The 57,671-nt window shown below is 41.2% G+C and carries 56 protein-coding genes and 1 tRNA gene (2 of these 57 cut by a window edge); 30 read left to right on the plus strand and 27 right to left on the minus strand.

Going from position 1 to position 57,671, the window contains the following annotated elements:
• The 3 genes from WKR92_RS10220 to WKR92_RS10230 form a co-directional block, all read left to right on the plus strand.
• Positions 1–503, plus strand: partial view of a methionine-R-sulfoxide reductase gene (locus WKR92_RS10220; protein ID WP_375557730.1) — the 3' portion only. Its footprint begins 28 nt before the window's first position; only the last 503 of its 531 coding nucleotides appear in the window; its start codon lies beyond the left edge, outside the window; the stop codon is at positions 501–503.
• Positions 504–623: 120 nt separating this feature from the next.
• Positions 624–2,987 (plus strand): GH92 family glycosyl hydrolase, encoded by a 2,364-nt coding sequence (locus WKR92_RS10225; RefSeq protein WP_375557731.1) that lies wholly within the window; start codon positions 624–626, stop codon positions 2,985–2,987.
• A complete protein-coding gene (locus tag WKR92_RS10230) occupies positions 2,988–3,368 on the plus strand; it encodes a septal ring lytic transglycosylase RlpA family protein (protein ID WP_375557732.1) in 381 nt (126 codons plus the stop codon).
• Here the strand turns inward: WKR92_RS10230 and WKR92_RS10235 are convergent.
• Positions 3,355–3,813, minus strand: a complete 459-nt coding sequence (locus WKR92_RS10235; RefSeq protein ID WP_375557733.1) for a type I restriction enzyme HsdR N-terminal domain-containing protein — start codon at positions 3,811–3,813, stop codon at positions 3,355–3,357. The two genes, WKR92_RS10230 and WKR92_RS10235, sit on opposite strands and share 14 nt — an antisense overlap.
• Positions 3,814–3,876: 63 nt before the next feature.
• Here WKR92_RS10235 and holA point away from each other — a divergent pair, with 63 nt between their 5' ends.
• Positions 3,877–4,890, plus strand: coding sequence for a DNA polymerase III subunit delta (holA, locus tag WKR92_RS10240; protein ID WP_375557734.1), 1,014 nt, complete (start codon positions 3,877–3,879; stop codon positions 4,888–4,890).
• On the opposite strand, the gene WKR92_RS10245 is transcribed toward holA, so the two are convergent.
• Entirely contained in the window at positions 4,887–6,164 is a 1,278-nt protein-coding gene (locus WKR92_RS10245) for an FG-GAP repeat domain-containing protein (RefSeq protein WP_375557735.1), read from the minus strand. The genes holA and WKR92_RS10245 overlap by 4 nt on opposite strands.
• A 74-nt stretch (positions 6,165–6,238) precedes the next feature.
• Between WKR92_RS10245 and WKR92_RS10250 the strand changes: the two genes are divergently transcribed.
• The 3 genes from WKR92_RS10250 to WKR92_RS10260 all read left to right on the plus strand — a co-directional run bounded on the left by WKR92_RS10250 (position 6,239) and on the right by WKR92_RS10260 (position 10,876).
• Complete coding sequence (locus WKR92_RS10250) at positions 6,239–7,321, plus strand: AI-2E family transporter (protein ID WP_375557736.1); 1,083 nt, start codon at positions 6,239–6,241, stop codon at positions 7,319–7,321.
• A gap of 70 nt (positions 7,322–7,391) precedes the next feature.
• Complete coding sequence (locus WKR92_RS10255; protein ID WP_375557737.1) at positions 7,392–9,233, plus strand: glycoside hydrolase family 2 protein; 1,842 nt, start codon at positions 7,392–7,394, stop codon at positions 9,231–9,233.
• A 131-nt stretch (positions 9,234–9,364) separates the two neighbouring features.
• Positions 9,365–10,876: an acyl-CoA dehydrogenase family protein gene (locus WKR92_RS10260; RefSeq protein ID WP_375557738.1), complete on the plus strand. Its 1,512-nt coding sequence runs from the start codon at positions 9,365–9,367 to the stop codon at positions 10,874–10,876.
• A gap of 48 nt (positions 10,877–10,924) precedes the next feature.
• Here WKR92_RS10260 and WKR92_RS10265 read toward each other — a convergent pair whose 3' ends face one another.
• Positions 10,925–12,289 (minus strand): Gfo/Idh/MocA family protein, encoded by a 1,365-nt coding sequence (locus WKR92_RS10265; protein ID WP_375557739.1) that lies wholly within the window; start codon positions 12,287–12,289, stop codon positions 10,925–10,927.
• Between the two features lie 210 nt (positions 12,290–12,499).
• On the opposite strand from WKR92_RS10265, the gene WKR92_RS10270 reads away from it, so the two are divergent.
• Positions 12,500–13,408, plus strand: a complete 909-nt coding sequence (locus WKR92_RS10270) for an AEC family transporter (RefSeq protein WP_375557740.1) — start codon at positions 12,500–12,502, stop codon at positions 13,406–13,408.
• A 1-nt stretch (position 13,409) separates the two neighbouring features.
• Here WKR92_RS10270 and WKR92_RS10275 read toward each other — a convergent pair whose 3' ends face one another.
• Positions 13,410–13,895: a hypothetical protein gene (locus WKR92_RS10275; RefSeq protein ID WP_375557741.1), complete on the minus strand. Its 486-nt coding sequence runs from the start codon at positions 13,893–13,895 to the stop codon at positions 13,410–13,412.
• Between the two features lie 156 nt (positions 13,896–14,051).
• On the opposite strand from WKR92_RS10275, the gene WKR92_RS10280 reads away from it, so the two are divergent.
• Complete coding sequence (locus WKR92_RS10280) at positions 14,052–14,618, plus strand: thioredoxin family protein (RefSeq protein ID WP_375557742.1); 567 nt, start codon at positions 14,052–14,054, stop codon at positions 14,616–14,618.
• Positions 14,619–14,622: 4 nt separating this feature from the next.
• On the opposite strand, the gene WKR92_RS10285 is transcribed toward WKR92_RS10280, so the two are convergent.
• Positions 14,623–15,309: a phosphoribosylaminoimidazolesuccinocarboxamide synthase gene (locus WKR92_RS10285; protein WP_375557743.1), complete on the minus strand. Its 687-nt coding sequence runs from the start codon at positions 15,307–15,309 to the stop codon at positions 14,623–14,625.
• Positions 15,310–15,381: 72 nt separating this feature from the next.
• Positions 15,382–15,768, minus strand: coding sequence for a hypothetical protein (locus WKR92_RS10290; protein WP_375557744.1), 387 nt, complete (start codon positions 15,766–15,768; stop codon positions 15,382–15,384).
• Positions 15,769–15,852: 84 nt separating this feature from the next.
• Between WKR92_RS10290 and WKR92_RS10295 the strand changes: the two genes are divergently transcribed.
• Complete coding sequence (locus WKR92_RS10295) at positions 15,853–16,218, plus strand: DUF4180 domain-containing protein (protein ID WP_375557745.1); 366 nt, start codon at positions 15,853–15,855, stop codon at positions 16,216–16,218.
• A gap of 434 nt (positions 16,219–16,652) precedes the next feature.
• On the opposite strand, the gene WKR92_RS10300 is transcribed toward WKR92_RS10295, so the two are convergent.
• From WKR92_RS10300 to WKR92_RS10325, 6 genes are all read right to left on the minus strand, one after another.
• Positions 16,653–17,768, minus strand: coding sequence for a WG repeat-containing protein (locus tag WKR92_RS10300; protein ID WP_375557746.1), 1,116 nt, complete (start codon positions 17,766–17,768; stop codon positions 16,653–16,655).
• A gap of 101 nt (positions 17,769–17,869) precedes the next feature.
• Positions 17,870–19,567 carry a RagB/SusD family nutrient uptake outer membrane protein gene (locus WKR92_RS10305; RefSeq protein ID WP_375557747.1) on the minus strand — a complete coding sequence of 566 codons (1,698 nt, stop codon included), beginning with the start codon at positions 19,565–19,567 and terminating at the stop codon, positions 17,870–17,872.
• A 29-nt stretch (positions 19,568–19,596) separates the two neighbouring features.
• Positions 19,597–22,869 carry a SusC/RagA family TonB-linked outer membrane protein gene (locus tag WKR92_RS10310; RefSeq protein ID WP_375557748.1) on the minus strand — a complete coding sequence of 1,091 codons (3,273 nt, stop codon included), beginning with the start codon at positions 22,867–22,869 and terminating at the stop codon, positions 19,597–19,599.
• Between the two features lie 368 nt (positions 22,870–23,237).
• Positions 23,238–24,227 carry a DUF6807 domain-containing protein gene (locus tag WKR92_RS10315; RefSeq protein ID WP_375557749.1) on the minus strand — a complete coding sequence of 330 codons (990 nt, stop codon included), beginning with the start codon at positions 24,225–24,227 and terminating at the stop codon, positions 23,238–23,240.
• 17 nt (positions 24,228–24,244) lie between these two features.
• The gene (locus WKR92_RS10320; protein ID WP_375557750.1) at positions 24,245–25,597 is read right to left on the minus strand and encodes a Gfo/Idh/MocA family protein; all 1,353 of its coding nucleotides are present in this window, start codon (positions 25,595–25,597) and stop codon (positions 24,245–24,247) included.
• A gap of 41 nt (positions 25,598–25,638) precedes the next feature.
• Positions 25,639–25,938 carry a cupin domain-containing protein gene (locus tag WKR92_RS10325; protein ID WP_375557751.1) on the minus strand — a complete coding sequence of 100 codons (300 nt, stop codon included), beginning with the start codon at positions 25,936–25,938 and terminating at the stop codon, positions 25,639–25,641.
• 68 nt (positions 25,939–26,006) lie between these two features.
• On the opposite strand from WKR92_RS10325, the gene WKR92_RS10330 reads away from it, so the two are divergent.
• Positions 26,007–27,437 (plus strand): sulfatase-like hydrolase/transferase, encoded by a 1,431-nt coding sequence (locus tag WKR92_RS10330; RefSeq protein ID WP_375557752.1) that lies wholly within the window; start codon positions 26,007–26,009, stop codon positions 27,435–27,437.
• On the opposite strand, the gene WKR92_RS10335 is transcribed toward WKR92_RS10330, so the two are convergent.
• The 3 genes from WKR92_RS10335 to nhaA form a co-directional block, all read right to left on the minus strand.
• Entirely contained in the window at positions 27,424–27,990 is a 567-nt protein-coding gene (locus WKR92_RS10335; protein ID WP_375557753.1) for a hypothetical protein, read from the minus strand. The two genes, WKR92_RS10330 and WKR92_RS10335, sit on opposite strands and share 14 nt — an antisense overlap.
• Positions 27,991–28,119: 129 nt before the next feature.
• Positions 28,120–28,911 (minus strand): type I methionyl aminopeptidase, encoded by a 792-nt coding sequence (gene map / locus WKR92_RS10340; RefSeq protein WP_375557754.1) that lies wholly within the window; start codon positions 28,909–28,911, stop codon positions 28,120–28,122.
• A 5-nt stretch (positions 28,912–28,916) separates the two neighbouring features.
• Positions 28,917–30,077, minus strand: a complete 1,161-nt coding sequence (gene nhaA, locus WKR92_RS10345; protein ID WP_375557755.1) for a Na+/H+ antiporter NhaA — start codon at positions 30,075–30,077, stop codon at positions 28,917–28,919.
• A gap of 122 nt (positions 30,078–30,199) precedes the next feature.
• On the opposite strand from nhaA, the gene WKR92_RS10350 reads away from it, so the two are divergent.
• From WKR92_RS10350 to WKR92_RS10365, 4 genes are all read left to right on the plus strand, one after another.
• Positions 30,200–31,042, plus strand: a complete 843-nt coding sequence (locus WKR92_RS10350; RefSeq protein WP_375557756.1) for an AraC family transcriptional regulator — start codon at positions 30,200–30,202, stop codon at positions 31,040–31,042.
• A gap of 60 nt (positions 31,043–31,102) precedes the next feature.
• Positions 31,103–31,927 (plus strand): hypothetical protein, encoded by an 825-nt coding sequence (locus tag WKR92_RS10355; RefSeq protein WP_375557757.1) that lies wholly within the window; start codon positions 31,103–31,105, stop codon positions 31,925–31,927.
• Positions 31,920–33,230 carry a purple acid phosphatase family protein gene (locus tag WKR92_RS10360; protein ID WP_375557758.1) on the plus strand — a complete coding sequence of 437 codons (1,311 nt, stop codon included), beginning with the start codon at positions 31,920–31,922 and terminating at the stop codon, positions 33,228–33,230. The genes WKR92_RS10355 and WKR92_RS10360 overlap by 8 nt, the downstream gene beginning before the upstream one ends.
• A gap of 299 nt (positions 33,231–33,529) precedes the next feature.
• Positions 33,530–34,693, plus strand: a complete 1,164-nt coding sequence (locus tag WKR92_RS10365) for a glycoside hydrolase family 172 protein (RefSeq protein WP_375557759.1) — start codon at positions 33,530–33,532, stop codon at positions 34,691–34,693.
• A 15-nt stretch (positions 34,694–34,708) separates the two neighbouring features.
• Here the strand turns inward: WKR92_RS10365 and WKR92_RS10370 are convergent, their stop codons facing one another.
• The 5 genes from WKR92_RS10370 to WKR92_RS10390 form a co-directional block, all read right to left on the minus strand.
• The gene (locus WKR92_RS10370) at positions 34,709–34,918 is read right to left on the minus strand and encodes a helix-turn-helix domain-containing protein (RefSeq protein WP_375557760.1); all 210 of its coding nucleotides are present in this window, start codon (positions 34,916–34,918) and stop codon (positions 34,709–34,711) included.
• Positions 34,919–34,921: 3 nt separating this feature from the next.
• Positions 34,922–35,446, minus strand: a complete 525-nt coding sequence (locus tag WKR92_RS10375; protein WP_375557761.1) for a hypothetical protein — start codon at positions 35,444–35,446, stop codon at positions 34,922–34,924.
• A 97-nt stretch (positions 35,447–35,543) separates the two neighbouring features.
• Positions 35,544–35,873 carry a GNAT family N-acetyltransferase gene (locus tag WKR92_RS10380; RefSeq protein ID WP_375557762.1) on the minus strand — a complete coding sequence of 110 codons (330 nt, stop codon included), beginning with the start codon at positions 35,871–35,873 and terminating at the stop codon, positions 35,544–35,546.
• A 351-nt stretch (positions 35,874–36,224) separates the two neighbouring features.
• Positions 36,225–36,887, minus strand: coding sequence for a hypothetical protein (locus tag WKR92_RS10385; RefSeq protein WP_375557763.1), 663 nt, complete (start codon positions 36,885–36,887; stop codon positions 36,225–36,227).
• 2 nt (positions 36,888–36,889) lie between these two features.
• On the minus strand, positions 36,890–37,399 hold the full coding sequence (locus WKR92_RS10390; protein ID WP_375557764.1) for an RNA polymerase sigma factor: 510 nt from the start codon (positions 37,397–37,399) through the stop codon (positions 36,890–36,892).
• A gap of 297 nt (positions 37,400–37,696) precedes the next feature.
• On the opposite strand from WKR92_RS10390, the gene WKR92_RS10395 reads away from it, so the two are divergent.
• The gene (locus tag WKR92_RS10395) at positions 37,697–38,218 is read left to right on the plus strand and encodes a DinB family protein (RefSeq protein ID WP_375557765.1); all 522 of its coding nucleotides are present in this window, start codon (positions 37,697–37,699) and stop codon (positions 38,216–38,218) included.
• Positions 38,219–38,281: 63 nt separating this feature from the next.
• Positions 38,282–39,871 carry a TlpA family protein disulfide reductase gene (locus WKR92_RS10400; RefSeq protein ID WP_375557766.1) on the plus strand — a complete coding sequence of 530 codons (1,590 nt, stop codon included), beginning with the start codon at positions 38,282–38,284 and terminating at the stop codon, positions 39,869–39,871.
• Between the two features lie 54 nt (positions 39,872–39,925).
• Here the strand turns inward: WKR92_RS10400 and WKR92_RS10405 are convergent, their stop codons facing one another.
• The 3 genes from WKR92_RS10405 to WKR92_RS10415 form a co-directional block, all read right to left on the minus strand.
• Positions 39,926–40,387, minus strand: coding sequence for a hypothetical protein (locus WKR92_RS10405; RefSeq protein WP_375557767.1), 462 nt, complete (start codon positions 40,385–40,387; stop codon positions 39,926–39,928).
• 4 nt (positions 40,388–40,391) lie between these two features.
• Positions 40,392–40,859 (minus strand): hypothetical protein, encoded by a 468-nt coding sequence (locus WKR92_RS10410; RefSeq protein WP_375557768.1) that lies wholly within the window; start codon positions 40,857–40,859, stop codon positions 40,392–40,394.
• A 183-nt stretch (positions 40,860–41,042) separates the two neighbouring features.
• A tRNA-Ile gene (locus WKR92_RS10415) sits at positions 41,043–41,116 on the minus strand.
• A 64-nt stretch (positions 41,117–41,180) separates the two neighbouring features.
• Between WKR92_RS10415 and WKR92_RS10420 the strand changes: the two genes are divergently transcribed.
• Positions 41,181–41,810, plus strand: a complete 630-nt coding sequence (locus WKR92_RS10420; RefSeq protein WP_375557769.1) for an HAD family hydrolase — start codon at positions 41,181–41,183, stop codon at positions 41,808–41,810.
• A 4-nt stretch (positions 41,811–41,814) separates the two neighbouring features.
• Here WKR92_RS10420 and WKR92_RS10425 read toward each other — a convergent pair whose 3' ends face one another.
• The gene (locus tag WKR92_RS10425) at positions 41,815–43,023 is read right to left on the minus strand and encodes a proline dehydrogenase family protein (protein WP_375557770.1); all 1,209 of its coding nucleotides are present in this window, start codon (positions 43,021–43,023) and stop codon (positions 41,815–41,817) included.
• A gap of 70 nt (positions 43,024–43,093) precedes the next feature.
• Between WKR92_RS10425 and WKR92_RS10430 the strand changes: the two genes are divergently transcribed.
• Positions 43,094–43,300 (plus strand): RNA-binding S4 domain-containing protein, encoded by a 207-nt coding sequence (locus tag WKR92_RS10430; RefSeq protein ID WP_375557771.1) that lies wholly within the window; start codon positions 43,094–43,096, stop codon positions 43,298–43,300.
• A gap of 15 nt (positions 43,301–43,315) precedes the next feature.
• Positions 43,316–44,374, plus strand: a complete 1,059-nt coding sequence (gene aroB / locus WKR92_RS10435) for a 3-dehydroquinate synthase (protein WP_375557772.1) — start codon at positions 43,316–43,318, stop codon at positions 44,372–44,374.
• Here the strand turns inward: aroB and WKR92_RS10440 are convergent.
• Entirely contained in the window at positions 44,369–46,231 is a 1,863-nt protein-coding gene (locus WKR92_RS10440; RefSeq protein WP_375557773.1) for a TonB-dependent receptor plug domain-containing protein, read from the minus strand. The genes aroB and WKR92_RS10440 overlap by 6 nt on opposite strands.
• A 49-nt stretch (positions 46,232–46,280) precedes the next feature.
• Positions 46,281–47,168, minus strand: coding sequence for a zinc dependent phospholipase C family protein (locus tag WKR92_RS10445; protein ID WP_375557774.1), 888 nt, complete (start codon positions 47,166–47,168; stop codon positions 46,281–46,283).
• Between the two features lie 112 nt (positions 47,169–47,280).
• Here WKR92_RS10445 and rpsT point away from each other — a divergent pair, with 112 nt between their 5' ends.
• A complete protein-coding gene (gene rpsT / locus WKR92_RS10450) occupies positions 47,281–47,535 on the plus strand; it encodes a 30S ribosomal protein S20 (RefSeq protein ID WP_375557775.1) in 255 nt (84 codons plus the stop codon).
• Positions 47,536–47,637: 102 nt separating this feature from the next.
• Here rpsT and WKR92_RS10455 read toward each other — a convergent pair whose 3' ends face one another.
• Positions 47,638–48,489 carry a 3-keto-disaccharide hydrolase gene (locus WKR92_RS10455; RefSeq protein WP_375557776.1) on the minus strand — a complete coding sequence of 284 codons (852 nt, stop codon included), beginning with the start codon at positions 48,487–48,489 and terminating at the stop codon, positions 47,638–47,640.
• A gap of 52 nt (positions 48,490–48,541) precedes the next feature.
• On the opposite strand from WKR92_RS10455, the gene radC reads away from it, so the two are divergent.
• The 9 genes from radC to WKR92_RS10500 form a co-directional block, all read left to right on the plus strand.
• A complete protein-coding gene (gene radC, locus WKR92_RS10460) occupies positions 48,542–49,294 on the plus strand; it encodes a RadC family protein (RefSeq protein WP_375557777.1) in 753 nt (250 codons plus the stop codon).
• A gap of 65 nt (positions 49,295–49,359) precedes the next feature.
• Positions 49,360–51,750: a phenylalanine--tRNA ligase subunit beta gene (gene pheT, locus WKR92_RS10465; protein WP_375557778.1), complete on the plus strand. Its 2,391-nt coding sequence runs from the start codon at positions 49,360–49,362 to the stop codon at positions 51,748–51,750.
• A gap of 11 nt (positions 51,751–51,761) precedes the next feature.
• The gene (locus WKR92_RS10470; protein ID WP_375557779.1) at positions 51,762–52,070 is read left to right on the plus strand and encodes a hypothetical protein; all 309 of its coding nucleotides are present in this window, start codon (positions 51,762–51,764) and stop codon (positions 52,068–52,070) included.
• Between the two features lie 33 nt (positions 52,071–52,103).
• The gene (locus WKR92_RS10475) at positions 52,104–52,394 is read left to right on the plus strand and encodes a cell division protein ZapA (RefSeq protein ID WP_375557780.1); all 291 of its coding nucleotides are present in this window, start codon (positions 52,104–52,106) and stop codon (positions 52,392–52,394) included.
• Between the two features lie 230 nt (positions 52,395–52,624).
• Complete coding sequence (gene rny / locus WKR92_RS10480) at positions 52,625–54,178, plus strand: ribonuclease Y (protein ID WP_375557781.1); 1,554 nt, start codon at positions 52,625–52,627, stop codon at positions 54,176–54,178.
• A gap of 1 nt (position 54,179) precedes the next feature.
• On the plus strand, positions 54,180–54,698 hold the full coding sequence (locus WKR92_RS10485) for an Mpo1 family 2-hydroxy fatty acid dioxygenase (RefSeq protein WP_375557782.1): 519 nt from the start codon (positions 54,180–54,182) through the stop codon (positions 54,696–54,698).
• 28 nt (positions 54,699–54,726) lie between these two features.
• On the plus strand, positions 54,727–55,728 hold the full coding sequence (locus WKR92_RS10490) for a glycosyltransferase family protein (RefSeq protein WP_375557783.1): 1,002 nt from the start codon (positions 54,727–54,729) through the stop codon (positions 55,726–55,728).
• Between the two features lie 75 nt (positions 55,729–55,803).
• Positions 55,804–56,322 carry a hypothetical protein gene (locus WKR92_RS10495; protein WP_375557784.1) on the plus strand — a complete coding sequence of 173 codons (519 nt, stop codon included), beginning with the start codon at positions 55,804–55,806 and terminating at the stop codon, positions 56,320–56,322.
• A 17-nt stretch (positions 56,323–56,339) separates the two neighbouring features.
• Positions 56,340–57,671: the 5' portion of a TonB-dependent receptor gene (locus WKR92_RS10500; RefSeq protein ID WP_375557785.1), read on the plus strand. Its footprint extends 999 nt past the window's final position; only the first 1,332 of its 2,331 coding nucleotides appear in the window; it begins with the start codon at positions 56,340–56,342; its stop codon lies beyond the right edge, outside the window.

Here is a 57,671-nt window from a genome sequence, read left to right on the forward strand (position 1 = left end):
ATGCAGTGTGCGTGATACTATTGTTCATTACGGCATGTGGTTATACAAACGCGAAAAATACAGAAAGTCACGAGGCTGGGTCGGAAAGGGCTGAACGATTAATAAGAACACATCAGGAGGTACAACAAATGGATACAGCAAAATATAATAAACTCACACCCGAAGAAGAATTCGTTATTTTACGAAAAGGAACAGAACGACCATATACTGGTGAACTGTTGAATAATAAAGAAAAAGGAACCTACGTTTGTAAGCAATGTGATGCTCCAATTTATCGATCTGAGGATAAATTTGAAAGCCATTGCGGTTGGCCGAGTTTCGACGATGAAATAGATGGAGCAGTTAAGCGGATCCCCGATCCTGATGGTATGCGTACCGAAATCATCTGTGCTAACTGTGGCGGACATCTTGGTCATGTCTTTTTAGGTGAGCGATTTACGGATAAAAATACCCGCCATTGCGTTAATTCTATCTCAATGAAGTTCGTTCCCGAAGAAAAGTAAAAGACTCGATACCTAGTCGATTTTTCGAAAAATAATTGATTAATTCCGTATTTTTAAAACTTTTAAAATACGGAATTTTACTTTTAACCGTTTTTTTATTACCACCATTAAGGAATAAGTTTGAAAAAATCAGCTCTTTATATACTCTTCAGTATCTTTTTTTTTGCTAGTAATAGCTTTGGTCAAAGCAAGTTAACATCGTTTGTAGATCCATTCATTGGCACTGGCGGTCATGGGCATACCTTTCCCGGTGCGGTAGTACCTTTTGGTATGGTACAGTTAAGTCCGGACAATGGCAAAGGAGGTTGGGATTGGACTAGCGGATACCATTACAGTGATAACCATATTGCAGGCTTTAGTCACATGCACCTGAGTGGAACGGGTATCGGTGATTGGCTTGACATCTCTGTCATGCCCTTATTGAAGCCTCTGCAAGGCCAGGACACGGTTCTTGTACCGGCTACTTTCTCTCATCGCAATGAAAAAGCATCGCCAGGTTATTATTCAGTCCGCTTGGATAATGGGATACTTGTCGAATTAACAGCTTCAGAACGTGTTGGTTATCATCGTTATACTTTTCCTGATAATTCTGAACCCACCATTCGTTTTGATATGGGTTTCCACCAAAACTGGGATACGCCTGTAGAGACATTTATTAAAAAACTGAACGACTCAACCTTGGTGGGTTATCGATATTCCACTGGTTGGGCTTCTCAACAACGTGTCTATTTTGCTGCAAGAACATCTGAGCCCGTGCTGTCCTTTCATCTAAAAGGCGAATTTGACATTGAAGTAGGAGAGATACCAGTTGGTTTGACCTCAGATGAAAAAGGCAAAGGCGTATCATCACAGCTTATTTTTCGAGCTAGTAGTATCCCAAAGACGGTTGAGATGAAAGTCGCCTTGTCTATGACCAGCACTGAAAAAGCATTATTAGCATTAGATGAGATCGGACATTGGAATTTTAATGAGGCAAAAGCATCTGCCGATGAAAAATGGGAGAAAGAATTAGAGAAGATTGAGATCCGAACGGCTGATCAAGAACTTAAGCGTATTTTTTATACAGCTTTATATCATACTGCTATTGCGCCGACAACCTACTCCGATGCAGACGGTGAATATAAAAACGCAAATAACGAAGTTCATCGGATGCCCGATGCAGCCACACGTTATACCTTATTTTCTTTATGGGATACATTCCGAGCGCTAAATCCGCTTTTTACCTTAACACAATCGGAAAGATATACAGATATGCTAAACAGCATGTTGGCATTTCATGATGAAAATGGACTTTTGCCTGTATGGGATTTAAGTACGGCTGAAACCAATACCATGACAGGCTATCATGCAGTACCTGTATTAGCTGATGCTATTTTAAAAGATTGGCCGGGTCTTGATGCTGAGCGCGCCTACCAAGCGATGAAAAACAGTGCCAATCAAAGTACGAGAAGCGTTCCCGATTATATTGAATATGGTTATGTACCCCAAGACAAAAGCGGCCATAGTGCTACCATGACGTTGGAGTATGCTTATGACGATTGGGCAATTGCCGCCGTTGCCAAAAAAATGGGAAAGACAAAAGATTATCAGCAATTCTCCGAAAGAGCGCTGGCTTACCAACGAATCTTTGATGAAAATACAGGCTTCATGCGCGCTAAAAACAGTGATGGATCTTGGGCACTACCCTTTGATCCCTATTATTCAGAACATGATGTGAAAAAGGCGCATTACATGGAAGGGAACGCATGGCAGCATTCGTTCTTCGTTCCTCATGACGTGTTAGGTTTAAAGGAATTATATGGAGGCGAGGGGCTCGAGGCTAAGTTAGATTCGCTCTTTACGATCAGTTCAAAAGTCACTGGAGAAAATGCGTCGCCGGATATTAGTGGTTTTATTGGGCAGTATGCTCATGGTAATGAACCCAGTCATCACATTGCTTATATGTATACATTTATTGGGAAGCCATGGAAAACACAATCACTTGTCAGACAGATCGTCGACTCGATGTATTTGGATCAGCCTGATGGCTATGCAGGAAATGAAGATGCTGGACAAATGAGCGCTTGGGCGGTCTGGAACATCGCCGGTCTATATCCAGCCAATCCAGTAGGTGGAGAATATGTTATCGGTAGCCCGATGGTTGATGGAGTTACTTTCCGACTTGCTAATGATAAGACGTTAGAGATTAGGGTATTGAATAATAGTCCTGCCAACAAATATGTACAATCCGTTCAATTTAATGGGAAGGCGCATAACAAAAGTTATTTTATGCACAAAAACCTCATCAAGGGTGGAGAAATTATCTTTACCATGGGGCCGGAACCTAATGAAAATTGGGGCACGGATAAATCGTGGTGGCCTGCTTCTTTCGTAAACACCTATCAGGCAGTCGACGATGGCGACGAAGTGGAAGAAAAACAAGAGAAGAAAGAGGGAGGCTTCTTTAAGTCTATTAGTGAATTCTTCAATAATCTGTTTAAGTAAATGACGACAGTATCAAGATGGTTCCTGTTGCTTCTAGTTGTCACGATGGTTGCCTCCTGTGCACCAAAAATTACACAGCTTGGCAAAGCATCTTACTATGCGGACAAATTTAAGAATCGACCTACAGCCAGTGGTGAACGCTATAAGCCAGGCCGACTAACGGCTGCGCATCGAACCCTTCCATTCGGTACAAAGGTGACTGTTATTAACCGTCGAAATGGTCAGCGAGTCAAAGTTGTGATTAACGACCGTGGTCCCTTCATCTCGGGACGTGTGATTGACGTGTCCAAAAAAGCTGCAAGACGATTGGGAATGATTCGGACGGGTGTTGTCGATGTTCAGATCAAATACAAGCGACCCAAATCCTCTAGTCGAAGGTGAACATAGGCAACTCTTCCAGATAATGGTACGTTTGCTGCTCAAAATCGATGCGACAGTAATAATGTTGCAATCCATTGCTTACGACTAATAGTGGGACCCGGTGAATAAAATTGTAACGCGCTATCTGATCAAAAACTTTCTGTGTGATCTTTACCGATGGAGCTTTAAACTCAGCAATTAAAACCTTTTCGCCAGCTGGATTATATACCAATAAGTCCGTTCGTTTTTGTAGCTGGTTTAGCTTTAATCCGCCTTCACATTGAATCAAGGTCTTCGGGTAATGTTTTTGATTTACAAGGTATTGAATCCAGTGTTGCCTCACCCATTCCTCGGGGGTAACTAAGAGATATCTCTTCCTCAATTCGTCAAAAATGAAGATTTTATCGTCTTCTCTTTTTAGTTGAAAAGGATAGGGAGGGAGATTTAGGGAGATTCCTTTAAACATCTACCAAAATTACTTATTTTTGGCTGATTCCAAAAGCTTTCCATCAAGGTAACAAACCACAGAATGACGTTTCAAAATATAATCGCAGATCTTAAGGCTAGAAAGTACGCACCCTTCTATTTATTGCACGGAGAAGAGTCATTTTATATCGATCAAGTTACTGATTACATTGAAGAAAATGTCCTTAGTGAAGCAGAGCGTGGTTTTAATCAGACGGTTTTATATGGAAAAGAAACCGACTTTATAACCATTGTTAATGCGGCGAAACGATACCCTATGATGGCCGAATACCAAGTGATTCTAATCAAGGAAGCACAATCGCTTGAATGGAACAAAGATGCAGCAGTCTCCGTCTTGCATGGTTACCTTGAAAACCCGTTAAATAGTACCATTATTGTATTCGACTTTAAGCATGGAAAATTCGACAAGCGAAAGAAAGTTTATAAGTTATTTCAGAACAAAGGAGTCGTCCTAGAGTCGAATAAGCTCTACGATAATCAAATTGCCGGGTGGATTACTGATTACTGCAAGAAGGCAGGATATAAGATGCAATCGCAGGCTGCTGCCTTAATGGCCGAGTATCTAGGTTCAAATCTGTCCAAAGTTGTAAATGAAATAGAGAAAATATTTCTCAATACGCCGAAAGGCAAAGAAATTGGTGTCGATGATATCCAAAAGAATATCGGTATCTCAAAAGACTTCAACGTTTTTGAACTAAATAAAGCCCTAGCCTATAAAAATGTTTTTAAGGCCAACCAGATAATCGACTATTTTATTGCCAATCCACGATCGAATCCAGCGCCTTTAGTTTTCGGTGCATTAGCTACATATTTTACCAAAATATTAAAATATCATTACACCGAGGATAAAAGTAAAAATGGCTTAACCAAATCCATCGGTGTTGGTTATAATTTCGTGGACGAATATATCACTGCAGGCCGAAACTATGGGAAATGGAAGGTTTTTCAGATCATCAATCTGCTTCGGGAGTACGATATGAAGTCTAAAGGTGTTGACAATCCGAATAACTCCATGGGTCCACTTTTACGTGAGCTAGTCTACAAGATATTACATTAGAAATTCTTGTTCTGACTGCTGGCGTCTGAGCTTTGACTTCCCAGTAATAAGTAAGACTGGCTTCTCCAGCCACCAGTTACCACATCGTCTATGCCATCGCTATTCACATCACCGACGGTCATATCCCAGCCTCGAGCAACAACCGAATTTGGAACGGCTTGTTCCGTAATATCCGTGAAGTTACCCGAACCGTCGTTTTCATAAGCCCGAAGTTGGTCAGGGTTAAATCCCGGTATTTCAACAGTACCAACTAACAGGTCTAGATCGCCGTCACCATCGAAGTCGATAAACTGGCTAGCGTAGGATGAAAATTTATTTTTCGGCATCCTTCTATCTGTTTCATCTACAAAGTTTGCATTCCCATCATTGATAAGGATGCGTAGCTGTGGATCCTTATCCCAATCGCCACCATTACTTGTCAAGTTAGAAAACACCGCATCCAAATCCTGGTCTCCGTCTACATCGGCTAACAGCACCATTCGGGTTTCCAAAGGCACCAGCAGCTCGAAGCCATCCGTCTTTTCCGTAAAGACCCCTTGACCGTCGTTGATAAGTAGTCGGTTGGGTGGCACTTCATTGCCAATCATCATATCTAAATCGCCATCGCCATCTAAATCAGCTAGTGCAATAGATTGTGTTTTGTCATTTACCTGCGGAAGATGCGTTTTCGTCGCATCCACAAAGTTGCCTGGATTCTCAGGATCATTCATCCATAGGAAGTTCTGTCCCGCTTCTCCGGAGTTACCAATCACAATATCAACCAAGCCATCTCCGTTTACATCTCCTACTTCTAATCCATTTCCTTCGCTCTTTCCCAGCAGGCGATCATGAGCTGGCGTGAAAGTCCCATCGCCGTTGCCTAAATAGAATTCATGATTTTGATCATCTTCCGCCACAAAGATTAGATCAATGCTCCCGTCATTATTAAAATCGGCAGCGCGTACATGCTCTGTGTCATGTTTAACATCGCTAAAGATCCCTTTTTCCCATGTGAACTTTCCATTTCCATCATTTAGGTAAAGGCGGTTAACACCAGCTTCCACGCCACAAACAACATCCAAGTCGCCATCACCATCCACGTCGACTAACAAGGGATTTAAAATATGCAATTCCGGAGCTATCGGGAATTGACTTTCGGTAACATCCGTAAAGACTAAACTGTCGTTTACTCCTCTGTTGTCCATCTCGGTTCTCGTTGAACTCGACGACGTGCTGCACGCTAAAAGGAAGCAAGAGAAGCTTAACATATTGAGGTTTAGGAGAAAAGTTTTCATAATCAAGAGACTTTGGTTGGAATACATAACATTTAAGCCTGTTTTTTGTTTACTAAAAAACGTAAACCTTTTTTATGCAAAAATTACAACGAATAACCTACTTTTTGTTTTTCATCAGTCTTGCAGTCTGTGTTTTATATTTCGCTCGGGAGTTTTTAATTCCTTTAGCACTTTCCGGTGTGCTTGCTACCCTGTTTATCGGCTTCTGTAATCGATTAGAGAAGAAGGGCATAAACCGGGGGCTTTCTAGTTTGTTAGCGGTACTTCTTTTCCTGGGTGTTATCGCTTTAGCGGTTTTTCTTCTCACATGGAAATTAAATGATTTCACTGAGAATCTAGAAGGAATGGAAGAGCAGATCGTCGGCCTGCTTGACAGTATGAAGTCTTGGATTAACGAAAAGATTGGCGTCTCGGCCGAACGTCAGGATGAAATGATCAAACAAACAGAAAGTACCAATGGGGAAGGCGGTAATATGCTGTTTAATTTCGCTAGTGGAACCGTTAATGTACTCGTGAAGACCGTCTTGGTCGTTGTGTACATGTATCTATTTCTTTATTTCCGGTCGCGCATAAAAAAGTTCATCTTGATGATGGTTCCACAAAATGATGACATGAAAGCAGAACGGGTAATCGAAAAATCAGCTAAAGTTTCTCAGCAATACTTAAGTGGCTTATCAAAAATGATCCTATTGCTGTGGGTCATGTACGGTATTGGTTTCTCCATTGTTGGCGTTGAAAATGCTATATTTTTTGCCGTATTATGTGGCTTGTTAGAAATTGTGCCTTTCGTTGGGAATATTACCGGCACCTCCATCACGGTCTTGGCGGTTGTCGCTCAGGGGGGTTCTAGTAATCAGATTATTGGAGTATTAGGCATTTACCTTTGTATTCAATTTATACAAACCTATCTTATTGAGCCTCTGGTGGTTGGCGACGAAGTGAATATCAATCCTTTATTCACAATTGTAATCCTAGTGGCTGGAGAACTGATTTGGGGGATTCCTGGAATGATTCTGGCAATACCACTTTTAGGAATAGTAAAAATCATTTGTGACAGTGTCCCGCAATTACGACCATATGGTTATTTGATCGGTTCCGATAAAAAACGTAAAACGAGTTTGATAGATAAAGTCAAACAGTTTTTTAAAAAGAAATAACCGCTGTTTTTTAATCGTGCCATAAATTATCCTATTTTTAAGATTTTATTAACCGAAATAATTTAATTTCATGAAAAGGTATTTATTGTCACTTCTCGTCGTTGGGCTTTTCCTTCCGGCAATTTCCTTTGCTCAGCAGGACAGCTGGCAACTTAAAACTTCAAAAATAGTCAGCACTTGGGCTGAGAATATTGACATCGAAAATGTACACCAAGAATATCCTCGTCCTCAGATGGTCAGAGAAAACTGGATGAACCTAAACGGATTATGGGAATATGCCATTACACCAAAAGATGCCAGCAAACCATCCACATTCGATGGTAATATATTAGTTCCTTTTGCAGTAGAATCCGCCCTTTCAGGCGTGGGACAGCGCGTGGGTAAAGACAGCGTTTTGTGGTACAATACAAACTTTAGAGCCCCGTCTACAAGAAATAAAAGATTATTGCTGCATTTTGGGGCGGTCGACTGGCGCTCTGAGATTTTTATCAACGGACAGTCGGTTGCCATCCATGAAGGAGGCTTTGATCCTTTTACAGTTGATATTACCGATCAGGTCAAAGGAAAAAGGACGCAGGAATTGACAGTGAAGGTATGGGATCCAACTGATGAAGGGCCACAGCCTCGAGGCAAGCAAATCCGCGATCCGCATGGTATATGGTACACACCAGTAACCGGTATCTGGCAGACTGTTTGGGTAGAAGCTGTCCCCGAAACTCACATCGTTTCAACAAAGCATACGCCCAATATCGATAATGAAGAACTGAGCTTTTCCGCCAAAGTTGCCAATGCTGAAGCGGGCGATCAATTGCGGGTGACGGTACGTGACGGGCAGCAAGAAGTAACTTCACAAGAATTCGGAGTGAACGAAGAAGTTAAATTAGCAATCGCTAATCAAAAGCTTTGGTCACCTAAAAACCCACATCTATATGACCTCGATATCGAACTTCTTAGAAATGGTAAAGTAGTGGATCAAGTGGATAGCTATTTCGCGATGCGTAAAATATCCATGGAAAAGGATTCAAAAGGCATTCAGCGCATGATGCTAAATGACGAATTTGTATTCCAATATGGACCTTTAGACCAGGGTTGGTGGCCAGACGGCTTATACACAGCACCATCCGACGAAGCTTTAAAGTTTGATATTGTGAAAACCAAAGAAATGGGTTTTAATATGATTCGTAAACACATTAAGGTAGAACCCGCCCGATGGTATTATCACTGCGATCAATTGGGTATGTTAGTTTGGCAAGATATGCCGAGCGGCGACTTAGGTAACCGTTGGGAATCTAGACCGGGTGTTTTTGGTTTAGGTACGGAACAAGATCGTTCCGCAGAGTCTGAAGGTTATTACAAAAAGGAGTGGAATCTAATTATGGAAACTTTACATAACTTCCCATCCATTGTCATGTGGGTTCCGTTTAATGAAGCTTGGGGTCAATTTAAAACGGAAGAAATTACAGAATGGACCATGGAAAAAGATCCTTCGCGCCTGGTGAACAGCGCTAGCGGTGGTAATTTTCATCCAACTGGCCATATCATCGATTTGCATAACTATCCAGAACCAGCGATGCCTACTCCTGGATTATTCGGAGAAGACTATATCTTAGTATTGGGTGAGTTCGGTGGATTGGGTCTGCCGGTTGAAAACCACGTTTGGCAGCAGAAAGACAATTGGGGTTATCAGAGCTTTAAGACGGCAGACGAGTTATTCGATCGCTACTCATCTTTAATGGACCGCATTCCTGATTTGATTCGTGCAGGTCTCTCTGGTGCGGTTTATACCCAAACTACCGACGTGGAGGTTGAAGTAAACGGTCTAATGACTTATGATCGGAAAGTAATTAAGATCCCCGTTGAAAAACTAAAGCAGGTTCATCAGAAACTATATGATCCGTCCTTGGTAAATTAATTATTAGCCACATAGCCATCTGGATATGTGGCTATTTTTTGCTTCATTATTGTCAAATAAAAAAACACATCCCAAAAACGTAGTAGATATTATGCGTTAATTTGTTAGTTTTGGGGAATAAATATAGATATATGTCATCACCAACATCGAATGATAAAGTGCAGTTTGAAGGGTTTATTAGTGACTTTAAACAAACATTACATTATTTATTTCACGAGAGAGAAAATATAAACAAATTAAGCTTAGAACGGGGGCTTCCGCCAGAGGTATGGCATGGTATTATGTCGAAAAAGCCACTTTCGGTAGCTATACCGTCCGAGTTTGGCGGTAGAGGTGCAATTGTTAAAGAATGTTTAAGTGTACTTTCTGCAGCGTCTTATGAATCTCTATCGCTTTCGCTTACATTTGGAATCAACATCGCCTTATTTCTTGAACCCGTTGCCAAATACGGAAATGATGAAATTAAGCAAGAGATTTTCAGCCGTTTTCTAGAAGAAGAAAACATGGGGGGGCTCATGATCACGGAACCGGATTATGGGAGTGATGCGTTAAACATGAGAACCTACAATGAAGAAGCTGAAGGGGGCTATAAAGTTAAAGGAACCAAACATTGGCAGGGACTTACCGGCATGGCTGATTATTGGCTAATTGCCTCTCGCAAGAAACTTAATGCTTCTGATCTAGCGAGGGATATCGATTTCTTTATCGCTGATAATCGCGTACCCAGTCAAAAAATAGTTGTAGAGGAATTATATAACAATCCTGGATTGTATATCATTCCTTACGGACTCAATAAAATTGATATTGAAGTTCCGGCTAAATTCAAACTTCAACCTGAATCCACCGGTATCAAAATGATGCTTGATATTTTACATCGCAGCCGTTTCCAATTTCCGGGAATGGGTATGGGTTTCATAACCCGTATGCTTGATGAAGCGACCAAGCATTGTGAAGAGCGCATTGTCGGCGCGGGTAATTTATTATGCATGGATCAGGTTCAGTATCAGTTGTCACGGATACAGACCGCTTATACGATTTGTTCGGCGATGTGCTTCAAAAGCAGTTCGGTGAGTGGAATCGATCATAATTTAGCTGCGGAAGGATTGGAAGCAAATACAATGAAGGCCGTGGTGACCGATCTGATGCATGAATCGGCACAAACCTATACGCAACTTTCGGGTGCCAATGGCTACCGCATGGAACATGTGGGCGGGCGCGGAATTATGGATAGCCGTCCGTTCCAGATCTTTGAAGGCTCAAATGAAATGCTTTACTCGCAGATTGCTGAAATGACAACTCGACAAATGAGAAAAACGAAACAACCTAATCTATTGCAATACCTATCGGGTTATGAACCTACTAAAGAAGCTGTATCCTACTTTAAGAAGCAGGTCGACTTCTCAATTGACGGTTCATTGGCTCAGCGTAAGTTAGTAGATTTAGGTAGGGTCATCGCACGCATTATATGCGTAGGCTATGTACTCGAAATGGAAGCAGCCGGATTTAGAAAAGATTTGGTTGAAAACTGCGTTAAGAGTATCCAGCAAGAAGTTGCTGCATTAATCAGCTCATTCCATCACAGTACAGACACACAAGTAATCATAGACTATAAAGACAATAGCGCTTGGCATTCTTTCGTTTAAGAAAGTATACCAGCAATGCTGAATATAATTCGAACATAGACATGGGAATTACCCGATAAAAGGATGTTCCCATGGTTGGCGATAAGGACGTCTTAAGCGAGATGTTGCCTCGGGGTCGTCTACACAGACCCTCAATTTAGGGTCATAACGAAGCGGTCTTTTCAATTCCATGGATATATTAGCTAAGATACAACTAGCTGTAGAAATGTGTCCTTCCTCAATATCAGCAACCGGCAAATGCTTATTTTTAATAGCCGATATAAGATCCTGCATATGTCTTCTGGTAGCTGGAGCCGCGTTTAGCTCAATTCTCGGTTCTTTTAGGTCTTCGGGATACTCCTCTTTTTCATAAATAACATCCTTTACAATACGTTCACCTTCCCCGGTAGGGATAAACTCATATTTCATAGTACTCCCTTTTAGCGTTCCTTTATCACCGTAAATAACAAATGCCCAAGGGTATTCAGGGTCCGCTGGCGTTCCCCAAGTCCGGTGTTGCCAGATACAGTTGAGTTCATCGTATTCAAAAACAGCTGTCTGAGTATCAGCTATATTTGATTTTCCTTCCTTTTGTACATAAATCCCACCAGTAGCGCTCACCTGTTTTGGCCAACCCAGCTTTAGAAGCCAACGTACGGTATCAAGCATATGGACACACATATCGCCTGTAATCCCATTTCCATATTCCATGAACGTTCTCCACCAACTCCCATGCGGTAAACCATCATATGGGCGTAAAGGCGCCGGACCCGTCCACATCTCATAATCAAGAAAATCAGGAACCGGTTGCAGTGGCGGGTTACCATTTTTTCGCATATGGTAATAGCAGCACATGTCCACATGTGATATCTTTCCCAACAGACCCTTATCAATGATATTTTCTTTTGCATCAATGAGATGAGGTGTACTGCGTCGTTGGGTGCCGACCTGAACCTTCCTATTCAGTCGCCTAGCCGTAGCAAGAATCGTTTCGCCCTCAAGTACATCGACACTCACAGGCTTCTGTAAATACAAATGAGCACCAGCCTCCATAGCATCAATCGCTTGCCGCGCATGCCAGTGGTCGGGTGTGCCAATGATGACAATATCGAATGTATGGGCAGCTAGCATTTTTCTGTAATCATTATACAGTTTAGGTACCTTACCCGAAACCTGCCGCTCGCTAATTAGTCGCCCGGCCTCCTCCAAATGATTTTTGTCGACATCACAAACCGCAAGCACATTCACATCGCTAACCTGTATTAACCTAAAGAGATCACTCTTGCCGTACCAGCCCGCTCCAATTAAGCCTACTCGCAAATTAGTCGGTGCACCGGCGAATGCCAGTCCGCTACTATGTAAAGCCGATAATGTCAGTACAGCACCAACACTTTGAATAAATTTTTTACGATTTAAATTAAGTTCAGTCATCATCTTAGGTTTTGATTCACATCCAAAGTATATGGTTCTTTTTCTTCGGAATAAAGAATTAAAGATAATATTTATCCAAAGTATTATCAATCGGCTATCGAGGTTTTTAAACTATTTTGAATAGATCAGACAAACTAAAATCTTTTTTCATACGTCCGTATCTGTGGAGAATAAACAATTTTAAACGATATTAGCCATCAGAAACTCAAATCGATGGTTAATTTTATCATGATAGCCTTCTGCATTGCTGCAGGAATGTTGTTTAGAAAAAATAAATTGGTGCCGGCAGATTCATACAAAGGCATCAATATCTGGCTTATTTATATAGCCTTGCCAGCAGTTTCTTTCCGGTATCTACCTAAGATAGAATGGTCGCCAACAATGTTTTTTCCCGTGCTGGCCATGTTTGTAGTCTGGGGGGGTGCTTGGGTATTTACCGAATTTTTTAGTAAAAAACATGGTTATAAACAGCGTTCCAGAAGTACGCTTGAATTAGCCACCGGATATAGCAACACATCCTTTATTGGTTTTCCCTTGGTTGCAGCGTATTTTGGTGAAGATAAATTGGGCATCGCCATGATCTGCGATCAGACATCCTTTATCATCCTATCGACCGCTGGAGTTATCAGTGCCCTGAGAGCCAAAGGACGCGGTGAAAATATTAAACCTCAGATCGTAATTAGAAGATTAGTCACCTTTCCACCTCTAATAGCCTGTGTGTTATCTCTGACGCTTGCGCCGATAGTCAACTTCAGTGTGGCTGATCCGTTTTTGGACATGTTAGTAGCTACCTTGGCTCCAATGGCTATTTTTTCTATCGGCCTACAGTTACAATTTAATGGATGGAAAAAGCAGCTCTCTCAGGTATCGATGTCTCTATTATATAAACTCATCCTCGCTCCGTTGCTTGTCTTAATTCTTGCTCTTAGCCTTGGTGTTAGGGATGATATCGGTCGCGTTAGCGTACTTGAAGCAGCTATGCCGACCTTAATCAGCAGTAGTATTATCGCTGAACAGTATGGTTTGAATACCAAGCTATTGAATCTGATTATTGGTGTCGGTATTATCCTTGGAATCATGACGACAGCCATCTGGCAGTTTGTGGTGAAAATTTACCTATGATTCAAAATAGATCCGTTAAATAGGCATCGGTTAATTGTTCAGCCTGCGCTTTAAACGTTTGGTTGTGTGGGAGGGTAATATCTTGTTCTAAATGCTCTATTTCTATTTTATTATTTAGAATCTGTGAGTATAATTTATTGACCTCGTCCTGGGGCAGGCAGTCATCGTTGATGTCAATCATGAGTCGCTCTAGTTTATTAAATAGCTGAACGTACCTGATCTTCAAGTCGCCAAGCTTAAGAAGATCGTTGTCACTTAAGATGATCCGACTTGTAAACTTAACGAGCAGTTCGCCCAAGAAAATAATGATGCATGCTATCAGTGCTGCTGGCTGCCAAAATATGAAAACTACCATTCCTGCAAACGCCGTTAGTAAGGTGATTTTTTTATATAAATTTCTTCTATTTTTCACCTTCAATGAATAGAGAGCTGTATACTCTACACCTAACTTTGCATTTCGCAGTGCATTCCACACCTTGTCTTTCATTGTTTCTTTTTTAAATAATAACTGCCCTGATATCAATATTATACAAAGTATATTACTAGTCTGCTTTCGTTTAATTTAGGGCAAAGCTGTGACATTTATACATGAATATACCGGTATATTTGAGCGTAAATTAGAAATTTTTAAATTGTTTTCGTTATGACCTTTAAAGAATATTTTAGTGACTTCGAAAAAGTAGTCAACACCCCTGTGGATGAACAGGTTGCGCCTTACGATAATCCGGATTATATTGATTATACTAAACTAAATTGGTCACGGATGAACCGTTGGTTGAAGAAGAATCAGTTGACCGAAGAGTTTAAGAATGTCATTCAGCAAATTGATACGCCGCAACAATGGATCGTAATTACCGAACCTTGGTGTGGAGATGCGGCTCATAGTGTTCCATTTATTGAATTGGCAAGTCGTCAGAACCCTTTGATTAAAGTGAGCTACGAGTTGCGTGATAGCGAACCATTTCGGATCAACGAATACCTTACGAATGGCTCGAAGTCTATACCGAAACTCATTGTGCGTGACGCTGAAGGCAAAGACCTGGGAACTTGGGGGCCTCGCCCGAAAGCGTGTCAGGATATTTATGAGCGATTGACAGCTGAAAACGCAGATTTCGAAAGAACCAAGACTGAGATTCAACACTGGTATAACTCAAATAAAGGAGAGGACATACAAGCTGAGTTGTCTGCCCTCTTTCGTTCATTTAAGTAGACTCTTACTCGCTTAAGAAGAGTCTCTCTAATTCCAATGGTGGTACATATTGCCCGTCTTTATACACGCGCATATTGCCACCAGAAATCTCGTCAATTAAGAGCAGTTGGCCATTGCTTTTATCATGTCCGAATTCGAGTTTGATATCGTACAGTTCGAGGCCTTTTTTTGCTAATTCGTCTTTGACGATATCGCAAATCTGCTGAGTTAACTGTTTGAGTTCCTGGTAGGCAGATTTTGAAAGAATACCTAACATGTCTAAGGCATCATCCGATATGGTCGGATCACCGCGTTCATCATCCTTAATGGTTACCTCTACAAAGCGATCCAACTTTTGTCCCTCTTCGGAGTAGGCCGCATAACGTCTAAAAAAGCTTCCAACTGCTCTGTATCGGCAAATAACCTCAAGGCCCTTACCAATTACTTGAGCATCTTTGACAACCATTGAAACATCGTCTAAGTCCGCAGAAATAAAGTGCGTTGGAATATTACGGCTGTTAATCAGCTCGTAGAAGTACTGCGTCATTTTGAGCCCAGATTTGCCTGCTCCATCGATCGTCAGACCGACTGTATTAGCACCCGGGTCAAAAACACCATTCTCACCGGTTACATCGTCTTTAAATTTTAAGAGTATCTGTCCATCTCTCAGACTATAAACATCCTTAGTTTTTCCTTTATATATCAGTTGCATACGATTTGTAATTTTTTGGCAAATTAAAAAAATATCTTCTTACTACATCGTCAGCTGCAGAAATTTAAAGACTTAGGATACCTCGACAAGCTTGTTCAGTTTCTCGTCCAGTTGGTTAAGAGCGTATTGGTCAATAATTTGCGTGTTTACCACGAGTTCTTCACTGCTCGTTTTTACTATATAGTCGCCAGCAAATTCTTTAACCGCTGCTACCTCTGCGAGTTTAATTTTCTGAGAAGAGAACACATTGTGCTTCGTTAGGATACCATTTTCAATTGTCAGGTAGTCTTTTTTCTTCATGGAGATGTAAACAGCGACATAGATAGCACCGAGGATTAAATAACCATAACTATAAAGATGCTCCGGTTGTAGTATGCGTAAGGCGGCACCGAAAATTAACCAAAGCAGACCGATAATTAAAAAGTAGCTAAAATGTTTTCTTCTAAAAGGTATTTTCATAGTTGATATAATCTCCCGATATTGGTCGTCCACATACTAAGATACGAAATTAGACGTTCTTCTCAACAGTTAACAGCCAGGAATATGACAGTTAAAGTCCATACAGTAAATAATACCGATATCGCTGAAATCATTTCAGACGGGTTGATTATCAAAAATATAGATGACGGCGTGGATGTAGTAGGGAATACTTTTTCTAATGGTTGCGACAAGGCGATTGTTCATAAAGAGAACATCACTCCAGATTTTTTTGATTTAAAAAATAAGATGGCCGGTGAAATTCTTCAGAAGTTCTCAACCTATCGCATTCAGCTGGTTATCGTAGGGGACTTCGCGGACTTGGCTAGCAAAAGTAAGAGCTTAAAAGACTTTATCTATGAAAGTAATAAAGGAAGACAAGTTAATTTCCTAAGCTCGATGTCAGAAGCGCTTGAGCGTCTATCCAACTAAATTTTAAGGTTCATCGTTTTTTTAGCGGGGCTAATAGCATATAAAAAATCCAAGCAAACCACGATATAAAGATTACTGCTAATATCCAGGCTAATTTTTCACTACCGCTCGTCTTGCTGGAGGTTCCGATTATTAATATTGGTAACCAACCATATAAACGCAATTAGCCCGACAATTACTGCTTCCATAGATGTAAAATTACAGAAAGTTCTCTAAAGATTAAATCCGCGAGAATTCTTTTACGAATTTTCAATCGTAATATCATACTTTTCCAGAAGTCCGCTGATTCCGGATACGGAGAATTTAGCTTTTGGTATCCGATTAGATTCTGGGTCAATAGAGTAGTTATATGCAGTCCGAAAGTCGGCTCCTTCAAGAATGGTATTGTCGAAAGTAGTTTGTATTGTTAGACTAACGACATGATGGTAAATATTTTATTTTGCTTCTCTGATTGTACTGCTTATAAATTTTATTTCGTCCTTTGTTTGAATAAATGTAAAATGATCCTGAAACGCCCTTTTGTTTTGTTCATCTCTGTGCGTTAAGATAATCTCATAAATAGGGTATTTCGCAACATCCCAAGCACCGCAATTATCATAATATTCACTGAGCTGTTCACGCACAGCCTGCGGCATAGGAGTAGAGTCGACCAAGCCAATGAAGTATTCAGCTTTATTCGTTTTCAGGATTGATAAACGTTCTCTTAATAATTGAGCGTTTTGCTTTAGAAAATCTTCTTTAGAAGATGAAGTCCATCCATCATCTTCGGTCCAAAAAACAAGACTAGTGTATGAATGTTTGCTTAAATTCTCAAAGCTCAAGTCGCTTAAGATCGCGGTCTCAAGAAACGCCTTAAAGAGCTTTTGCTTATCAATGAACGAGTAATACTTTCCGTTTGTCCCTAAATAGCTCACTCGGATGGGGTCTGTTGACGCTGCATCTTGAATAGTCAATGAGTAAAGGTCGATGTGTCTATCAAAAGAAGTGATTCTAACTAAAACTTCGTTGTTTTGGTTTATGAGAACCTGTTCGCCGCCAGTCCAACTCCAATGATTGCAACCCTCATGGTTATCATTCTTATCCCAATATTCTTTTTTCGCATTCATTAGCGCAAATGCTAATCCGTTTCGAAACCGTGTTATAGCATTATATTCCGCTGGGATCGCTACTTCCCCAAATTCATTAAACATTCCGACTTGTTCTGTTTGGCGGTCCTCGAACCGGATGTAACCTTCACTTTCACAATCAAGCTCGGTTCCGAATACATATACACTATCCCGTCCAAACTTATTGCCATTCTTAAGCATATAATAGCTTTCATAGCCGCTGTTGGTTTCCTCCAGTACAGCAACAACTTTGTCGAATTTTCTAGAACGGCCCTTAAATCGTGGGGAGATCATTACCTCGCCTTTAGCATTTTTATACCCGTATAAATGGTCGCTATTATAATACGAAACCCAGATGTCAGTGTTTTGCCCAAATAACTCGAGTGCTATAAGCACAAACAGCGAAATTGACGTTAGTGTACGCCATACGAAATTCATCTCCATTCTGAATGCTGTTTATAATTGTGAATACGTAAAGTTATTAAAAAGAAAATAAAAAAGGGCTGATCAATCAAGACCAACCCTTCTTAAAATTAAACTAAAAACTATTTTTGTGTTAGCGCACCGTCGCTGCGGTCAATCTCCACCTGCGGAATTGGCCAATATTCATTAGCTGCACTAAATGTTAAACCTTTGTATGCACTTAGATAATCTCCTTCGAAAGACGAATAGCTTTCAATCGTTTCTTTCGCAATACCCCAACGTACCAAGTCGAAGAAGCGATGACCTTCCAGCGCGAGTTCCAGTCGGCGTTCAAAGCGAACAGCTTGCCTTGCTTGTTCCTGACTTGTAAAGGCAGGATAGGGTTCAACCGAATAAGCCGCAGCATTTGCTCCAGATGCGGTCTTTTTAGGAGGTATGTTCGCTGCACGATTCCGTACATCGTTAACTAATTTCAAGGCACCCGGTAAGTTCCCTAACTCAACTTCACACTCGGCAGCCATCAACCACACGTCTGCCAAACGGATGATATTGACGTCTAGGCCCGTTACGTAGTTGGCTCCCGGAGCTGCATTCGTAGCGAATTGCGATTGCGGGATCATGGTTTTGATTCCGACAAATGGACCACCATAAGCGGCGTCTCGTATCCATCCGTTACCCGGCATTACACCGTAGTCTAGATACATAACACCTCTGCGACCTACTGTGTAATCTAACCGTGGGTCAACGCGCAATGAAACATCCAATTTATACGATTCGGTTGGGTTTTTTAAGTCAGATAGATAAGGATCGTCTCTATAACTTTTATCTAAATAGGGTAAGCCATTCGCATTTACTTGATAAGCATTGACTAAGTCGATACTCGGCTGATAGAAGCCACAGCATCCAACTGGTGAGCTACCGTATAATCCAGACAACATATCTCCCACGTTGGCATTATCACCTGAGCCATTGGAGTTAATAGCATGCTTTGAAACCATGACAACCTCCGGACCATCTTCGGTTGTAACATCAAAATTGTTCCAGAACGGCATAGAAACTAGATCTTTGCCAGCCATCACTTGTTTAAACAAAGGCAGAGCTTCAGCATATTTTTGTTGATATAAGTACAGTTTGCCTAAATAAGCACGTGCCGCGTTTTTATCCATACGGCCCGCTTCATTATTGATCTTGTTCTCTGGTAAATTGGCGACGGCGAATTTCAAATCCTCCTCGATTAATGGTGTCACATCTTGGTCGTTTGGCGTAGTTCTCGCCTCTTCAGTGGTCATCGTTTCGGTGATAACCGGTAAGTGCCTGAAGACACGCCATAGATAGAAGTAATAATGAGCTCTTAGCATACGTGCTTCCGCTTGGATTTCAGTAGCTCTTTCGGCTGTGATTTCCATGGGACCTTCTTGGTCGGCGGCTAACAGCTTCAATGTATTATTACAGCGGAGAACACCCTCAAAATATACCTGCCATTGCGTACTTAAGTTATCGTTTGTACTAATGGCATTATATGTTTCGATCATGTTCATGGGCGTCTGGTCAGTAAGCTCAGATCCCTTATGTGCGTTATCGGAAGCCATCTCCCCAAAAACCCATTGACTAGGCGCAGAGGCATAATTTCCCCATGTACCATTGACATTTCCGTTTAGTATACTATAGGCACCGATCAAGGCTGCCTCAACCCCATCTTTATTACCAACCTGAGGTTCAGATAGCTGGCCTTGGGGGAGTTTCTGTAAAAATTCTTTACCGCAGGAACTAATGAAAAGCATTCCGGCACTTAAAAGAATTATTAATTTATTATGTTTCATAATTGTTCTTTTTAATGTTTGACTGTCGATTAAAATCCTAAATTCAAACCAAAGGTATATTGACGAGCTTGCGGATAAACCCCAAAGTCAACACCCAATGCCGGATAAGCCGATGGTGTTGCTGACACTTCTGGATCCAAACCTTCGTACTTCGTAAAGGTGAAAAGGTTTGTAACACCGAAATATACCCGTAAGCGGTTGAAAGAACTGTTCTTTCCAAAGAGCTGTTCAGTTGGGACATTATAACCCAATTGAAGGTTTTTGACCTTTAGGAAACTTCCATCCTGAATATAGTAGGTAGACGTCGCGTATTCCAAGGCGCTAGTCTTGTCGCTAGGATCTGGTAGAGAAGGTATCTGGCTTCCCGGGTTTGATTCGCTCCATGCATTCAACAAGCGCGTGCTCTTTTGTCCTCTAAATACACCAAAGTCGGTAAAGTAACGTGTAGCTTCATAGAGGTCATTTCCTTGCGATCCATATAAGTACACCAACAGGTCGAAGTTTTTATACGCTGCGTTAATATTAAATGAATATACAAAGTCGGGATGAGGGTTACCAATAATGGTTCGGTCTCCAGGGTCAATTTCTCCATTATCATTGATATCTGCATACTTTAACCCACCCGGTCTAGCATCGTCATAGGATGGTGAGTTCTGAATTTCCTCGTCGTTTTGATAGATCCCGACAGCCTTGTAGCCGTAGAAAGAACCAAAAGGTTGACCTTTCATCATTACCGACGTTTCCATGCTTCTGAATACACCATAATTTACTTGTGAAACCGACGGCGCAAGCTCTTCTACTTTATTTACGTATCTGGAGAAGTTCATTGCCAGGTCAAGTGTAAATGGCTTGTCTTGACGATACCCATAGTGATAACCTAATGAGAACTCGATACCTTTGTTGCTCATATCACCAATGTTTTGATAAGGAGATGAAGCCCGCCCTGCAGCAGCAGCCGGAAGCGGTACTAAGAACAACATATCCGTTGTTTGTTTATTAAACCAGTCGATCGAACCATCGAAATCACCATTCAAAACCGTGAAGTCGATACCCACGTTAAGTGATTTTACCTGCTCCCATTTAATATCTGGATTGGCATAAGAGTTCTGCCAAATACCGCTGACAACGCCGTCACTTATTGGGTAAGACGATTGTGTTAGAGACGCCAAATATCTATTCAGATATTGGAAACCTGGAATTCGCTGGTTACCAGTAACACCATAGCCTGCACGCAGCTTTAAATCGGTTAACCATTCTGCACCCTGGGCAAAGTCTTCCTCTGATATTCTCCATGCACCACTCACACCCGGGAAAACCCCATACAGATTGTTTTCACCAAAGTTAGATGAGCCGTCGCGACGACCAATTAAACTCAATAAGTACCTGTCTTTATAAGCATAATCGGCTTTACCCATGATCGAAAACATACTTCCCATTGAGCCGCTGCCATTATTATTAAAGTTTGTACTTCCTGAACTTAGGTATAAATAATCTAAGCTGTTCATGATGAAATAGCCGTTTCTACTTCCGTCAATACCACGATTCCTCGTTTCGAAAGCTTCCGTTCCTACCATCACATTCAAGCTGTGATCCTCGCCCAAGTCTGGGTTATAGTTTAAGGTGTTTGTCCATGTCCATTCAGTTGTATAGCCGTGATATTCACTCATTCCGTTGTTAAAGCTACCCTCTGAAAACTCAGGATTCGGATAGTTATAGCTAACACCGTTGTAATTTTCATAACGAAGACCAAAACTCGTTCTCACGGTCAGATCATCAAGGAGATCGTATTCTGCAAAAGCATTACCGAAGAAGAAATTAGATCTGTTCAAATTATCTTTCGCACGGTACGCCATCGCCACTGGGTTTTGGCCATTACCTAAGTTACTACCGAATGAGCCGGCAAAATTTCCTCCTTCATCGTATACCGGGATGATGTTTTGAATACGATAGGCAAAGCCAAGGACTGAACCTTCACCCTGATAGCCACCCGCCGTATTGGGATTAACCCCCATACCAAAACCTTCAGTATAGTTATAGGATAAGTTCTCGCCAAAACGTAAGCGGTTGTCAAATGCATTGAACTCCGTATTGGTTCGGATATTGTAACGCTTAAAGCCGGTATGGATTAAGCTGCCGACTTGGTCTAGGTAACCACCGGAAAGGGCATATTTCGCAGTTTCATTACCTCCCGTAGCACTAAGTTGATAGGACTGAATAGGGGCTGTCTGAGATAGCTCTTCAATCCAGTTCGTACCCTGCTTATTGGCTTTTGTAATCTGATAGAAAGAAGCTCTGTCTTTTGCAAAGTAATTGTATTTACTCATGTCCGCATCTTCTGGCGTAACATCCCAATTCGTTGCCTCTCCAGCAAGCAAATAGTCTGGCAACTCCAAGTTGGTGCCGTTAAACTTATTATCAATATCTAAAATCTGCTGTGGACTAAGCATTGTAGGGAATGAATTTTTATTCGGCACGCCGGCACCTGCGTACATATCCAAGCTGATCTGTGTTTTCCCTGCTCGTCCGCTTTTTGTCGTAACAATAACAACCCCGTTATTGGCACGCGCCCCATAGATTGAGGCCGCCGATGCATCTTTCAGGACCTGCATACTTTCGATATCATTCTGATTTAGCCAGCTGAGCTTTCCTTCATATGGTACCCCATCAATAATGTATAAAGGCTCATTATTATTAATCGTACTGTAACCACGGATACGTATCTGCGGTGTTGAGCCTGGCGCACCATCGTTGACAATCTGAACCCCGGTCGCACGACCCTGAAGGGCTTCTACGGCACTACCAGCAGGTTGAGACTTCATCTCGGCAACATCAACGACGGCTACCGAACCGGTTAGGTCCTTCTTCCGTTGGCTGCTATAACCTGTAACAACAACCTCATTCAAATCACTGCTATCTTCCGAAAGTTCGATGATAGCTGCCTGATCTGACGATGGGACGGTATAACGATAGGTGACGAAACCGATAAAGCTAATTTCCAACACATCATTCGGTTTGGCGTTAATTACAAAGTTACCATCTGCATCAGAGGTTGTGCCGGTTTCTGTTCCGACAACTTTTATGGTTGCTCCGGGAATGGGTTGTTGATTGGCTTGATTAACAATTTTTCCTTTGACAGGAGCTTGTACGACATTCATTGAATGCGCATTGATTTTTCTCCAGGCTGAACTTTCTGACGCTGCGGTACTGCCCATAACAAGCATTCCCAGCGAAATCAGAAGTCCACTCTTCAACGTTCTTTTAGAAACGAGAGAATGGCCATGGAATTTCATTGGTCTTCTCATAATCGATTTTGGTTTTGTTTAGTGATTTATACTGATCAAAATGCAAGGCATAGCAAGCCCAGGGATCAGTTATTCCATTAATAGATCCGGCGCACAAATCATGTGCAAAAATAGGATGTAAAATAAGTTAGGTGGGTTTCCCGACCAGGGTCATGTAGTTGTGTTTCATTTGTTGTAATTTATGTTTATAAAAAAATAATTACTCTGTGAAACCCTTAAATCCTGATTACGTATCATCAAATATACTTTCAAACACTCAGCGCATACTAACCCCCTGTTAAGGAGGACAGAATCATTTAGGTTTAAATAGTTAGTTTGTTTTAGGTACACTAAGCTATGAATATTTTTTGGAATACTAAATTAATAGATTATTTTTTCTCAAAGGTCTTCGCTTCCCTGTTTACAAGGTCATCGGATAGATTATTCCCTGAATTAATCAGTACTGTATATTTAAAAACAACTGACTCTCCGGCCTTCAGTTTAAAGTCTAATACCTCATCTCCTTCACTGAAGACCTTTTGTCCGAGCGGATTAGCAGCGAACAATCCGTAATCGCGAGCATGCCAGTAGGTAGGATATCCAACATTCTCTGGATGGTCTAAGATAACGATGGACACAGGCTGCCCATCGAGCGTCCCGTTCAAGTTCACCCACGCCCCTCTAGTGCCCCATACATCATTTCCTTTCTTGCCTACGCTACTACGATACAGGCCCGTTGTTCCCTGACCAGAAGCGTGCTCCAGTTCGCGTGTGAGCCGAATACCGATCAAACCCTCTTTATTATCTGCGAAGGATACGTCTTCCTCGAGTGCTGTTAATTTTACGTGCAATTCAATGGCGCGTCTTCCTCCGGTTTCTGTGAAAATATATTTGGTGTCTTCTTTTATCAGTTTGGTTCCATCCGATTTTTCCCAGTAGGCAGATACGTCTAGCTCCGCTTTATTATCGTCAGCTACCATCATGTTTACAGCAAGGTGTCGGATCGTTCCATATTTATCTTTTTCAGCACTTGGGATACTACTTGAATTATTCCAGAAATCAATGCCGTTTACATCTCCGTAATTAAACCAAAGACCTACATGATGCGGGTGATCCGTACGTTCGCCTGCTCGTGGTTCCAGTGGCCACCCTCTGGTAATGAATGCACCATCCGTCGTTTGAATAGGATAGAGGACTGGTTTCATCAGACTATCAGAATAGATATAAGAGGTGAACGGCTTGCCATCGATGGCAATGTCCACTCGCTTTTCAGCTTTGTTTTCACTAATCGTAAAGCCGCTGTCTTGAGCGTAGCTTGTAACACTCAAGCCTATCAGCAGGGCACCGACTAGGCACCATCTCTTCCGTACGTCTTTCATCTTTTGGTATGTGCCGTTTAACTCGTAATCACCTCTTGTGTTTTATCGTCAAAGGTTACCTTTTTGCCGGTCTGCATCGCTATTCTAGACATGATATTGGCGACAGAATGGTTGTAGCCTGCTTCAACAGAAGCATTTGGCGTCTCCCGACTACGCACACATTCCATCCAATTACGCATATGCATCGAAGTCATCGGATCACTTCCTGTATTCGCGGCAGTTTCCGCTTTCGCATCGGTTCCCAGTGTAAAGGGAGTTAGTAAATTAGCTTCCATTCCCATTGCTGAAGCATGACCTTCTGTTAATCCTCCTTCTGATGTTACCTCATTGGTATCTAGGTTCAACATGCCGCCATTGGAATAATAGAGCTCTTTTATACCACCTGCTGAATTGGTAAAGCGTGATGAATACCGTACCTGAAAGCCGCTCGTCATATCATCGTTCGGTCCGTAGTCCATCACGGCGGTTACCGTATCCGGATTTGTGCGACCGTCCTTCCACATATAGATTCCACCATTGGCAACCACACTTCTCGGATGTTTAAATCCGCTAAACCAATGGACCGTGTCAATCTGATGAGCCATCCATTGTCCCCAAATTCCTGATGAATAAGGCCAGAACAAGCGATACTCTAAATATTTGCGCGGATCCCAGGCAACTTTACGCCGGTTCATTAAAAAGCGTTCCCAATCGGTATCTTGCTCTCGAATCTCACTCACTAATTTGGGTAACCGCCAGCGCCCGGGCTGATTGACATTCCAGGTCATCTCTACCATGTTAATATCTCCAAATTTCCCTGACTTGATGTAATCATTTGCCGCGATGTAATTGGGGGCACTTCGACGTTGCGATCCTACTTGCAAAACTTTCCCTGTATCCTGAACAGCTTTCAACAATATTTTTGCGTCTTCCATCGTTTCAGCCATCGGCTTTTCAACATAAACATCCATATTATGCCGAACCGCTTGTTCAGCCATCAATGCATGTTGAAAGTCTGCCGTACTGATAATTACTGCATCTATTCCCTTGTTAGCGTAGAGTTCATCATTATTCCGGAACTTCTTGATCGTGTTGCCAGATTTTTCTTTGACAAAGGCTACCGCTTCGTCACGGCGACGGTTCCATATATCAGAAACGCCCACAAACTCAAAATTAAGCTCCTTCGCATAATTCATGAATGAGGGGTATAGTGACGATTTGAACCGTTGTGAAAAACCAATAATCCCCACTTGGACTCGGTCATTAGCGCCCATAATTCTTCCATAGCTTTTGGCACTAATTCCCATGGCAGATAATCCAATGACTCCAGCACCCAGTGATGCGTTTTTAATAAATTTACGACGCGTTTGTTCGTTTTTTTTATTTATCATAATTTAGGTTGTTACTATATTTTTTTAAGGTTTGGCCCCGTTTATTCCCCTTGTGTCAGCATGCAGAGACTGTCGACTGGTGCTTCTACTGAATGCATCACTTCCACCGGGATGTCTACTTCATCATATTGGTCAAGTTCAATCGTTCGATTTGCTTCTTTATAAACTACCGAACCTTCCAGAACGGTCAGCTTCGATTTAATGCGCGCTTTATGCTCTTTCAAAACCATTCCTTTACTGAAACCCATGATCAGAACTTTGAACCCTGAACCTTGATGGATGGATTGGGCAACCGGCCCCTTCGATGTCTTTAGTTTTTCTTTTACTTCTTTGATTGTCATAGTCTTTTCTTTTTGTTGATTGCGACCTGATTTCATAAAAATAACAAAAAAGATAGTAAATTTAACATATGAGTATACCTAATACGCGTATTATCTATCGCATCGCTTTCTTTTTGATCTTATTTGGAAGCATTCAGGCCCGAGCTACAGAATTTCCCGATCCTCAAGACAAGCCCAATATCATTCTAATTTTTATTGACGATATGGGCTGGTCAGATCTTTCGAGTTTTGGGAATACAGAAGCCAGTACACCGAATATAGATCAACTGGCATCAGAGGGAATCAGCTTTGATCAATTTTATGTCAACGCACCTATCTGTTCCCCTTCGCGGACCGCTATATTGACGGGCACCTATCCGCAACGCTGGGATATTACTTCGTTTCTATCCAACCGCAAGCACAATGCCGAACGTGGCGTTGCCAACTGGTTGGATACGTCTGCACCTACACTAGCAAAAGACCTAAAGAGAGCAGGATACGCAACCGGTCACTTCGGTAAATGGCATATGGGTGGACAAAGGGATGTTGATGAAGCACCGGCGATTACAGAATACGGATTTGACCAATCGCTCACTAATTTTGAGGGGATGGGCCCCAAGTTATTACCGCTGACTAAAAATGCAACGGGGGATGTAGGTCGTATTTGGGAGGATGCAGAGCGACTCGGCGGACCCTATACTTGGATGCAGCGTTCGGAGATTACCGGCGGTTTTATTACCGCTGCTATCGACTTTATGGAGCAGTCGAAAAGAGATGATACTCCATTTTATGTAAATGTTTGGCCCGACGATGTTCACAGTCCTTTTTGGCCGCCTTTTGAAGATTACGACCTAACCAAAAAGGATAGTAAGAGAGCACTCTATTTGGCCGTTCTTGAAGCAATGGATAAGCAATTCGGGGAGCTTTTTGATTATGTAAGAAATGACGAAGAGCTTCGGGAGAACACCTTAATTATTTTTTGCTCTGACAATGGTCCCGAACCAGGAGCCGGAACCTCTGGAGATCTTCGAGGTTTCAAAGGACATTTATACGAAGGCGGCATCCGTTCTTCTTTGATTGTATGGGGACCCGGTTTTATTCCAAAATCTGAGCGTGGAACTCGCAATAGTCAGAATTACTTTACGGCGATCGACTTGAAGCCTTCGGTTTTGGAACTTGCTGGAGTAGGGGTGCCAAAAAGTGAGCTAGCTGACGGAGAAAGTATCTTATCAACATTGCTCGGTAAAACCCGACAATCAAGACAATCGCCTGTATTCTGGTCGCGTCCACCCGACCGAAAGACCTTTAAAGATTTTGATAAACCCTTACCGGATCTCGCTGTTCGAGAAGGCGACTTTAAATTGCTTTGTGACTTTGACGGCGGTAGACCGGAACTCTTTGATCTGACAAAGGATCCACAAGAAAGAAATAATATTGTAGAACAGAATCCGAAAAGAGTCAAGGAAATGACGAAGAAGGTCACCGAATGGTATGAGAAAATTCTGTCTATTCAGCTCTAATCCACCCCGTTTTACTATTAGTTGATTCTATTTGAGGAAAAATGTCGTCCGCTGAATTCGGAATTCCATCTGTTCCAGATGAATAGAGCAGGTATTTATCTCCTAGGTTTTTGTAATTATAATAGGTGTTTTCCTTCTTTTGGATGGTCTGCGTAGGGTCGTTGATGAAAATAAGTTGGTCGCCCCCTTGAAGTTGCGTCAAACTATCGGGATAGACATTATTCTCAAGCTTATAATATTCTATGTCCTTTATTAATGAGTTCAACTGCATCTGAGCATGCTTCTCCCAGCCTTTTTTACCCATGTCGGATTTAAACCCAATGTAATATAATGAAGAATAAATTCCTACCGTAAACAAAATACACACGATTCCAATTATCGTTAAGACCTTGTCTTTGTATTTCAAAATCCCCATTAAGGTCAGAGCAACTCCTACAAAAAAGCCAATCAAAGGTATTAGACCCAGCAGGCCAAGCAAATAGGGAGGTTTAGTTTTTTTGGGTAGATATACTCTATTTGTGGGTTCAGAGTTTTTAGAAATGTTCTCGTCCATAGTAAGTACTGTCGCTAATGTTTAGATTAGCAAAGCAGTCCATTTTGCTAATCTACATACAATCGTGGTTGTCTTTTGGTTTATAATTATGTAAATATAGCAAAATTGTGAGAACCGTCTATAAGTATTTTAAATTTTAAGATTATGATTTTCCTTCTCCGCTTTTTCAATAATACCGAAATCTGTTAGGATTAATGCAGCACCCTTTTTAACACATACATCTTGCTCGAAATGAACGGATGGCTGGCCGTCTGCTGTCCGAATCGTCCATTTATCGTCTGCGGTGTAAATGTGCGGCGTTCCTAGGTTAATCATAGGCTCAATCGCGATTACCAGGTTTTCTTTCAGTATTTTACCCTGACCCGGTCTTCCATAATTTGGGATTTCTGGTGGAGTCTCATGTAGGTCTTTTCCTAGACCGTGCCCGACAAGCTCTTTGACAACACCATAGTTAAATTGTTCGACATGCGATTGGATGGCATGGCCGATATCACCGATTCGGTTGCCGTGAATAGCCTTTTCAATACCTTTTGAAAGTGATTCCTTGGTTGTTTTTACGAGTTGTAGGATTTCGCTAGATGTATCACCAAGGACGAAGGTGTAGGCTTGATCTCCGTGGTAACCGTTTTTATAAGCTCCTACGTCAACTGAAACAAGATCTCCGTCTTTCAAAGAAGTTTTATTCGGCAATCCGTGAACTACAACATCGTTGACCGAGGTGCAAATATGGTAGGGGAATCCATTGTATTGATGAAAGGAAGGGATCGCCCCATGGTCTCTTATAAATGTATTAGCGTAGACATCAAGGTCCAGTGTGCTTAGCCCCGGTTTAAGAATACTGGCTATAGCAGCAAGAGTCTTGCTCACTATCATGGCGCTTTCGCCGATTAATGCAACTTCTTCTTCTGTTTTATAATTCATACAGCTTAGGATTTTAATTTTCTTGTGCTATTTAATAGTGTATATCCAATTATCCCTGAAAGTAGGGAAGCAACCAAGATGGAAAACTTGGCTTCGGCAATTAGAGTTTCGTTGGCGAAAGACAGAAGGGCGATGAAAATTGCCATGGTGAAACCGACTCCCGCTAGTGACCCTAGTCCGATAATATGTTTCCAGTTGGCATTGGCCGGTAGTTGAGCGATGTTGAGCTTGGTTGCTAGTTTCGACATCAGCAGAACACCAACGGGTTTCCCGATACAGAGTCCGACAATAATACCCAACCCTAATGGCGATAACAGTCCGTCAAGCATGGTGCTTTCAAATCGGATGTTCGTATTGGCTAGTGCAAACAGCGGCACAATCAGGAAGTTAACAGGTGTGATAAGTACATGTTCCAGCTTAAGCAATGGTGATTTTTTTGGATTGCTTTCTCCCATTGGGATCGTCATCGCCGTGACAACCCCAGCAATAGTTGCATGAATGCCCGAATGGTGAATAAAATACCAAATGAAAAGACCAGGTACTAGATAGAAGGTAAGTGAACGTATCCCCAATCTATTAAATACGACCAGCAATAGAACGATAGCCGCAGCGTATCCCAAATAGGCTATCTGTAATTCAGCAGAGTAGAAGAGGGCGATCACCAAGATCGCGATCAGATCATCCACAATAGCCAAAGCAGCCAAGAATATTTTTAACGAAGATGGGACTTTATCCCCTAAGGTCGCGAGAATCGCGAGCGCAAACGCAATATCCGTGGCCATTGGAATTCCCCAGCCGCTTGCCGTTTCTGTATTCGCATTTAAAAATAGATAGACACCTGCCGGAATTAATGCTCCGCCGAAGGCGCTGAGAATCGGTAATGCCGCTTGGCGCGGCGTAGATAAGCCACCGTTGATAACTTCTCTTTTTATCTCCAGTCCGACTAACAGGAAAAAGATAGCCATGAGTCCGTCATTTATCCAGAGCGCGACAGGGTATCTTAAATGAACCGAAGACGACTCAAAGCCTAAAGGCAAACTAAGAAGTTCATCAAATGAAGGCCCCCATGGTGAGTTCGCTAAAATGAGTGAAATGATTACACAAAGAAACAGGATTACCCCCGAACTCGACGCTGAATTGAAGAATTTCTTAAAGATCTTTTTCATAAACTATCTAATCTATAATACTTACAAAGGTACCCTAGGTGACATGCACGCAAAAGTAAAAAATGGACATATCGAACGCGATTTAGGCTAGTTATGAGCTCTTTACCGTATATTTGTCGGACATGCCAATCAAATTATTAAAAAAGATAAAGCTCAGTCATTCACCCAATAACACATATGGGGTGGGGACGAATATGCTTTATAAGCAGTTCTCAAGTCGGCATGTTCTCGGCGCCTATATCTTTCCGTGTAGAGACTTAAAGTCTCGGCAAGCTCTATTTAATGATGGCTTTCCTTCCTTGATTTTTATGCCAAAATCCACAGACGGCGTTCGTCTTCAGAAGAAAGACGAAATCATTCATTTAAAGTCTGCTTGGGCTTGTTGCGGCATTATTCAGGATACACATTGGGAGATTCCAGATGGGCTTGAATATATCTTCGTCCTACGCTTTAAACCTGCATCGTTTTATTCCTTATTTGAAATCGATCCGATTGTTTTTCAGTCAAATCCAGTTTGCAGTTTCCAGGATTTAGTTAGTGAAAAGTGGATGTCGGTTATTGATGAAATGTATCAAAAAGAAAGCCCGTTAGAGAAAGCCCAATTTTTGGATCATGTTCTTTCCTCACACAATACTGATGATTATCTACCTCATTTTTTGCAGGCGACTATTGATCATATCGAAGAACAGAAGGGAAATACAACGGTATCAGATGTATTAAATGCATTAGATAATAAGGTAAACCATAAATGGCTACATCGTAATTTCGTGAAATATATGGGTTTGTCGCCTAAAAAGTACATCTCTCTTCAGCGATTCATTTATGCTTATGGAAGACATGGAGAGAACCGCTCTCGGAACTTGCTTGACACCGCCCTACGTTCTGGCTATTACGATTGCAATCATTTTTTCAAAGACTTCAAACAATATATTGGTGTCACCCCAACCCAATATGCATGGGATTAAAGGATAGTTCGTATAATTTTTTACCTTAGCCGGTGAACTACTTATACTTTAATTACATTAATGAATATCCTTACCACCACGTCGGTCCGGCGGATTCTTAACCTAGCCATTGTTTTACATGCTATAGGGCTGATGGTTGTCTTCTTTCGAGCTCATCACACCAATTTCGGGAATTATATGTTTATGGTGATGGAACTTGATCATGCGCGTGGCTTTGCCATTGAACGCATAACCATCACAATTTTCGGAATCTTGACCCTTATTAATCTCTTCATTCCCCGAACTGTTTTTCTGGTACCTATATTCCTCTATATTCTGTTTGAGGCGTGGGCCGGCTATTATCAAGGTGGATATCACTTCAGTGAATGGACTTTAGGCGCACATGCCCTTCGTTATTTGCTTCCGTTCTCGGTCATTTTTCTTCTCCCTTGGCCCTTTAAACGAGTGTTTTCGTTGAAAATGCAAGCAAGTATTACATCCTGGTTATTACGAATCGGACTTGCAGTTGTCTTCATCACGCACGGACTCGAATGCTTGATGAAGAATCCGAAATTTATCGATCTTATTATCGGTTCCATGAACAACATCTTTGGTGTTAGGTGGAGTGAAGCAACAGCCATACAGATTATGCAAGTGATCGGTTGGGTGGACATTGTCGTAGCCATAGCCGTATTACTTAAGCCTCATAAATACCTGTTAGCATGGCTTTTATTCTGGTCGACGCTTACCGCCTTCTCACGAATGACTGCTCTGGGAACCGGGGCTTATACTGAAGTTTTAATGAGAGCTTCTCATATCCTAGCTCCATTGGCCGTCTATATGCTCAATCGCTATTTACATAACAAATCATACAATTACGATAAAACTAATCAACAACATGCTTAATTACAAACCATACCTTCGTCTGGTCATCTGCCTACTTGTACTGGCTTCTTTTGGTGAAGTCGTACTAGCTCAAGACCCACATATTGTTCCGCTTGAGAAATCAACGAAACCTTTGCATCTATATGTACAGTTTGAAAGCCATCCCGATAGGGAGGCAGTCATTTCTTGGGCAACCACCTTACCTGGAAAGAATCACGTATTGTATTATGACACACAGCCCCGAGATGCCAATACAAAGCAATACACCCATCGGTTAACAAAGATTCATTCAGGTGCGTACACCCTTGAAAAGGATGAGAAACCCATGGAATCCTACTATCATCACGCATACTTGAATAACTTACAACCTTCCACTCGTTATTATATTACTGTGGAAAGCGACGGAAAGCGTTTGGGAGAATATTCATTTATCACCGCCCCGGCGGATGACAGAGACGTGATGATGTTCATAGGCGGCGACTCTCGTCTTGGAGCCGACCGCGTAGAGGATGATAACGCACGTAGGCGTATGAACACCGTGATGCGGAAACTTTTTGAAAAGAGTCCAGGCATTATCGCCTTGGCACACACAGCTGATTATACCAACAGTGCTCACTGGTCACAATTATACTATTGGTTGAAGGATCATTTTGAAAAAACGACCACCGCAGACAAACGCCTCCTGCCGATATTCCCCGCCCGAGGGAACCACGATATGGATATCGGTTTCGAGGAAATGTTTTGGTGGCCGAATCGTCAAAACGACTATTACTATACCGCCAACATCAATAAAAACACGGCTATCGTTATTTTGAACACGGAGATTAGTATCAACGGCGATCAACGCGTATGGCTAGAGAAGGAACTACAGACCCTGCGACCTAAAAAACGCTGGCTTGGTGCGCTGTACCACCGTCCGGCGTATCCTAGTGTCCGCGCCTATGAGGACGGTGAATCAAGACGCAGAGCTTGGGTGCCTTTGTTCGAAGAATACAAATTAGATTTAGTCTCGTCGGGGCACGATCATTCTATGAAACGTACGCTACCTATCCTAAATGTCAAAGCTGATGCTAACGGCATCGTTTATATCGGTGATGGCGGCTTAGGTGTTCGCCCGCGGGACGTAGATCCAACACGCTGGTATTTGAAACCTCCAGGCGTTGCTAAATCAGTTCACAACGTCCATATGGTGGATTATGGTGCGGAACAAATCACCATTAAAGCCTTTGGGATCGACGGGCAAACACTCGATTATTTTGTAATCCCGTTGAACCGCGCGGCAAGAGCCAAACATTACCAGAATTTATTGGATAACCCCAACTAAGTAAGCAAACCTAAGAACGAACCAATTTTCGGTTAAACAAATGACGAAGGAGCTTCATACAGGCTCCTTCGTCATTTGTTTTGCTTTATTGCGTATTCGTCAGGCTATCAACTCAGAATGATCCCGTTTAAACCATATATTAAACGGAAGAGCAACGGGAGCACTACGGAAGAAATACGCGGTCAAATAGAAGAAGTTACCTTCATGATACTAATATTCAAAGGGGAATTTTAAAAAGAAAACGTAAAATATTTTTCTGTTTAAACGGTTAAGCTTATCTTGTACGTTAGACTCGAATTATGATGAACATGAATGAGAAACCAAGTAACAATATCAGTCGGCGTAAAGCGCTTACTGCCGCTGCTTCCATAGCAGGACTGTCTGTAATGCCTTCGTTCGCAACCGGATCCGCTAGTGAGCAGGCAACGATTACCCAAACACCTCTGAGCACGCAATCATCACTGTACACTTTACGCAAACAAGTTTCCAGGCAGTTTACGACTTTTAATGAAAAAACGAAACAGAAAGCGATTCCGATCAAGCCGGGAGAAAAGGTTGTTTTAATTGAACATGATAAGCCTGGTATTATCAGTCGGATGTGGGTTACTTTTTCAGGATGGTTTTGGGAGAATTGGGATTTAAGAGAAGAAAAATGGCCTGATCCAACTATTTTAAAAAAACTAGTATTACGAATCTACTGGGACGGAAATGATTACCCTTCCGTTGAAGCGCCGATAGGGGACTTCTTCGGTATTGGTCATTGCGAGTTCAAGCACTATGTATCTGACTACCTCGGAATGTCAAGCGGGGGTTTTTACTCTTATTTCCCGATGCCCTTTGAAAAGATAAGGATCGAAGTTGAGAATTTTCATGACAAATTAGAACCACATGTTTTCTTGAATGCAAACTATCAGGAAATGCAATCTTTACCCGCCGATGCTGGTCGGTTTCATTGTTTATATAATGCAGGAACGAACGAAGGTCCAGATCCGTTGACCATCATAAAAACGAAAGGAAAAGGCCACTTTGTTGGCTGTTGTTTGTCCATGCAAAGTTGGTTGCCAAATTATATGGGTTACTTAGAGGCGCCTGAATACTTTTATATTGATACGGAAGATAGGACGAAAGCCACCATTGTAGGGACGGGCTTAGAAGATTATTTTAATGGGGGATGGTATTTCAGAGATGGGGAGTTTAACGCTCCATACCATGGAGTACCTTTAAAAGATCCGCTGCGTTCGATGATTAGTATGTACCGGTTTCACAACGAGGACGCAGTCTGTTTTGAGAAAAGTATAGAGATGGCGTTTATTAACCATAGACCATCCCGACCCTTTAAGTTTTCTTCAACTGCGTATTGGTACCAAAACACGGCGGCGCGATTAGCATTTCAACTGCCACCAAAAGATAAGCTTGTAGATTGGTACCGGATTCGAGATACAGATCATCAATCTATTCCGTGATTGACGATCTGTCTTTTATTCATCTTTTACAAATTCCAAAATGTCACTTGGCTGGCATTCCAATACATTACAAATTGCTTCTAAAGTGCTAAATCTAATTGCTTTTGCTTTTCCTGTCTTTAATATCGAAAGATTCGACAAGGTCAACCCGACTTTGTCAGAAAGTTCATTTAAAGATATTTTTCGTTTAGCCATTACGACGTCTAAATTTACTACAATGGCCATATCTTAAACAGTTAAATCGTTTTCCATCTGCAGATTAGTTCCTTTTTTATATACAAGAGCTAAGAGATAAATAACACCTGCGAAAAAAAGAATTTCATTACCGCTCCAATCAATCGGAATAGAAATACCTTTCTTTGAAACCCATTTACTATATCCGCTTGCTATAATTGCAAGTATTCCTGTTCCTAACGCGGTGTAGCTAATTTTCAAAAACAAATCTGTCAAGTCATTGCCAAAGGGCTTTGATAATTTGAACTTCAAAAAGAATTTGACTACCAAGTAAGCTATATATGCTTTTAGTCCTGTTAAGAGTAGCAGTAACGAGACTGTAAGAGTATAATGTAATTTATCATAGGAATACAGGTCAAATAAGTTGAGTCCTAGATATAAATTTTTTGCACCTTCAGAATTAACGAGATGGCTAATTATGAATGAAGTCAAGATTGAACCTGTCTTGATGCAAAGTCCAATGAATGCAATCCAAAAAAGGACATTCATTACCTTTAGAATAATTGAATTTGTTGTCATTTGCTTATTGTTTTAGATTTACAATGCAAATATCAGTAAATATTTATCGAAATACAATAAATATTTATCTTTTTTCAATTTATAATTTTAATTTGTTTTAATTGTTCTTAGTGCTGTCGTGGGAGGTAGACTCCTCTTTTTTAAACCAGATATCCTGATATTCCTCGGGGCGACGTTTGAACTGTGCGTGCACAAAAGGGCAGAGGGGAATTATTTTCAAGTCGTTCTTACGGGCATAGGATACCAATTCTTTTAACAGTAATTTAGCAAATCCACGACCCTCGTATTGCGGGTCTACTTCAGTATGGTAAACCGTTAGTCGAGGCGCATGGACTAAAATATCCATTTTACCTGCATTCTTACCATCCGAAGATAGTTGGACCTCTCCACGGCCTTTTTCATTCAATACTACATTCGTTGTTTCCATATCAGGACGTTTAAATCTGTCTGCAATTATTTATTGAACAAACTTAGGATGATGAAGTTTCGATAGCCCTCACTTAAGTTAAGAAAGCGTGTTAACTATTTACACCTATATTATTAAAAAAAAAGATACTTTGTGGCCCGAAGGAAACAAACCTATATTTATATGGGTCGGTAGGAAAGGAAGACCCCCTGGTTATCGAACGTGCAATTTCAGCCCTCAACGAGATATCTCCCAATATAAATATCAAAATAGCTCCGTCGCCCGCAATTGAACCTCACAACGAATTAGAGCAACTGTAAAAATTGTTTGAAGAAAAATGGGTGCGGAATGGTGTAATAGGACCGTCTATAGTTAATTCTCTGATTTGAATGTTTCGATCTCTTTGTAAAATTCTAATGCTTTTCTTACAGCTTTTCCTCCTGAACCAGCAATCAGATTTTGATACCATTTTTTGTCTAGATTTTCTACTTTCTGATTTTTATAAAGCCAATAGGCTAAATAAGTAAACCCTCCTGTGAGAATAATTTGAAATATGATATAAGACACTCCGACTTGATTAGGGAACCACCGATCACTTAAATAGAAGGTAGTCCAGAACGGGAGTTGCAGTACCATAATTTTTGTGTGTTTCACAATGGAAAGTTGTAACTCCGATAGCTTTTGCTGGATTGAAGTTATGCTTCCGCTATAATTGATGTTATTTGCCCAAGTCAGATGTTTGATATAGTCAATGAAGCCTCGTGCGTTGATAAACATAATAGCCAACATGGATACGATAAAGTAGTTGGCAGCTGAAGTATAATTTGATACAGCAAAAAACAATAAATATCCCAAAATAACAAAATAAAGAATAAAGGAAACGATACCTAGTGTCTTTATTCTTTTTAAAGATCTCAAAGATGTCTGCGCCTTTTGGTTTACGACTTCAATTAATAGTTTCTGATTGATGGACAGCGATTGCTCAATTTTCTCGTTTTGAGCTTTCCATATGGTTATAAGTTCTTGATCGTTCATTTTTATCTATTATTAATCTGTTCAAACTTCTTTTTCAAGATATTTTTAATTCTGTTGATTTTGGTGGCTACATTGGTCTCAGTTATTCCAATGATCTCGGCAATTTCTTTATAGCTCTTTTCCTCCAGATACAATAGCATCAACGCTCTGTCCAATTCTTTTAAATCCTGAATGAACTTTTGCAATAGACTGATGTCTTCGTCTTTATCAGTTGTACTTTCGTCAGCAAAAAAGAAGATGCTTTCTGAAATAGGATTATTGATTACTTTTCTCCGAGCTTCTTTCCGATAGAACGAAATGGCTGTGTTTAAAGCAATCTGGTATATCCAAGTAGAGTATTTATAGGTTTCATCGTACCTGTCAAATGATTTCCACAGTTGAATAATTATTTCCTGTACTAAATCCTTTCTATCGTCGACGCTTTTACAATAGGAATTTGCAATCTTGTAAATAATACCTTTGTTTGACTGAACAACAGAGAGGAATATGTGAGATCTATTGATTGAATTCATATTTACTAGCATTCAGCGATTTCCGATTTAAAAGGTTTGTCATGTGTTTTCTTTATTATTCGCTTAGGAAGTCAAAAAATCACAACGACTGTTTTTTCTTTTAACGCGGTGTTAAATGATGTTACAAGTTACTATATTATATCGATTAGCTTTTCAAGCTATTGATAACATGGATCTTGTAAAACTTTTTTTATATTAGTTTGATATGGACTGATGTTTATGGATTATCGTACCATTGCCGCAAGACACTAAAACAAGCAAAGAAACGAGAGACGAACCAATAAAATATCAAAATCAATGAAAAGATCAGACATTAAAGAACTTCCAGACTATTTCGATAATTATATCAATTTAAATGAAGATACAGAGCTTACAGAAGCATTCGATAAAAGCTTAAAGCAAATTGATGATGTTGACCTTGAGCAATTAAAACGTATCGGTTTTAAGGTGTATGCGGAAGGGAAGTGGACAATCAATGAGATAATACAACATCTGACCGATTGGGAACGTATTTGGTGCTATCGGACAATGCTTGGTGCACGCCAAGAGGGTTCTGTTCCAAGCGGACATGACCATATTGCTATGGCAGACAATTCAAATGCAAATGACTTAACAATAGAACAGCTGCTTGCCGAACTCCGTGCAGTGCGTGTGGCAACCAAAGCGATGTTTGACGCATTCAATCACGAAGTACTTTCAGTAAATTGCAGATTCAAAGACACCCAAATGTCAGTTTTTGCAATGGGTTACAATATTATTGGACATCAACTCCATCATTTTAACGTTATCAAAGAGAGGTATGTTCCGCTGGCCGATTGATTTAAAATACGAGTAGGAATCAAAAGAATTTATTTGTAGATTCATCCTTATAAACCTGAATCCATGAAAAAAATAATACTCAGCCTTTGCTTAATCGTATGGCTTTCAGTCGGCTTTGCACAGGTAAAAAGCACTTCCTATTCCGGCTCCATAGACGGATATTCACTTTCCTGGGGGTATAATACCGGAAAACTGATTGTGCATAATGTAGTCACAGGAATCGATGAGCTATATATCATTGAGATAAGCCCAGATGGTACCTTTCACACCAACTTCCCGCTAAGGGCGCCAAAGGAATGCTATATTACTTTTCCCCTCTTTTCCGGCTATGTATATTTCGAACCCGGTGATCATGTAATTCAACAATTCGATGTGTCAGATGCCGCGCAGGTATCCTCAAGCTTTTTAGGGGATCAAAAAACAGTCAATAATGGCTTGTATAAGGCCAGAGATGTCATCAGACTCGACTGGGATGAAATTTACGCAGCTGTCTTGAATATGGAGCCAGGACCTTATAAAGCGTATTTCAAAGCTATGGAAAACCAAGCGCTGAAGCAACTGGGTCATTTTAGCGATGAAGGGATTTTAAATGAGAAAGCATACCGCTTGGCTTCAAACACGGTTAGATATGACATCGCAAGTCAGTTGATGCAATATAACTGGAATCGCGAGTACGCCTACAGGAAAATTAATAAAATATCCTTCAATTCAAGAGCCCGCGAACGGGAAGAAGTAAAGTTGGAAATGTCTTATTATGATTTTCTTAACGACATTAACTATAATGATCCGGAAAACCTGAAATCAGGCTATTATGGAGTATTCTTAAATAGGATCAAGTTTCTTGACGTCATTTATGATAAAGCAGATGTTCACGACCTATCAGTTGAAATTAAGCACCTCGAGGCACAGGACACATTAAGCAAGGATTGGGAGGAGCGTTTGCGCTTTCTCAAAGATGCCGTAAAAAACAATCGCAAAATCACGACACCAGGGAGTTTTGAAAAAGCGAGAGTAATAGTATTGGCAAACTTGATCGACAAAGACATCTCCTTGGAGCTGGAGCTCATGGAGATTCAGGATATCTGTCAAAACATGGACCTCAACAAAATGCCACTTTCTGATTCTACTATGGCCGGGATAAAATCGAAAATTAATAATGATTTTCTATTGGACTACGTGCAAGATCTTAACAACAGTTTGCAGGAGGTCATCGCCAAAAATACAAAACAGACGGGCTATGTAAATAATCCAACCCCTGATTCGGACAGCGACAGTCTTTTTAACAGCATCATCAGCAAATACAAAGGAAAGGTGGTGTTTGTCGATTTTTGGGCTACCTGGTGCAGTCCCTGCTTGGCTGGAATTAAGGAGATGGCTTCAATGAAAGAAGACCTGCAAAACGAAGAGATAATTTTTCTTTACATCACGAACGATTCCTCTCCGATAAACGCTTACAATATATTAATTCCGGGAATTAAGGGTGAGCATTACCGGCTAAGCAATGATGAATTCAATCGCTTGTCGGCACAATTTTCGATAGTGGGGATTCCTCATTACAGCCTGGTAAATCGTGATGGACACGTTGTGGACAAAAATTATAAATGGCAAAACGCCGAACAGGTAAAAAACACTCTGCTAGAATTGATGAAATAGAGCGGTAGGCTGTTTTATTCCTTTGATTTTCTTTTATTTAAAAATGATAGACGTTTACTCTACCGGAGTTTTGACTACAATAATGGAAACTGCATCAACGCTCTCATTCTCATCGGAGAGAGTCTGCAGGGTTCCATTTTTCCAATACGCGGCTTTACTTTTACCACCAACTGTCCATACTCGTCCCGCTACGTATACATCATCCCCATCCACCGCGATACCCCCTGCGTATGCACCGTCATATTCGTCTAGATCTAGGGCTACAGCCATTCCATTTTTCCAATATTTGGCTATTGAGGATTCGCCTAGCACGGTTTCCGTCCCCGCTATGTAAACATCTCCTCGATCTACTGTTATAGCCGTTGCGATTGTATTTGCACTTTTATTTGACAGGGCTACAGCGTTTCCGTTTTTCCAGTATTTAGCGACAGAATTTGAACCGTTCCATTCAGTTCCAACGACATAAACGTCGTTCCCATCAAGGGCAATAGCATATGCAACACCATTCGCACTCAAAGTGTTAAGTGCTGCTCCGTTTTTTGAGTATAGTATTAGAATTGATTTCCTTAATGGAAACGGATGGACGTTTGAAATAATCGACAAGGCTATTACGGATGACTGCTTGATTTTTGGCCGAGCCACTGCGTCCCTCTTTTTTTAGACATTCGATATGTTGAGTACAAAATTTGATAAAGTCGACGTCCTCATCCTTATCGCGCAAGTAATCTCGTAAGGATTCGGCAGTGAAGTAATCCAAACGATCGTCGAGGTCGCTAATCATCTTTCGATAATCCCTTAGCTGTTGTTCGACCTTGTCTGCAATAAAAGGATCTTTGATTTTTAAATCCTTGGTGAGTTGTTTCTTGACAACAAAGTGATTGGTGTCGATAAACTTTCTTTCACTTTTGTGATGGACACAAATTTTTACATTGTAAGTTCCATCTGCTTTCTTGTGGTGTTCATAAACCTTTGCGCTTACGGTTGCCATAATTTTTTCAATTAGCACGCAAAAATCTCCGTTACCTATTTGTTACGGTTTTGCGTGAAGTTCAACAAAAAACTATGTAAAACCAGCCGGAGGGGCGATTTACCCATGACCGTCTCGCCGAAGAAATCGGCTCAAAGAAATGAAAAAAAACCATCTCGAAATTTCTTAAGAGATGGCTTTTTGTGCGCCCACCTGGGCTCGAACCAGGGACCAAAAGATTATGAGTCTTCTACTCTAACCAACTGAGCTATAGGCGCGGCAATCCTTTTTGGGTTTTGCGATGGCAAATGTACATATTTGTACTTAGATTTTGAAAAAAAGATGCAAAATATAAAGAATATCATTTTCGATTACGGCAATGTGATTTTTGAGATTGACTTTCAAAAATCAGAACAGGCTTTTAGGGATATTGGGATTGCGGATACAACTACTTTTTTTACGCATAAGGTGCAAAATGAGCTTTTTGATCAGCTAGATATGGGTAAAGTAACGGCTGCCGAGTTTAGAGATGAGGTGAGGCGTATCTCTGGGAAATATGATTTGTCTGACGAAGAGATTACGGATGCATGGAATGCGTTGCTGGTGGGTATTGCTGAAGGGAATCATGATGTGCTGATGGAGATGAAGAGTAAATACAGAACGTTCTTACTGAGCAATAATAATGAGATTCATTATAGTTATATCATGCGTTACTTGAAGGAGAATTTTGAACTTGAGGATAATTCTTCTTTCTTTGAGAAGGATTATTATTCTCATTTAATGGGTATGAGGAAGCCCAATGTGGATATTTTTGAGTTTGTTCTGAATACGCATGATCTGGTACCTCAAGAGACGTTATTTATAGATGATAGCCCGCAACATCTGGTGACAGCAGAGAAACTAGGAATGAAAACGGCTCTGGTGGAAAGACCAGAGCCGTTGAGAAATATTGTTGACCGATTGGGTTTGTAGGTGCTTACCTGTTTTCTTTACGTCTTTCGATTTCTTTGGTAATTAAGCTGAGCTCGCGACTGGTTTGTCCGGCTACCGATGTGTTTTCTTGTGCGCGTCGCATCAGATAAGGCATTACAGAAACGATAGGGCCATAAGGCATGTACTTGGCAACATTGTAGCCCGCTGCAGAAAGATTGAAGCTTAGATGATCACTCATGCCTAAGAGTTGCGCAAAGTAAATGTTTGAATGGCTATTCTGTATAGCACGCTTGTTCATTTCTTCGGTCAATAGTTGAGAGCTTGCTTCATTGTGCGTTCCAGCCATAAAACCGATTCTATCTAGATGGTCTAAACAGAATAGGATGGCTGCGTCAAAATCTCTGTCGGACGCTGCTTTGTCTGGTTGAATAGGGGATGGGTAGCCTTTTTCTTCAGCACGTTCACGTTCGATTTCCATATAGGCACCACGCACTAATTTTGCTCCTAAGTAGAAGCCGGCCGTATCAGCATAATAAAAGTCGGCCTTTAATGAGGCTAGCTTGTCGTGGCGGTAAAGTTGGTAAGTGTTATAAACGATGGCCCGCTCGTGATTGTATTTTTGCATCATCTCACGTGCGATATCATCAAATACGTCTTGAGTCCATGAAAACTCGGCATCGATTAACACGAGTTGGTCGTTTTCATAACAAGTTCTGCAGATAAGATCAATTCGTTGTTTAACACGTTCGAACTCTTGTACTTCGGAAGGACTCAGCTCTTCTTTATTGTTGATCTTTTCGATGAGTTCAACTCTGCTTAATCCGGAAGGTTTAAATACAGAGGAAGGAATCCTTGGGTCGTCTTTTGCCCGCGCAATCGTGCTAAGGATTTCTTGGCAAGTGGCATCAAATGCAGCCTCCGTTGCCTCTTCTTCTACAGAATAATCTAAAATGGTGTGGACATTATATTCGGCAAGTGATTCTATAGCTTGTTCGCAGTCTTGGATCGTCTCGCCCCCACAAAAATGATGAAATATTGTTTTTTTGATAATACCTTTGATCGGCAAACCGATCTTTAAGGCCAAATTAGTTAGGGGACTACCGATCTTAACGAGCGTATTGCTTGCAATAAGCTTGAATAACCAGTATGCCTGTTTTAGGTCAGTATCTGTTTTACTCTTGAACGCAATCTCAGTATTGTCAAACGACAATTTTTGTTTATTTTCTGTGACTACTAAAGGGTTCGTTTTCATTGAGCAAAGTTAAAAATAAAATGGTGTAAAAAAGCCAGCGAATTTAAGCCTTTTTTGTAACTTCGACGCTATGATTGAATTTGAAATTGACGCTGAATTTATTCCCTTAATTTCTTTATTAAAAGCAACTGGCTTAGTGGAAAATGGTGGTGAGGCTCAGGCAGTTGTAACTGAAGGTCTGGTGACGTGCAATGGAGAGGTGGAATTGCGGAAGCGGTTTAAAGTGCGCCCCGGAACGAAAGTGGAGTTTGCAGGGCGCGTGATTAAGGTGATTTAAGTTTTTTAAGGTAGAATGAGAAATTTACAAAGCATAGATTATTCGGTTGTTTTTAACGATGGTTTTGAGCATTTGGTGAGTTTATTGGAGGAAAGAAAATATGACAAAGTATTTGTTCTAACTGACAGGAACACGGGCGAGTATTGCCTGCCTGTATTTACCAAGTTGATGCCGACCGATTTTAGCTATGATATTATTGAAGTAGATCCGGGAGAGGAAAATAAAAATATCGACTTCTGTATCGGGGTATGGAAAATGTTGCTTGATTTTGGAGCGGAGAGAAATTCCTTAATGATTAACCTAGGTGGTGGTGTGGTGACGGATATGGGTGGTTTTGCAGCGTCTACTTATAAGCGAGGAATTGATTTTATTCAGATTCCGACAAGCTTGCTTTCGCAAGTGGATGCTTCAGTGGGTGGCAAGACGGGAATTGATCTGGATTCTGTTAAAAATATTATAGGGACTTTTACGCAGCCGCAAGCTGTTTATGTTCATACCGACTTTCTGAAGACGCTGGATAGACGCCAGCTTATTTCTGGTTTTGCCGAAATGATTAAGCATGGGTTTATCTTTGATGGCGACTATTTCCAAGCTCTAAAAGCTTTCGATTTTGAAAATCCAAGTGCTGAGTTGATCCACCGCTCGGTGGAGATTAAAAATGAGGTGGTGATGGAAGATCCGAAGGAGAAAGGCTTACGAAAGATTTTGAACTTTGGACATACCATTGGGCATGCGGTGGAAACGTATTCGATTGAGAATGATTCTGATCCGCTACTGCATGGTGAAGCGATTGCCATTGGGATGATTTGTGAAGCTTATCTTTCGCACGCGTATAAAGGGCTAGCTGCCGACCAGTTGGCGGAGATCGTTCAATATATTCAGTCGGTTTTCCCAGCATACGAATTGAAGTCAGCAAGTTTTGATGCTTTGCTGGCAATCATGAAGAATGATAAGAAGAATGTAGGGGGTAAAATTGGCTTTTCGCTATTAACAGAAATAGGTAAATGCAGCTTCAACCTGTATCTTGAGGAAGATAAAATCAAAGAAGCATTTACCTATTATCAGTCGTTATAAGCTAACTTTCAGACCGAGATTATACCATCTGCCGGGCATAGGTGTTGCGGCAACTTCGATGTATTCGGTGTCAAACAGATTGCTTGCATTAGCGAAGACGGCATAGGAACCCAGTTGGTAACTCACCCTGGCATCGGTAATGAAATAGCTTTTGTAATTGATTCGCTCTTGAAAGCGTTCGGTTACTGTAATATTGAAGTCTTTGTAACCAAGGGTCGCTTTTGCAACTAATTGATGACGTAGGCTTTCGATAGCGTATTTTGATAGATTGGATTCAGCTTGTTTGCTTTCTAATACGGGGTCTAGATAGGTATATGATAAGCCGGCCATCAAATGGATTTGATTTAATTGGCGGCGATAGTCGGCACTCATGTTAAGTCCGTTAACCGTATTTTTTAAAAAGTTTTCGGAATGCCAAGGTTGTTCTGCATTCATGCGTACCCAGTCGATGAAGTTATCGACCGCGCGATGAAAGTAGCTTGCATTTAGTCGGAGTTTGCTATTGTTAAATTTGATGCCTCCTTCGGCATACCATGAATTTTCGGGCTCAAGATTTTCATTACCAACATTGCTAGGTGTGTCATAGTATAAGTCGGTTAAAGAGGGTATTCTTTGGCCTGTACCTGTATTGATGTATAAATTCCAGAATTGATTGATGCTGTAGCCTACATCTAGTCCAGGATAAACCTGCCAACCAAAGGTGCTGTTATAATTGACATAGGCCCCCGCGTTGATCTGGAAGTCTTGAATTTTCTCGGTGCCAAACTCAGCATAAATACCCACATTTTTACGTGTATGATCGCCAATATTAGAACTGTTAATCTTTTCAAATCGCGCTTCTGCTCCGAATCCGAAATCGCCAAAGTCGGTGCGATAATTTGCATTTAATTCGGGGCTAAGAACATGGGTGTAGTGTTGATTTCTAGCTGTGGATAGGTCGTCGCGATAAAAACGATAATCATCGTAGTTGTAACGATAGTTTACGCGGGGGGAAATCGTTAATCGGTCGTTCACTTGATTTGAATAGGTAATAGAGCCAATACCTGTTTGAACAATTTCTAAAGCTTCTTTATCAATGGGAGATGCGTAATATCCATTGGCGCCAAAATTATTGTAAATATAGCCGCCCATAACGGAGAGTCGATCGCGTGAACTTAGCTGCATATTGCCTTGATAAAACAGCTTGTGGTTTTTGAAGGCGGTATTATAACGGTGCCCTGAACCGCTTTGAAGATCTCCTGAGAGGAGATGGTTCTGATTTTCATCGGCATAGCTTCCGGCTAATTGAATACCTTTTGAAGAATAGATTTTATCCGGATTTTCTTCGTTATCCTTAAAATTAGTGCCGGCGTTTACTTGGGCCTCTATGCCCGTTCGGTCTGGTTTTACGGTTACGATATTGATTGCCCCAGTTAGGCTATTTATGCCATAGATGCGTGCTGCAGAACCTTTTAGTACTTCAATTCGCTCGATAATGCCGACGGATACTGGCAGGTTCATGGTGTTGTGACCGGTTTGAGGGTCTACCATTTTTACTCCATTCAAGAGGATAATGGTTTGTTCGAAGGTTCCCCCATCGATACTAATATCTGTTTGGGCACCCCATGGACCGCGCTGCCTTACGTCGACTCCGGATACATAAGTTAATAGTTCGGCGACCGATTGTGCCGGCAATGCCTTAATTTGTTCTTTATCGATTATTTGTATGTTTCGGTTTTGACCGGTGAAGGGAAGTTGTAACCTGTTCTCTGTAATGACAACTTCGTTTAAAGTTTGATCGCTGGCTTCTGAGCTTATCTGAGCTGCTGCTAAACAAGGCACGGATACGGCGACAGTAATGAGTAGTTTTCTTATCATAGTCAAAAATTGAGTGCCAAAAGTAACGATATTTTCGGAAAATAAAACTCTATAATGCTGGTTGGCCGGCATCGATCCATGCGCTATACCAGAAGCTGCCGATGGCGTGTACCGACTTCTGCATTTGTTTTTCAACCATACCATCGAGTGCCTGATGGTATTTGGTGGAATAGCCTTTTGAATAGGTTCGTATCAGGATGTCGTTTCTGGTTTCATATATGAATTTTTGATCGGGTGAGGTGCTCTCGTTCAGGATCTTTTCGGTGTAGAGGAGCGTGTCGGTCAGCCGAGAACTATCTTCAACGATCTTCCAGGCATAGGATAGAGGTTGTTCAATGTAGCTTGCGCGACCGACGAAGTAATTATATTGATGTGAAAAGAGTTCGGGCAACCGACTTTCCCAGAAACCGTGTATTCCTTCCTGATCACTGAGTTGTCCATTATAATTTTGGGTGGTGTGCAGTGGAGAATGGGCATCAGCAATATAATGTCCGATATCGGCAGAAATTCTTAAGATTCGATCGATATCTCTCTTTTTGAAAGCTTCTACCAGTTGATAGTAACTGAGGTGAATTTGCCAAGGAACAATGCCGCGTTTTCGTAAACTATCTTCAGAGAACTTTGCAACGGCATCTTCCCAGCGTTTGGGTATGCTATCGAACGGGTTTGGTCCATAGGTGTCGATATCAATGAAGTGGCGTTCGGCTTCATTGGGACTTACATATCGCCTCTTATCGGGGTTGACCGAGTTTTCGCTAATAAATTCGATATGAAGCTTGTAAAAATGAGCAAGTGATGTAGGTAAGGTATAGACGGCAGATCGGTTGATCACGCGATGTGCGTGAAAACCCCAGGAGCTTAGTGTTACAACTAGGACGACAGCTAAACAATAAATAATGAAGATGTATCGCATCTCGAAAACCAAAACTGCTAACATAGCAAGGTTAAGGCATTTTTCAAAAGAATAATTTTCTAAAAAGTTTGATAATTTAAAATGTTCATGCTACATTTGCAGTCCGAAAAACATAATTGGATAAACAAGCTAAAAAATGGCAAATCATAAATCAGCGATAAAGAGAATCAGAGCAAACGCTGCGAAGCGCTTAAGAAATCGTTACCAAGCTAAAACAACTCGTAATGCAATTAAGAGATTACGTGCAACTACTTCGAAGGAAGAAGCGGCTACGCAATTGCCAATTGTTGTTTCTATGTTAGATCGTCTAGCAAAGAAAAATGTTATTCACAAAAAGAAAGCATCAAACAATAAATCAAAATTAACGAAATTCGTTAATACCTTGTCATAAAGATATGTTAGTTCATTGTAAGTTGATTGCAATGAATTAAGTGATAAAAAAAGGGTTGCCAATACGGCAGCCCTTTTCTTGTTATCTATTTTTTGTGGAGAACTACTGCTTTTGCTCTCTGACTTTGGCAAGTATCTCATTCATCTTTTCAGGATTATTTTTATACGGCTCTAAGTCTAGTATCTCTACCTTGCGGAAATCTACTGGATGACTTTCACTTTGCAAGTAGATATAACCAGAAGAAAGTAGCTTACCATCTTCTTTTACTTTTTCATCGAAGAAGTCAACACCACCGCCACCGATTTGTGGTTTTTCATAGGTTAACACGGTATCGCCCTCAACGATATGATGTACAATAGAATCACCTAATACTAGGAATTCGGCCTGTACCCACTGGTCGCCGTGAAAGGTTTCGCTACTGGAGTTCACGCAGTGAGGTGTGTAAAGTTCTCCGTCGAGAACCACATTGGTTCCGGGTGTGCATAGATTACTTGTGCTGCGTTCATTCGTGCCATCACCGCCGAGGAACTGCCCTTCAATTGAAATAGGGAAATCCTGATTTTTTAACATCGTGAAGGGATCCTGACCATGTAGCATGGCGCCACTATTACGGAATGCCCAACCGGGACCGCCGGCAACCTGGTCGCCATGAAAGCGGTATTCAATCCTAAGTAGGTAATAAGAGTATGGTTTTTTGTAGGCAATGTGGCCGTACTTCTCATCGAAGTTCTCATAACCATCATAGGATACTGTGAGTAAGCCATCCTCAACACGGAAGGTGTTGGCGAAATTATCATTCACCTCGTGCTTGTTGATTTTGACAACCCAGTCGTTTAAGTCTTTACCATTGAAAAGGCTCTCCCATTGGAGCTCATCCGATTTTTTTGTATTGCTTATACTGGCGCAAGATACAGCGGTAATGGCGACCGCTAATAAGAGTACTATTTTTTTCATAATGTTAATTTGTTGTGAAGATATAGATTTTGGTACTTAATATTGCTTCAAATTGTCAAATTTCGCTTTTATACTTTCCTTGGCTATCTTCGTCAGCATTATGGAAACGTATGAAAAGCCTCTGCATATGGCTATTCGTAGCTGGGCAGAAGAGGATCGGCCGAGGGAGAAGCTTTTGGCTCAAGGACGGCGTGCATTGACAGATGCGGAGCTGATCGCTATTTTGATTGGCAGTGGTTCAAGAAATGAATCGGCTGTGGAGCTGAGCAGACGGATCTTGTCTGAAGCTAGTCACGATTTGAATGAGCTCTCGAAATTAACAGTACAAGATCTATGCAAATTTAAAGGGATTGGTGAGGCGAAAGCGATCGCCATTGTGGCGGCGTTGGAGTTGGGGCGAAGAAGGCAGGATACTCCCGAAATACAGCGTAGACAGATAACAACCAGTCGGGATGTGTTTGATATACTGAAATCTAAATACAATGATCTGGATAATGAAGAGTTCTGGATTCTGTTATTAAATCAGGCAAATAGGGTTCAACGGGTACATTTGATTAGTAAAGGAGGTCGAGCCGGCACCGTAGTAGATGCTAAACTTGTGTTTGAGGCGGCGTTGCAGTATAGAGCAGCGTCTATCATTTTAAGCCATAATCATCCTTCAGGTAATTTGAGGCCGAGCGATCAGGACCGGAGGCTGACGAAGAAGATCGTTGAAGGTGGACGTTTGCTGGATATTAGGGTGTTAGATCATGTGATATTTGCTAATCATTCTTATTATAGTTTTTCTGACGAAGGGGAGCTCTAAATTCTGCAAACTTAGCATGAATTTATATCTTTGCACATCATATCATATTTATAGCACATACTCGAATGAGAATTTCATATAATTGGCTCAAAGACTTTTTAAAGATAGATCAATCACCTGAAGAGCTTTCAGAAATATTGACAAATATTGGTTTGGAAGTGGAGAGTCTGGAAAAAAACCAAAGCATACCGGGCGGTCTTGAAGGCTTGGTCGTTGCTGAGGTCTTGACTTGTGAACCACACCCGAATGCCGATAAATTAAAGGTTACGACTGTCAATAACGGTCAGGAAGTGCTGAATGTCGTATGTGGTGCTCCAAATGTAGCGAAAGGGCAGAAGATTATATTAGCGGGCGTGGGTACGACGATTTACCCGACTGAAGGTGATCCTTTTAAAATTAAAAAAGCCAAGATCAGAGGGGAAGCATCGGAAGGTATGATCTGTGCAGAAGATGAAATTGGCTTAGGAGGCTCTCATGCCGGAATTATGGTTCTTCCGGAGGATGCGGTTGTGGGTACAGCGGCAAAGGATTATTTTAATTTGCAGGACGATTATGTTTTTGAGATCGGACTGACACCAAATCGTGCAGACGCAGCTTCCCACATAGGTGTGGCTCGGGATATTGTTGCTTATTTACGCAGTGAGCTTAGGTGGCCGGAAGTAGCTGAACTTGATGGCGGAGAGCCCGAGATAAAGGTTAGTGTAGAAAACAAGGATGCTTGCCCACGTTATACGTCGACGACGATTGAAGGGGTTACAGTCGGTGAATCTCCACAGTGGTTGAAGGATCGACTTCTGAGTATCGGTGTGCGTTCTATCAATAGCATTGTTGATATCACTAATTATGTGCTTCATGAAATAGGACAGCCGCTGCATGCCTTTGACGGGGATAAGGTATTGGGTAAGCATATTATCGTAAAGACGCTGCCTCAAGGTGCTGAATTTGTAACCTTGGATGAGGTGAAGCGGAAGCTTACCGACAAGGATTTGATGATTTGCGATGAAGAAAAGCCGCTCTGTATTGCCGGTGTGTTCGGAGGCTTGTCCTCTGGAGTGACGGCTGAAACAAAGACGGTGTTTCTGGAAAGTGCTTACTTTAATCCAGTATCGGTCAGAAAAACGGCTAAACATCATGGTTTAAAGACCGACGCGTCGTTCCGTTTTGAACGAGGAACAGATCCGGATATAACGGGTTTTGCTTTGAAAAGAGCGGTTAAGTTGATCTTGGAAATAGCAGGAGGAAAGGTTGTAGGAGGGATGTCTGATATTTATCCAAACCCGATTGAGCCATATAAAATCTCGATCAGCTATGATCGCGTTCGTAATCTGATTGGTAAGGAGATCCCCAACGAAGAGATTAAAACAATTATCGAATCATTGGATATTAAAGTGATTTCAAATACCGAAGAGGGTTTGGATCTGCAAGTTCCGCCGTATCGGGTTGATGTGACCAGAGAGGTAGATATTATTGAAGAGGTTCTTCGGATATACGGTTATAATAATATTGAGATAAAAAAGCAGATTAAAGCTTCACTGAATACATCGCCGAAACCGGATAAGGATGCGGTGCAAGATCAGATATCCGACTTGCTGATCGGAAATGGCTTTCACGAGATATTGAATAACTCACTTGCAAAGGCTGCATATGCGGTTGATACCGACCGAGCTGTTAAGATTTTGAATTCATTGAGCAGTGATTTGGATACCATGCGGCAAAGCTTGCTGTATTCCGGTTTAGAGGTTGTAGCTCACAATCAGAAAAGAAAATATCCTAACCTGCGACTGTTTGAGTTTGGTAACGTCTATTTTAAAGCGGAAACGGGTTATGATGAACATAAGCGTTTAAGTTTACTTATGACTGGCGGCTTGTCAAGCGAGCAATGGAATCATGATTCCAACAAGGTTTCATTCTTTGATATCAAAGGGGTGGTAGATGGTCTGCTCTCGCGATTGAAATTAGAGAATCTACCATTACAAGATTCGACGACTGCTGGGTTAGCTTATGGTTTGACATACCATCGCGGCCCAAATGAGTTTGTTACTTTTGGCGCAGTAGACAAGAAGGCGCTGAAGTTGACTGATGTGCAAGGAGACGTGTTTTACGCGGAATTTCATTGGGATTCAATAATAAAGGCTATTCGTAAAAATAAAATTGTTTACAAGGAGGTATCGAAGTACCCTTCGGTACGCAGAGATTTAGCCATTCTGGTTGACGAAACGGTTAGTTTCGCATCACTAAAGACCCTCGCTGAAAAAACGGAGCGTAAGCTATTGAAGAATGTAAATGTTTTCGATGTGTACAAAGGAGATAAACTTCCAGAGGGGAAAAAATCGTATGCGATGAGTTTTGTGTTCCAAGATGAGGAAAAAACCTTAACTGATAAACATATTGATTCCATCATTCAGAAATTTATACTTAACTTTGAGAAAGAACTGAAAGCTGAAATACGAAAATAATTAACGACGATATGCCAACTGTTTCTGCGCAACTAGACCGTATTGTTAATCGATCTGCTAAAATGATCGACCTGTGTGTTACATTACAGGAGGAGAATGATTTATTAAAATTAGAAAATCAGTCTTTGCAAGTGGCGGTGGAAACGAGCTCGGAAAAGATCAAAAGCTTAGAAGAGAAGGTTAAGGCATTGGGAATTGCCCGTACATTGGATGGATTAAACGAGAGTGCGGAATTATTAAATGAAAAAAACCTTGGCATAAAGCAAAAAATTGACGATTTTGTGCGTGAAATTGACAAGTGTATTTTGTTATTAAAATAAACGCGGCAGATTGCCGGCGAACAAGGCTCGAAAATGGGAGAAATTTCCATAAAAATAAATATAGCAGATCGGATATACCCTCTTCGTATCACTACAGAGGAAGAGGAGATTATAAGAAGGGCTGCTAAGCTAATAAATGATCGTATCAAGGAGTTTCAAGAAAACTACGCAGTACGTGATAAACAGGATTTACTTTCGATGTGCGTTTTGCATTACGCAACAGCGACATTGAAAGCGGAAGAGGCCTCAAAGCATGAGGACAAGGATGTTGCAAAGAAAGTTCAACAGCTTGATGAGATTCTGTCCGATTTTTTTAGCGAATAATCGTTCTTTAAAATAGAGCCATAAGAGTTTAGCCGCAGTTAAATGTAGGTTTTACTATTAAAAACTTAACGCTTCAATATTACATGCGTGAAAATGAGGTGTATTCCATTTGACTTGTTCATCTGGAAATGATCAAAACGCAAATCCTGTAAAAGAGAAGTTTTTAATACATGAAACCTTAAATTTGCTGTGGCTTTTTTTTGTTACGACATACTTTAATATATAATCAAATGGAAATAATACTATACATAGTTTTAGGATTAATAATAGGTCTCGTAATAGGCCGATATCTGCTTAGAAAGGTGTTTCGAAAGCAAGAAATATCTGTTCAGAACAAAGCAAAGAAGATTCTAAAAGAAGCAGAACAAGACGCTGAACACTTAAAGAAGAATAGATTACTAGAAGCAAAGGAAAAATACCTTCAATTAAAATCAGAACACGAGAAAGAAGTTAGTCAACGTAATAACACGCTAAACCAGCGGGAAAATAATCTAAGACAAAAAGAACAAAATGCTAACCAGCGTCTTGAAAAAATAAACCGAGAAGGTCAGGAGTTAGAAAATCAGAAAAAGAACCTTGAACGCTTAGTAGAGCTTAATCAAAAGCGCCAAGAAGAAGTTGAAGCGCTAAAGAGTCAGCATATTAAGCAGCTGGAGTCTATTGCTGGACTCTCTGCTGAGGACGCTAGAAACCAACTGGTAAGTAATTTACGCGAAGAAGCGAGAACGAAGGCTCTAAGTGAAATCAAAGATATTGTTGCAGAAGCTAAGTTAACGGCTAGCAAGGAAGCTAAGAAGATTGTTATCCAGACAATTCAAAGGCAGGCGAGCGAAAGTGCAATCGAGAATACAGTCTCTATTTTCCATATAGAAAGCGATGAAATAAAAGGTCGGATTATCGGGCGGGAAGGACGCAATATCCGCGCTCTGGAAGCGGCTACAGGTATCGAAATTATTGTTGATGATACACCTGAAGCGATTATTCTTTCTGGATTTGATCCAGTTCGTCGTGAGATCGCTCGATTGGCTCTGCACAGACTGGTAACTGACGGACGTATTCACCCTGCACGTATTGAAGAGGTTGTTGCGAAGACAAAAAAGCAGATTGAAGAAGAGATTGTGGAAATTGGTGAGCGTACAGTAATTGATTTGGGAATTCACGGTCTACACCCTGAACTGATTCGTATGGTCGGTAGAATGCGTTACCGTTCGTCTTACGGACAAAACCTTTTACAACACTCAAGAGAGGTGGCAAACTTCTGTGCAACTATGGCGGCAGAGTTAGGTCTAAATGTGAAGTTAGCAAAACGCGCTGGATTGTTGCATGATATTGGGAAGGTGCCTGATGATAATCCAGATCTACCTCACGCCTTGTTGGGAATGCAATTAGCTGAAAAATACAAAGAGCATCCGGAAGTTTGTAATGCTATCGGAGCGCACCATGATGAAATAGAAATGACTTCGCTGATTTCTCCTGTGATTCAAGCATGTGACTCAATATCAGGTGCACGGCCGGGCGCAAGAAGGGAAGTAGTGGAAAGCTATATTAAGCGACTTAAAGATTTAGAATCATTAGCTCTATCATACCCCGGAGTGGAGAAGACTTTTGCCATCCAGGCGGGTCGTGAATTGAGAGTAGTGGTCGAAAGCGAGAAGATTTCTGATGCGCAATCTGAAATATTAGCTGCCGATATTTCCAATAGAATTCAGACGGAGATGACCTATCCGGGACAGATTAAAGTGACTGTTATCAGAGAGACACGGTCGGTTTCATTTGCAAAATAGAATGAATAGTAAGAAAAAGCAAAAAGATGAGACGGCTGATAAACTAGAGAGGCTGTTCGCCGAATACGAGCATAGTCATCGGAACTCTACGAATGTGTTGATCCATTGGATCTGCGTGCCTCTGATTGTTTTTAGTATTCTCGGTCTGGTATGGATGATTCCCTTTCCGCATATATCATGGCTGGGTTCGATGAATGGGTTTGTGAACTGGGCTTCATTTTTAATTGCTTTTGTAATCTATTACTATTTGAAACTGTCACCTACACTGTCTTACGGGATGCTGTTTGTGATTGGTTTTTACAGTTATTTTATTGTTCAGTTAGAATACTGGGAGGCAGCTGGTGGTTGGCCAGTATGGGCAGTCTGTGCGTTGATATTTGTACTTTCATGGATCGGACAATTTGTTGGGCACAAAATTGAAGGTAGGAAGCCTTCGTTTTTGATAGATTTGAAGTTTCTTCTCATTGGACCCATATGGTTGCTTTCTAAACTTTATCGGAAATTGAAGATACCATATTAGATATTTCTTATTGATATAGATAGGGAAGATGAATGTTTTATATGCTATTCAAGGTACTGGAAACGGCCATCTGTGTCGAGCCATGGATATGGTTCCTTGCTTACGTAAACATGCAAATGTCGACATACTAGTCAGCGGAACCCAAGCTGATATTAATCTTCCTTTTGACGTAAAATACCGCCTCAATGGATTAAGCTTTATTTTTGGTAAGCATGGCGGTGTTGATCTATGGAAAACCTTTATCCATTCCAAGTTTCGTTTGTTTATTAAAGAAGTTAATGCATGTCCGGTACAAGATTATGACCTGGTAATTAACGACTTTGAACCTGTGAGTTCTTGGGCTTGTAACTTGAAGGAAAAATTCTGTATCGGATTGAGCCATCAGGCGGCGGCTGTCCATCATTCAGCTCCGAAAACCGAGGAGGTGGATCGCTTAGGGAAATTTATTTTGAAGCACTATGCGCCGCATGACGAAGCGTATGGGTTTCATTTTAAGCCTTATGCAGATAATATCTTCACACCCATCATACGACAGCAGGTGCGAGAGCAGGAGCGGTCTAATAATGGCCATTACACGGTTTATCTACCCTCTTATGACGACGAGGCGTTACTCGGATACCTATCTAGGTTCCCAGATGTTGAATGGGAAGTTTTCTCGAAACATAATAAGCGGAAGTTCAGAGAAAAGAATATTTTCTTTCAACCGATAGACAATACGCTGTTTATTGAGAGTATGGCTAAGTCTGAAGGGGTATTGTGTGGTGCTGGTTTCGAAACGCCTGCAGAAGCCTTGTTCTTAAAGAAGAAGCTGCTGGTAATTCCCATGAAGAATCAATATGAACAACATCTGAATGCTGCTGCCTTACGAGATATTGGTGTCCCCGTGATCCGAAATACGAAACCAGAGAATGATGTATACATCCGAGATTGGCTGCAAAGTGATAAAATAGTTAATGTGAATTATGATGATGAGGCGGATACGATTGTGCAATCTATTCTGGAGCGACATGCAAATAATATTTATTCATAAGAACCTAAGTGAAATGGCGTAATACTTGCTGCCAGCTTTGTGTATAGGAGGAAATTCAACGTTAACAAAGAAATTATGAATAAGTTAAGGATAGCCCCGCTCGGATTGATCATGCTGCTCTTCGCTTGTCAGTCTAATCAGCAAGACACCAAAGAACAAGACAATCTGAATGCAGATACTGCGAATATGGATACTGTATTTCATGGAATAGACGGGGAGGTTAACAACGGGGTCATTGTTCGTGAATGCTATTTGGAGGTGGATGGCAGAGATTCACTGAAATTGAATATTGAGATAGATGAGCAGCTGTCGGTTACCGGGAAACTGGATTTCGCAAATTATCAGATGGATAGTAGTAGCGGCGAGGTAAGTGGAAAGATCATAGGCGATACATTAGTCCTTGTTCATGAGTACCAAGCCGAGGGTACCCTGAACAAAGTAGAAAGGGTCTTTTTAAAGCAAAACGACCAATATTTTCTGGGCAAAGGGGAGACAGAAGAGGTGGACGGTGTATATGTCTACCCAGACCGAAGTGAGATTAGTTTTGAAAACACCCGTGTTTTAGACCGAATAGAATGTAACATTCTGGACTAATGACTACTTTTGGGGAAATGATAAGAATATTATTTTCGAGAAGTATTGTACGATTTCTTTTAGTCATTGCTTTATTTGTCTTTGTTCCGCCGGCGTTTGCCCAGGAGCAACACTCGATCAGCGGAACGATTCGTGATGCTGAAACAGGCGAAACTCTTATTGGTGCATCGGTGCGAGCTGGTGAAAGTGCAACGGTTGCAAATGGTTACGGTTTTTTTTCCTTAACGTTAGATCCGGGCGAATATGATCTGGTAATAAGCTTTATCGGCTATGAGTCGAAAACGGAAGAGATTGTTCTTACAGAAGATACGACCTTTTCTATTTCGTTGAAGTCTGCGACGACGCTCGATGCGGTTGAGATCAATGCGAATTCAATATCAAAAAATATTAACTCGCCCATCATGGGTGCTAATAACTTCCAGGTTCAGGATATCCTGAAAGTACCGGTGCTCTTTGGAGAAAAGGACATTCTAAAAACAGTCCAACTTTTACCAGGAGTGATATCCGGTGGTGAGGGAAATAGTGGCTTTTTTGTTCGAGGAGGGGCGGTCGACCAAAATTTGATTATCCTTGATGAGGCTACCGTTTATAATGCTTCACATCTTTTTGGTTTCTTTTCCACCTTTAATTCAGACGTGATTAAAGAGGTGACATTGTACAAAGGAGGGATGCCTGCTCAATATGGCGGTCGACTGGCTTCTGTTCTAGACATACATATGTTGGACGGGAATAAGAAGAAGTTTAGCGCTAAGGGTGGACTAGGGCTCATTGCCTCGCGCTTAGCTGTGGAAGGACCTTTGAAAAAAGACAAAGGTTCTTTTATCATCAGCGGTCGCCGAACCTATGCAGATCTGTTCTTGAAACTTTCACCGGATTCTACGGTCAATAATAGCAAGCTTTATTTTTATGATTTGAACTTAAAACTGAATTACCAATTCAATGAGAGAAATACCCTTTACCTGTCGGGTTACTTCGGTAAAGATGTTTTGGGCTATGCCGATATGTTTGGTTTTGATTGGGGAAATGCTACGACTACCCTGCGTTGGAATCACGTCTTTAATAACCGCTTGTTTTCGAATACGTCACTAATCTACGGTCGATTTAATTACAATGTAGATGTATTTGACGAGGACGCGAATTTTAACATCGCATCGCTGGTTGATAATTTTAATTTAAAACAAGACTTCCAATATTATGCGCGGGATAATCATTCATTATTCTTCGGGTTTAATGTCCTGAATCAGAAGGTGAGTCCGGCCGACTTTATTTCGAGAGATACAACTACCTTGGCTTCCATTGGGTCGGAGCCGCGAAGAGGGTTGGAGTTGGATGCTTATATTTCTCACGAT

It is taken from the genome of Albibacterium profundi, from assembly GCF_042159835.1.
Classification (GTDB): Bacteria; Bacteroidota; Bacteroidia; order Sphingobacteriales; family Sphingobacteriaceae; genus Albibacterium; species Albibacterium profundi.

Coding starts and splice junctions, on each gene's coding strand:
- WKR92_RS10230 (WP_375557732.1), top strand. CDS start 2,988: ATGACGACAGTATCAAGATGGTTCCTGTTGCTTCTAGTTGTCACGATG.
- WKR92_RS10235 (WP_375557733.1), bottom strand. CDS start 3,813: ATGTTTAAAGGAATCTCCCTAAATCTCCCTCCCTATCCTTTTCAACTA.
- holA (WP_375557734.1), top strand. CDS start 3,877: ATGACGTTTCAAAATATAATCGCAGATCTTAAGGCTAGAAAGTACGCA.
- WKR92_RS10245 (WP_375557735.1), bottom strand. CDS start 6,164: ATGAAAACTTTTCTCCTAAACCTCAATATGTTAAGCTTCTCTTGCTTC.
- WKR92_RS10250 (WP_375557736.1), top strand. CDS start 6,239: ATGCAAAAATTACAACGAATAACCTACTTTTTGTTTTTCATCAGTCTT.
- WKR92_RS10255 (WP_375557737.1), top strand. CDS start 7,392: ATGAAAAGGTATTTATTGTCACTTCTCGTCGTTGGGCTTTTCCTTCCG.
- WKR92_RS10260 (WP_375557738.1), top strand. CDS start 9,365: ATGTCATCACCAACATCGAATGATAAAGTGCAGTTTGAAGGGTTTATT.
- WKR92_RS10265 (WP_375557739.1), bottom strand. CDS start 12,289: ATGATGACTGAACTTAATTTAAATCGTAAAAAATTTATTCAAAGTGTT.
- WKR92_RS10270 (WP_375557740.1), top strand. CDS start 12,500: ATGGTTAATTTTATCATGATAGCCTTCTGCATTGCTGCAGGAATGTTG.
- WKR92_RS10275 (WP_375557741.1), bottom strand. CDS start 13,895: ATGAAAGACAAGGTGTGGAATGCACTGCGAAATGCAAAGTTAGGTGTA.
- WKR92_RS10280 (WP_375557742.1), top strand. CDS start 14,052: ATGACCTTTAAAGAATATTTTAGTGACTTCGAAAAAGTAGTCAACACC.
- WKR92_RS10285 (WP_375557743.1), bottom strand. CDS start 15,309: ATGCAACTGATATATAAAGGAAAAACTAAGGATGTTTATAGTCTGAGA.
- WKR92_RS10290 (WP_375557744.1), bottom strand. CDS start 15,768: ATGAAAATACCTTTTAGAAGAAAACATTTTAGCTACTTTTTAATTATC.
- WKR92_RS10295 (WP_375557745.1), top strand. CDS start 15,853: ATGACAGTTAAAGTCCATACAGTAAATAATACCGATATCGCTGAAATC.
- WKR92_RS10300 (WP_375557746.1), bottom strand. CDS start 17,768: ATGGAGATGAATTTCGTATGGCGTACACTAACGTCAATTTCGCTGTTT.
- WKR92_RS10305 (WP_375557747.1), bottom strand. CDS start 19,567: ATGAAACATAATAAATTAATAATTCTTTTAAGTGCCGGAATGCTTTTC.
- WKR92_RS10310 (WP_375557748.1), bottom strand. CDS start 22,869: ATGAGAAGACCAATGAAATTCCATGGCCATTCTCTCGTTTCTAAAAGA.
- WKR92_RS10315 (WP_375557749.1), bottom strand. CDS start 24,227: ATGAAAGACGTACGGAAGAGATGGTGCCTAGTCGGTGCCCTGCTGATA.
- WKR92_RS10320 (WP_375557750.1), bottom strand. CDS start 25,597: ATGATAAATAAAAAAAACGAACAAACGCGTCGTAAATTTATTAAAAAC.
- WKR92_RS10325 (WP_375557751.1), bottom strand. CDS start 25,938: ATGACAATCAAAGAAGTAAAAGAAAAACTAAAGACATCGAAGGGGCCG.
- WKR92_RS10330 (WP_375557752.1), top strand. CDS start 26,007: ATGAGTATACCTAATACGCGTATTATCTATCGCATCGCTTTCTTTTTG.
- WKR92_RS10335 (WP_375557753.1), bottom strand. CDS start 27,990: ATGGACGAGAACATTTCTAAAAACTCTGAACCCACAAATAGAGTATAT.
- map (WP_375557754.1), bottom strand. CDS start 28,911: ATGAATTATAAAACAGAAGAAGAAGTTGCATTAATCGGCGAAAGCGCC.
- nhaA (WP_375557755.1), bottom strand. CDS start 30,077: ATGAAAAAGATCTTTAAGAAATTCTTCAATTCAGCGTCGAGTTCGGGG.
- WKR92_RS10350 (WP_375557756.1), top strand. CDS start 30,200: ATGCCAATCAAATTATTAAAAAAGATAAAGCTCAGTCATTCACCCAAT.
- WKR92_RS10355 (WP_375557757.1), top strand. CDS start 31,103: ATGAATATCCTTACCACCACGTCGGTCCGGCGGATTCTTAACCTAGCC.
- WKR92_RS10360 (WP_375557758.1), top strand. CDS start 31,920: ATGCTTAATTACAAACCATACCTTCGTCTGGTCATCTGCCTACTTGTA.
- WKR92_RS10365 (WP_375557759.1), top strand. CDS start 33,530: ATGATGAACATGAATGAGAAACCAAGTAACAATATCAGTCGGCGTAAA.
- WKR92_RS10370 (WP_375557760.1), bottom strand. CDS start 34,918: ATGGCCATTGTAGTAAATTTAGACGTCGTAATGGCTAAACGAAAAATA.
- WKR92_RS10375 (WP_375557761.1), bottom strand. CDS start 35,446: ATGACAACAAATTCAATTATTCTAAAGGTAATGAATGTCCTTTTTTGG.
- WKR92_RS10380 (WP_375557762.1), bottom strand. CDS start 35,873: ATGGAAACAACGAATGTAGTATTGAATGAAAAAGGCCGTGGAGAGGTC.
- WKR92_RS10385 (WP_375557763.1), bottom strand. CDS start 36,887: ATGAACGATCAAGAACTTATAACCATATGGAAAGCTCAAAACGAGAAA.
- WKR92_RS10390 (WP_375557764.1), bottom strand. CDS start 37,399: ATGAATTCAATCAATAGATCTCACATATTCCTCTCTGTTGTTCAGTCA.
- WKR92_RS10395 (WP_375557765.1), top strand. CDS start 37,697: ATGAAAAGATCAGACATTAAAGAACTTCCAGACTATTTCGATAATTAT.
- WKR92_RS10400 (WP_375557766.1), top strand. CDS start 38,282: ATGAAAAAAATAATACTCAGCCTTTGCTTAATCGTATGGCTTTCAGTC.
- WKR92_RS10410 (WP_375557768.1), bottom strand. CDS start 40,859: ATGGCAACCGTAAGCGCAAAGGTTTATGAACACCACAAGAAAGCAGAT.
- WKR92_RS10420 (WP_375557769.1), top strand. CDS start 41,181: ATGCAAAATATAAAGAATATCATTTTCGATTACGGCAATGTGATTTTT.
- WKR92_RS10425 (WP_375557770.1), bottom strand. CDS start 43,023: ATGAAAACGAACCCTTTAGTAGTCACAGAAAATAAACAAAAATTGTCG.
- WKR92_RS10430 (WP_375557771.1), top strand. CDS start 43,094: ATGATTGAATTTGAAATTGACGCTGAATTTATTCCCTTAATTTCTTTA.
- aroB (WP_375557772.1), top strand. CDS start 43,316: ATGAGAAATTTACAAAGCATAGATTATTCGGTTGTTTTTAACGATGGT.
- WKR92_RS10440 (WP_375557773.1), bottom strand. CDS start 46,231: ATGATAAGAAAACTACTCATTACTGTCGCCGTATCCGTGCCTTGTTTA.
- WKR92_RS10445 (WP_375557774.1), bottom strand. CDS start 47,168: ATGTTAGCAGTTTTGGTTTTCGAGATGCGATACATCTTCATTATTTAT.
- rpsT (WP_375557775.1), top strand. CDS start 47,281: ATGGCAAATCATAAATCAGCGATAAAGAGAATCAGAGCAAACGCTGCG.
- WKR92_RS10455 (WP_375557776.1), bottom strand. CDS start 48,489: ATGAAAAAAATAGTACTCTTATTAGCGGTCGCCATTACCGCTGTATCT.
- pheT (WP_375557778.1), top strand. CDS start 49,360: ATGAGAATTTCATATAATTGGCTCAAAGACTTTTTAAAGATAGATCAA.
- WKR92_RS10470 (WP_375557779.1), top strand. CDS start 51,762: ATGCCAACTGTTTCTGCGCAACTAGACCGTATTGTTAATCGATCTGCT.
- WKR92_RS10475 (WP_375557780.1), top strand. CDS start 52,104: ATGGGAGAAATTTCCATAAAAATAAATATAGCAGATCGGATATACCCT.
- rny (WP_375557781.1), top strand. CDS start 52,625: ATGGAAATAATACTATACATAGTTTTAGGATTAATAATAGGTCTCGTA.
- WKR92_RS10485 (WP_375557782.1), top strand. CDS start 54,180: ATGAATAGTAAGAAAAAGCAAAAAGATGAGACGGCTGATAAACTAGAG.
- WKR92_RS10490 (WP_375557783.1), top strand. CDS start 54,727: ATGAATGTTTTATATGCTATTCAAGGTACTGGAAACGGCCATCTGTGT.
- WKR92_RS10495 (WP_375557784.1), top strand. CDS start 55,804: ATGAATAAGTTAAGGATAGCCCCGCTCGGATTGATCATGCTGCTCTTC.